At 58.3% G+C, this 57,671-nt stretch carries 47 protein-coding genes and 1 pseudogene (2 of these 48 only partly in view); 33 read left to right on the top strand and 15 right to left on the bottom strand.

Features of this window, described 5'->3' with window-relative positions:
• The 5 genes from cas13a to CTR53_RS05260 all read right to left on the bottom strand — a co-directional run.
• On the bottom strand, positions 1 to 860 hold the beginning of the coding sequence (gene cas13a, locus CTR53_RS05280) for a type VI-A CRISPR-associated RNA-guided ribonuclease Cas13a (RefSeq protein WP_290809747.1). 2,791 nt of this gene lie to the left of the window's left edge; only the first 860 of its 3,651 coding nucleotides appear in the window; the start codon lies at positions 858 to 860; the stop codon falls past the left edge of the window.
• A 107-nt stretch (positions 861 to 967) separates the two neighbouring features.
• Entirely contained in the window at positions 968 to 1,741 is a 774-nt protein-coding gene (locus CTR53_RS05275) for a DUF4113 domain-containing protein (RefSeq protein WP_290809746.1), read from the bottom strand.
• A gap of 435 nt (positions 1,742 to 2,176) precedes the next feature.
• Positions 2,177 to 3,208 (bottom strand): alpha/beta hydrolase, encoded by a 1,032-nt coding sequence (locus tag CTR53_RS05270; RefSeq protein WP_290809745.1) that lies wholly within the window; start codon positions 3,206 to 3,208, stop codon positions 2,177 to 2,179.
• Positions 3,209 to 3,445: 237 nt separating this feature from the next.
• Positions 3,446 to 4,660 (bottom strand): NAD(P)/FAD-dependent oxidoreductase, encoded by a 1,215-nt coding sequence (locus tag CTR53_RS05265; protein WP_290809744.1) that lies wholly within the window; start codon positions 4,658 to 4,660, stop codon positions 3,446 to 3,448.
• A 302-nt stretch (positions 4,661 to 4,962) separates the two neighbouring features.
• On the bottom strand, positions 4,963 to 5,634 hold the full coding sequence (locus CTR53_RS05260) for a response regulator transcription factor (RefSeq protein WP_290809743.1): 672 nt from the start codon (positions 5,632 to 5,634) through the stop codon (positions 4,963 to 4,965).
• Positions 5,635 to 5,943: 309 nt separating this feature from the next.
• Between CTR53_RS05260 and CTR53_RS05255 the strand changes: the two genes are divergently transcribed.
• From CTR53_RS05255 to CTR53_RS05225, 7 genes are all read left to right on the top strand, one after another.
• Positions 5,944 to 6,852, top strand: a complete 909-nt coding sequence (locus CTR53_RS05255) for a helix-turn-helix domain-containing protein (protein ID WP_290809742.1) — start codon at positions 5,944 to 5,946, stop codon at positions 6,850 to 6,852.
• A 174-nt stretch (positions 6,853 to 7,026) separates the two neighbouring features.
• Entirely contained in the window at positions 7,027 to 7,776 is a 750-nt protein-coding gene (locus CTR53_RS05250) for an SDR family NAD(P)-dependent oxidoreductase (RefSeq protein WP_290809741.1), read from the top strand.
• Between the two features lie 58 nt (positions 7,777 to 7,834).
• Positions 7,835 to 8,812, top strand: coding sequence for an alpha/beta hydrolase (locus CTR53_RS05245; RefSeq protein ID WP_290809740.1), 978 nt, complete (start codon positions 7,835 to 7,837; stop codon positions 8,810 to 8,812).
• 300 nt (positions 8,813 to 9,112) lie between these two features.
• On the top strand, positions 9,113 to 11,533 hold the full coding sequence (locus tag CTR53_RS05240; protein WP_290809739.1) for an MASE1 domain-containing protein: 2,421 nt from the start codon (positions 9,113 to 9,115) through the stop codon (positions 11,531 to 11,533).
• The gene (locus CTR53_RS05235) at positions 11,530 to 12,177 is read left to right on the top strand and encodes a response regulator (protein WP_290809738.1); all 648 of its coding nucleotides are present in this window, start codon (positions 11,530 to 11,532) and stop codon (positions 12,175 to 12,177) included. The genes CTR53_RS05240 and CTR53_RS05235 overlap by 4 nt, the downstream gene beginning before the upstream one ends.
• On the top strand, positions 12,174 to 12,551 hold the full coding sequence (locus CTR53_RS05230; protein WP_290809737.1) for a response regulator: 378 nt from the start codon (positions 12,174 to 12,176) through the stop codon (positions 12,549 to 12,551). Before CTR53_RS05235 ends, CTR53_RS05230 begins: the two co-directional genes overlap by 4 nt.
• A gap of 2 nt (positions 12,552 to 12,553) precedes the next feature.
• A complete protein-coding gene (locus tag CTR53_RS05225; protein WP_290809736.1) occupies positions 12,554 to 13,246 on the top strand; it encodes a response regulator transcription factor in 693 nt (230 codons plus the stop codon).
• A gap of 134 nt (positions 13,247 to 13,380) precedes the next feature.
• Here CTR53_RS05225 and CTR53_RS05220 read toward each other — a convergent pair whose 3' ends face one another.
• Entirely contained in the window at positions 13,381 to 14,292 is a 912-nt protein-coding gene (locus CTR53_RS05220; RefSeq protein ID WP_290809735.1) for an MBL fold metallo-hydrolase, read from the bottom strand.
• Positions 14,293 to 14,857: 565 nt separating this feature from the next.
• Here CTR53_RS05220 and CTR53_RS21200 point away from each other — a divergent pair.
• The 6 genes from CTR53_RS21200 to CTR53_RS05200 all read left to right on the top strand — a co-directional run bounded on the left by CTR53_RS21200 (position 14,858) and on the right by CTR53_RS05200 (position 26,152).
• On the top strand, positions 14,858 to 15,616 hold the full coding sequence (locus CTR53_RS21200; protein WP_367158942.1) for a TniQ family protein: 759 nt from the start codon (positions 14,858 to 14,860) through the stop codon (positions 15,614 to 15,616).
• Between the two features lie 297 nt (positions 15,617 to 15,913).
• Entirely contained in the window at positions 15,914 to 16,309 is a 396-nt protein-coding gene (locus CTR53_RS21195) for a DUF433 domain-containing protein (RefSeq protein ID WP_367158941.1), read from the top strand.
• A gap of 148 nt (positions 16,310 to 16,457) precedes the next feature.
• Complete coding sequence (locus CTR53_RS05215) at positions 16,458 to 17,138, top strand: hypothetical protein (RefSeq protein ID WP_290809734.1); 681 nt, start codon at positions 16,458 to 16,460, stop codon at positions 17,136 to 17,138.
• A complete protein-coding gene (locus tag CTR53_RS05210; RefSeq protein WP_290809733.1) occupies positions 17,074 to 18,528 on the top strand; it encodes a DNA polymerase Y family protein in 1,455 nt (484 codons plus the stop codon). Before CTR53_RS05215 ends, CTR53_RS05210 begins: the two co-directional genes overlap by 65 nt.
• On the top strand, positions 18,525 to 21,749 hold the full coding sequence (locus CTR53_RS05205) for an error-prone DNA polymerase (RefSeq protein WP_290809732.1): 3,225 nt from the start codon (positions 18,525 to 18,527) through the stop codon (positions 21,747 to 21,749). The genes CTR53_RS05210 and CTR53_RS05205 overlap by 4 nt, the downstream gene beginning before the upstream one ends.
• Positions 21,750 to 22,114: 365 nt before the next feature.
• Positions 22,115 to 26,152, top strand: coding sequence for a hypothetical protein (locus CTR53_RS05200; protein WP_290809731.1), 4,038 nt, complete (start codon positions 22,115 to 22,117; stop codon positions 26,150 to 26,152).
• On the opposite strand, the gene CTR53_RS05195 is transcribed toward CTR53_RS05200, so the two are convergent.
• Genes CTR53_RS05195 through CTR53_RS05185 form a run of 3 tightly spaced genes read right to left on the bottom strand, consistent with a single transcriptional unit; the run spans position 26,136 to position 30,724 of the window.
• Entirely contained in the window at positions 26,136 to 26,999 is an 864-nt protein-coding gene (locus CTR53_RS05195) for a hypothetical protein (RefSeq protein ID WP_290809730.1), read from the bottom strand. The genes CTR53_RS05200 and CTR53_RS05195 overlap by 17 nt on opposite strands.
• Before the next feature lie 12 nt (positions 27,000 to 27,011).
• On the bottom strand, positions 27,012 to 29,723 hold the full coding sequence (locus CTR53_RS05190) for a hypothetical protein (protein WP_290809729.1): 2,712 nt from the start codon (positions 29,721 to 29,723) through the stop codon (positions 27,012 to 27,014).
• Entirely contained in the window at positions 29,720 to 30,724 is a 1,005-nt protein-coding gene (locus tag CTR53_RS05185) for an SIR2 family protein (RefSeq protein ID WP_290809728.1), read from the bottom strand. The genes CTR53_RS05190 and CTR53_RS05185 overlap by 4 nt, the downstream gene beginning before the upstream one ends.
• Before the next feature lie 500 nt (positions 30,725 to 31,224).
• Between CTR53_RS05185 and CTR53_RS05180 the strand changes: the two genes are divergently transcribed.
• Positions 31,225 to 33,276 (top strand): AAA family ATPase, encoded by a 2,052-nt coding sequence (locus tag CTR53_RS05180; RefSeq protein WP_290809727.1) that lies wholly within the window; start codon positions 31,225 to 31,227, stop codon positions 33,274 to 33,276.
• The gene (locus CTR53_RS05175) at positions 33,273 to 35,015 is read left to right on the top strand and encodes a UvrD-helicase domain-containing protein (protein ID WP_290809726.1); all 1,743 of its coding nucleotides are present in this window, start codon (positions 33,273 to 33,275) and stop codon (positions 35,013 to 35,015) included. Before CTR53_RS05180 ends, CTR53_RS05175 begins: the two co-directional genes overlap by 4 nt.
• A gap of 189 nt (positions 35,016 to 35,204) precedes the next feature.
• On the opposite strand, the gene CTR53_RS05170 is transcribed toward CTR53_RS05175, so the two are convergent.
• Complete coding sequence (locus tag CTR53_RS05170; protein ID WP_367158950.1) at positions 35,205 to 35,489, bottom strand: hypothetical protein; 285 nt, start codon at positions 35,487 to 35,489, stop codon at positions 35,205 to 35,207.
• Positions 35,490 to 35,782: 293 nt separating this feature from the next.
• Between CTR53_RS05170 and CTR53_RS05165 the strand changes: the two genes are divergently transcribed.
• The 16 genes from CTR53_RS05165 (at position 35,783) to CTR53_RS05090 (ending at position 51,323) form a co-directional block, all read left to right on the top strand.
• A complete protein-coding gene (locus tag CTR53_RS05165; RefSeq protein ID WP_290809724.1) occupies positions 35,783 to 35,986 on the top strand; it encodes a heavy-metal-associated domain-containing protein in 204 nt (67 codons plus the stop codon).
• Positions 35,987 to 36,164: 178 nt separating this feature from the next.
• A complete protein-coding gene (locus CTR53_RS05160; RefSeq protein ID WP_290811635.1) occupies positions 36,165 to 38,453 on the top strand; it encodes a heavy metal translocating P-type ATPase in 2,289 nt (762 codons plus the stop codon).
• Positions 38,454 to 38,557: 104 nt separating this feature from the next.
• On the top strand, positions 38,558 to 38,785 hold the full coding sequence (locus tag CTR53_RS05155; protein ID WP_290811633.1) for a DUF2933 domain-containing protein: 228 nt from the start codon (positions 38,558 to 38,560) through the stop codon (positions 38,783 to 38,785).
• The gene (locus CTR53_RS05150) at positions 38,785 to 39,450 is read left to right on the top strand and encodes an isoprenylcysteine carboxylmethyltransferase family protein (RefSeq protein WP_290809723.1); all 666 of its coding nucleotides are present in this window, start codon (positions 38,785 to 38,787) and stop codon (positions 39,448 to 39,450) included. Before CTR53_RS05155 ends, CTR53_RS05150 begins: the two co-directional genes overlap by 1 nt.
• A gap of 92 nt (positions 39,451 to 39,542) precedes the next feature.
• Positions 39,543 to 40,034: a hypothetical protein gene (locus CTR53_RS05145; protein ID WP_290809722.1), complete on the top strand. Its 492-nt coding sequence runs from the start codon at positions 39,543 to 39,545 to the stop codon at positions 40,032 to 40,034.
• A gap of 77 nt (positions 40,035 to 40,111) precedes the next feature.
• On the top strand, positions 40,112 to 40,426 hold the full coding sequence (locus CTR53_RS05140) for a hypothetical protein (RefSeq protein ID WP_290809721.1): 315 nt from the start codon (positions 40,112 to 40,114) through the stop codon (positions 40,424 to 40,426).
• A gap of 8 nt (positions 40,427 to 40,434) precedes the next feature.
• Positions 40,435 to 41,853, top strand: a complete 1,419-nt coding sequence (locus CTR53_RS05135) for a TolC family protein (protein ID WP_290809720.1) — start codon at positions 40,435 to 40,437, stop codon at positions 41,851 to 41,853.
• 19 nt (positions 41,854 to 41,872) lie between these two features.
• On the top strand, positions 41,873 to 43,171 hold the full coding sequence (locus CTR53_RS05130) for a copper oxidase (protein ID WP_290809719.1): 1,299 nt from the start codon (positions 41,873 to 41,875) through the stop codon (positions 43,169 to 43,171).
• Between the two features lie 30 nt (positions 43,172 to 43,201).
• Positions 43,202 to 43,714: a cupredoxin family protein gene (locus CTR53_RS05125; RefSeq protein ID WP_290809718.1), complete on the top strand. Its 513-nt coding sequence runs from the start codon at positions 43,202 to 43,204 to the stop codon at positions 43,712 to 43,714.
• 23 nt (positions 43,715 to 43,737) lie between these two features.
• Complete coding sequence (locus CTR53_RS05120; RefSeq protein ID WP_290809717.1) at positions 43,738 to 44,037, top strand: copper-binding protein; 300 nt, start codon at positions 43,738 to 43,740, stop codon at positions 44,035 to 44,037.
• 87 nt (positions 44,038 to 44,124) lie between these two features.
• The gene (locus tag CTR53_RS05115; protein WP_290809716.1) at positions 44,125 to 44,643 is read left to right on the top strand and encodes a copper chaperone PCu(A)C; all 519 of its coding nucleotides are present in this window, start codon (positions 44,125 to 44,127) and stop codon (positions 44,641 to 44,643) included.
• A gap of 78 nt (positions 44,644 to 44,721) precedes the next feature.
• Entirely contained in the window at positions 44,722 to 45,093 is a 372-nt protein-coding gene (locus CTR53_RS05110; RefSeq protein WP_290809715.1) for a hypothetical protein, read from the top strand.
• A gap of 59 nt (positions 45,094 to 45,152) precedes the next feature.
• Complete coding sequence (locus CTR53_RS05105; RefSeq protein ID WP_290809714.1) at positions 45,153 to 46,418, top strand: TolC family protein; 1,266 nt, start codon at positions 45,153 to 45,155, stop codon at positions 46,416 to 46,418.
• Entirely contained in the window at positions 46,415 to 47,752 is a 1,338-nt protein-coding gene (locus CTR53_RS05100; protein WP_290809713.1) for an efflux RND transporter periplasmic adaptor subunit, read from the top strand. Before CTR53_RS05105 ends, CTR53_RS05100 begins: the two co-directional genes overlap by 4 nt.
• Entirely contained in the window at positions 47,749 to 50,865 is a 3,117-nt protein-coding gene (locus tag CTR53_RS05095; protein WP_290809712.1) for a CusA/CzcA family heavy metal efflux RND transporter, read from the top strand. The genes CTR53_RS05100 and CTR53_RS05095 overlap by 4 nt, the downstream gene beginning before the upstream one ends.
• 11 nt (positions 50,866 to 50,876) lie before the next feature.
• On the top strand, positions 50,877 to 51,323 hold the full coding sequence (locus CTR53_RS05090; RefSeq protein ID WP_290809711.1) for a DUF411 domain-containing protein: 447 nt from the start codon (positions 50,877 to 50,879) through the stop codon (positions 51,321 to 51,323).
• Between the two features lie 186 nt (positions 51,324 to 51,509).
• Here CTR53_RS05090 and CTR53_RS21190 read toward each other — a convergent pair.
• Together CTR53_RS21190 and CTR53_RS05085 are read right to left on the bottom strand one after the other, a co-directional pair.
• Positions 51,510 to 51,617: pseudogene (locus CTR53_RS21190) on the bottom strand (hypothetical protein); the annotation flags it as partial.
• A 2-nt stretch (positions 51,618 to 51,619) separates the two neighbouring features.
• Positions 51,620 to 52,039: a LexA family transcriptional regulator gene (locus CTR53_RS05085; protein ID WP_290809710.1), complete on the bottom strand. Its 420-nt coding sequence runs from the start codon at positions 52,037 to 52,039 to the stop codon at positions 51,620 to 51,622.
• Between the two features lie 526 nt (positions 52,040 to 52,565).
• On the opposite strand from CTR53_RS05085, the gene CTR53_RS05080 reads away from it, so the two are divergent.
• Entirely contained in the window at positions 52,566 to 54,209 is a 1,644-nt protein-coding gene (locus CTR53_RS05080; protein WP_290809709.1) for a recombinase family protein, read from the top strand.
• A gap of 9 nt (positions 54,210 to 54,218) precedes the next feature.
• On the opposite strand, the gene CTR53_RS05075 is transcribed toward CTR53_RS05080, so the two are convergent.
• Complete coding sequence (locus CTR53_RS05075; RefSeq protein ID WP_290809708.1) at positions 54,219 to 54,782, bottom strand: hypothetical protein; 564 nt, start codon at positions 54,780 to 54,782, stop codon at positions 54,219 to 54,221.
• 136 nt (positions 54,783 to 54,918) lie between these two features.
• Between CTR53_RS05075 and CTR53_RS05070 the strand changes: the two genes are divergently transcribed.
• Positions 54,919 to 56,496: a DUF262 domain-containing protein gene (locus CTR53_RS05070; protein ID WP_290809707.1), complete on the top strand. Its 1,578-nt coding sequence runs from the start codon at positions 54,919 to 54,921 to the stop codon at positions 56,494 to 56,496.
• A 151-nt stretch (positions 56,497 to 56,647) separates the two neighbouring features.
• Here CTR53_RS05070 and CTR53_RS05065 read toward each other — a convergent pair whose 3' ends face one another.
• Both CTR53_RS05065 and CTR53_RS05060 read right to left on the bottom strand, forming a co-directional pair.
• Positions 56,648 to 57,187 carry a hypothetical protein gene (locus CTR53_RS05065; protein WP_290809706.1) on the bottom strand — a complete coding sequence of 180 codons (540 nt, stop codon included), beginning with the start codon at positions 57,185 to 57,187 and terminating at the stop codon, positions 56,648 to 56,650.
• A gap of 52 nt (positions 57,188 to 57,239) precedes the next feature.
• Positions 57,240 to 57,671 carry the final stretch of a hypothetical protein gene (locus CTR53_RS05060; RefSeq protein WP_290809705.1) on the bottom strand. 582 nt of this gene lie beyond the right edge of the window, so only the last 432 of its 1,014 coding nucleotides appear in the window; its start codon lies beyond the right edge, outside the window — the gene reads right to left on this strand; its stop codon occupies positions 57,240 to 57,242.

The raw sequence follows: 57,671 nt of genomic DNA, 5'->3' as shown, positions 1-57,671 counted from the left end.
GCATAGGCATCCTTGACCGCCATATGCAGGCTGAACAAACCTGGATGTGAGTTTCTAGCATCAGCGATCCCGAGCGCTTTTCGGCTCAATGGATCAAAGAAGACCTTGGGCCAATGCTCGAACAAGACACGCCCCGCAACCTCCAACGAGACCCGCTTACCGCTACGCTCCAAGACGACAACTGCACTGTGGATTTCTGCAGCGACGTCTCCAAATTTAGCATAATGGGCTTCGTCACTTTTGCTCCAGCCTGCAGTGGAGTTGGGAAGCGCACGCAGAGTGTTTTTCTCTATGCTGGCCGCTCGGGCAGCGATCAGGCCTGTTGTTTTCTTTTTTGCACTTGCCGATTTGCGGTACTCACTCGAATACAAATGCTCTGATATTCTTTGAACTACATCCTCTGCATTGACCCTCTCAGGTGAGGTGTCACCCGCAAACCGCATATACCAGCGCCCGCGCGCGGATGGAGACGATCCGAGATTGCCGTGTCGCGGCTGCTTTGGTTTGAATCTACGCTCCCCGTAGGGGTGTATCTTGAAATTCCAAACTGCTGACAGAAACTCTGCCCGCTTTGCGTCATCAAGCTCTAGTCGACCGTCGGCCTTAAGACGGGTCCAAGCTGCCTCCCCCAATCTATCTCGCAGTTTGTATTGCTCTTCAGTTGCGCCCTGTTCTCCTTGTGGCTTTGTCGCGATCTTATCGATTATTGATATCCATTGGGCGATAACGAGTTCGCCATGCGCCTGAGCATATCGGCCGATTTCATGCCGCTCTCGGCTCTGCGTCTTATCGTATAAGACTCGCTTTAGGTGATCAGAACGCTCAGTCCGACTTTCGCCATATGGCCGAATTATGCGCATGTCACACCCCCCTTCTTAATATTCGCGAAATCCCTTTTTTTGAAAATTACATATTACTTCAGTGTGAGCATCTTATTTTATGCCCGATAGCCGCAATTGGGCGCGACTTAGCATCTCACCTCCAGGATGTCGGATAGCCTGGTCGTATAAGACGGAGAAAGCCTTGCCTGGCGCATACGCCAGTCAGCTCGGGTTCGATCTGCGCTGGCTTTTTGAATGCCGGCCGCTGCAGTTCGGATCACATCACGCCCCTGCCTTGCATTGATCGCATCGATGGCGGCCATGAGCCTCGGCCTGGTCGCTGCAGACGCCTCGAATAGGTCTCGCATCCCCGAACCGGCCGGCACCAGGCCAAGCGCCATCACGCCGGCCTTCGTCAACCGGCAGCCTGGCTGGAAGCCTCGTCGGGCAATCTGCACGGCGGCCGATACGAGCTGCAGAGTGTCACTGGTGGGCGCGGCGAACGTATGACTCGCAGCGCGCGAAAACCAAGGCTCTTTTCCCTCTCGCGCCCTGAAGGGGCTCGAATGAAAGAATACTTGGAGCAGGCCCGCCTCCTGGTCGTGTTCTCGCAGCTTCTCCGCCGCACGCGTGGCGAATGACGCGATTGCTTCGCAGAGCGCGTCAAGATTTTTAACTGGCGCAGCGAAGCTGCGTGTTACGGCCGTAGTCTTCCGCGCTGGTGTCAACTCCTCGATCTGCAGGCACGGCCTACCATTCAGCTCATGCACGATGCGCTCGCCAACGACGGTCAGCAGTGATCGCGCCTGGCGCGGATCCAGCGCCGCGAGCTGTGCAACGGTCTTCACGCCCAGCGCCTGCAGCTTAGCGGCCGAGCGGCCACCGATGCCCCAAACTTCGCCAACGTCCACACCGGCCATGACATGCCGGCGTAGCGCCTGGTCGGAAAGGTCGCAGACGCCGGCACACTCAAGCCGTCTCTTGGCTGCGTGGTTCGCGAGCTTTGCCAGCGTCTTTGTGGGGCCGATGCCAACGCAGGTCGGGATTCCGGTCCATCGCCACACTCTCCGGCGCATTTCATGCCCGAGCTGCAGCCGCTCTTGGTCAGTCCGAATAAGAATGATAGGGGACGCTTTTATATTTCCGCATCTTACGGCAATGCGGCCGATAGCGAATGTTAGTCCAGTGCGCCCCCGAATGTGAGTCGCGCGGCCGAATCCGATTCCCAATGTGAGTCGAACTAACACCGGATGCCGTCGCGCAGATTTTCCGATTTCAGGCGGATCACATGCGCATGTCCCGCCACTTCTGCCACCCGTCAGATGATCTTGCCGGTGCGGAACATTTTTGTCGGCTTACATCCTTGCGACATCCAGGATTGCGCGAACAAAGGCCTGCGGCGCTTCCTGCGGCAGGTTATGACCGATGCCGCCGCGCACCAGGCGATGCTCGTATTTTCCGACGAACTTGTTCGCATAGACCGCCGGATCGGGGTGCGGCGCACCATTGGCATCGCCCTCCATAGAGATGGACGGCACCCTGATCACCGGCGCCGCGGCCAGCTGACGTTCCAGCGCGTCATACTGGCGTTCGCCATCGACCAGGGCGAGCCGCCACCGATAATTGTGGATGACGACAGCGACATGATCCGGGTTATCGAAGGCGGCAGCCGACCGCGCATAGGTCGCTTCATCGAATGTCCACTGCGGCGACGCCAGCTGCCAGATGAGCCTGTTGAAGTCGTAGCGGTTCCTGTCGTAACCGGCACGGCCGCGCTCGGTGGTGAAGTAGAACTGGTACCACCATTGCAGCTCAGCTCGGGGCGGCAGCGGCATCCGGCTACCCTCCTGGCTACCGATCAGATAGCCGCTGACGGCGACAAGGCCCTTGCAGCGTTCAGGCCACACCGCCGCTATGACATCCGCGGTCCGGCCGCCCCAGTCGTATCCGCCGATGAGCGCGGTCGGAATCCTGAGCGCATCCATCAGCGCGATGATGTCGAGCGCCAGCGCCGCTGGCTGACCGTTACGCAGTGTTGAATCGGATAGGAACTTTGTGGCGCCGTAGCCTCGCAGGTAAGGAATGATAACCCGGTAGCCCGCCCGCACCAGTTCCGGCGCCACGTCGATATAGCTGTTGATATCGTAAGGCCAGCCATGGAGCAGGATGACCGGATATCCGTTCTCCGGACCCATATCAACATAGCTGGTGCTCAGCACGCCCGTATTGATCCGCTTCAGTTCGCCGAACACGGTGTGGGCGCCGGAGCCGGCACTGGACTGCGCGCGAGCGGGCGCGAACGGCACCTGGCTCGTCCCAGCCACCGCGAGGGTTCCGGCTGCGGCACCGAGGAATTGACGGCGATTCTGATGGGGTTGGTTTGGCATAATGGTCTCCACTGGATGCCTGGAAAGGACGGACGATGCGTCCCGGACTACAACAGCCTGCCTTGATCCGGGGGATCAGCCTTGGCGCTGACTGTCCTTGCGCCGGCGCCGTGGCCGCGGGCGGCCAAGAGGGTTTCCTGCCAGCGTGACGGGCTTGTCTCGCTTGTGGCTCATCAGCAGGGCAAGGATTTTGCGTAACATGACGCCTCCTGGGCGGAAGAATTCCAACCTGGCCACTCAGCCAACATCGGTGACGCGCGACGGCTCTGCTGAGGCCAGCGCCGCACTGCGTTCGGCCTTGGGCGGGTAGATCCAGACCGTGTTGATCTCGCGCTTGGTCGCCTTGGCGACCTCGCCGACCATCTCGACCTTGCGGTCCCAGCCGCGCGTGAAGAGGGCGCCGGCACTACCCAGATCCAGGCAGGTGACATAGCCCTTCTGCTGATACGGGGTGGCGGAAACGCCGAGCAGTTCGGCGGCAGCATTGTTGCCGGCGAAAGCGCCCATCCGCGTGGCGTGCTGGCAGGACATCAACGCGAAGTTACCGTCATCGTCGCAGATCGCCTTGGCGGAATCGCCGGTGGCGAACACGCCGGGCAGGCCGGGGACGCGAAGCTCGCGGTCGACGATCAGGCGGCCGAAATTGTCGCGTTCGGCGGCAAACTTCTGGGTCAGCGGATGGGCGCGGATGCCGGCCGCCCAGATCACGGTGGCGGCGGCGATCTCGCTGCCATCCGACAGCTTCACGCCTGTTCTGGTCAGCTCGGCGACGCCGAGCTTCATGTGCATTTCAATACCCAGGTCCTTGAGCGCTTTCTCGATGATGGGTCGGGGGCCGGCACCCAGGTCGGGCGCGATGGCGTCGGAACGATCAACGATGAGGACACGCATTTTCGCCTTCGGCCCGAAGATTTCCTTCAGACGCGCCGGCAGCTCGGTGGCAGCCTCAATGCCGGTAAACCCACCGCCAGCGACCACCACGGTGTTGCGGGCGTCCGACTCCGGCTGCTTCGCCAGCTTGTGAAGATGTTTGTCCAGCGCGACGGCATCTTCGAGGCTGTCGACGCTGAAGCCGAATTCGGCCAAACCCGGCACCGGCGGACGGAACAGCTGGCTGCCCGTCGCTACCACCAGGCGGTCGTAGTTGATGGTGAAAAGGTCTTCCGGATGGCCGGCGGCTTCGACAATGCGCTTGTCGGTATCAACGTCCGTCACATAGCCCTGGATATAGGCGACATCCACGGCCTTGAGCAGATCGAGCAGCGGGGCTGACATGGTCTCCGGCTTCGCCTCATACAGGCGGGGCCGGACCACCAGCGCGGGCCGCGGTGCGATCAGCGCGATCTCCAGCTGGTCGGGCGTCACGCCCTTCAGGTCACGCAGGCGTGCTGCCGACAGAGCCGCATACATGCCGGCAAAGCCGGCGCCGATAATCAGAAGTCGCTTTTGCATTCGAAATCTCCGCTCATATGTGGTCGGGGCGCTTCGCTCCGATATCAGCCCCGGACATGCGCGGCTCTAGGGCCGGCTCGGTGGAGCCAGGCGAGAGTGCCCTGCAGCAGCTGTGTCGTGTATTATGCGCGAGGGTCGCGGACAGCCGCTGATCGCTAGGTCAGGCTATGCTTTGGCATAAGCCGTGCGGCGCGATCAGGTCCCGCCACCAAGGGGACTGCCTGCCGGTGCGACGCACAGCGACGGATCGCATCGCTCTGGGGCCGCAGCCACCTACCGGTCGTATCCGGCTTTCGGCTGAGTTAGTTCACTCCGCGATCGCGAGTGGTCTGCGGGATCGCCTCCCAGGCACGAACCGCATCGCCGATGGATGTGACGCGCATCTTTCTCATCGTGTTCGTGCGGTGCAGCTTGACGGTGATCTCGCTGATTCCGAGGTCATAGGCGATCTGCTTGTTGGCCTGCCCGTTCGCCACACCACGGAAGACTTGGCGTTCGCGTGGCGTCAGGCTATTGAACCGGTCGACGTAGATCTTGGTCACCTGCGCCACGCTGCGGTTTTCCACATCACGCGCAATGCCGATCATCACGGCATCGAGCAGCGTCTGGTCGCGCACCGGTTTGGTCAGGAAATCAATCGCGCCGGCCTTCATGGCCTGCACTGACATCGAGATGTCGCCATGTCCCGTCAGGAAGACCACTGGTTTATCGATACCGGTCGAAGCCAACTGGCAGTGGAAGTCCAGACCACTGATCCCCGGAAGGCGCACATCCAGCACGATACAGCCAGGACGCTCGCACAGACGGACCTTAGCCAGTTCCTGTGCTGAACTGAAACACGCCGCCTCCAGTCCGACCGATTCCATCAGCTCCTTCAGCGCCATACGAACTCCGTCGTCGTCGTCGACAATGATGACGAGCGGCTGTTCGAGCATTGCCGCCGTCTTTTCCGAGGTTGTCAGAAGCATATTCATAACCGTCTCCGATCGTCAGCCACGCCGACACGGCAGCTCAATTTCTGGATGGGGCCATAACCGCGCGGATGGTGATTTCACAGCATCGGAGTACCGCTGTCGCCGAAATCTTGTTTCATCTTCCTGGTTTTATGAGCGGTTTAGACACCGAGCGATCATTTTATACAATTCCCGCCAGGCGGGCCGGGGTATGGCGAACCATAGGTTGTCGCGGCCCCTGGGAGAGTAATAGTTTCGCTGCATACATATAGATCGCGGGGCGAACCCCGCTGTTTTCTGGAATTCCGGCCGGAAAGGAGTGCGGCCCTTATGATGCAGACCGGCGTATATGGCGCAATTCTCGGTAAGGCACTCCGCTCGGACATCGCGCCCGTACTGGTAAACCGCTCGCTGCGCAAATCCGAGATCGCCATCACCGAAGTCCGGTCGGATAAGCCCGAGACCGGTCTATCCAGCTCCATGCCTGCCGACGATGCCTACATGATCAGCCTGAAACTGAAGGACTATCCCGACTGCGAAGCATGGGCTGAACGGAAGGTAAAGAAATACGACGTCTTCGCCGGCGCGACCTATATTTACGACCTGAAAACCGACCCGCGCTACGTCATCAACAAAGCCTATCATTCGATCTTCTTTTATGTGCCGCGCAGCGCCCTGAGCACCGTGGCCGAACAATCGAATGCCACACCGGTCCACCACCTGTACTGCCCGCTAGGCGAAGCCTTCGACGATCCGGTAATCCGGCATCTCGGCATGTCGCTGCTGGAAGCCGTGCGCCGCCCCGCAGAAGCAAACCAGCTTTTCGTTGACCATGTCACCATGGCGATTGCCCTGCATGCGGCGACAGCTTATGGCGGCATGCAGATTTTCAAGACCCTTGCCAAGGGCGGCCTGACGCAGCGCCAGCTCAAGCGGGTCTGCGACTATATAGATGCCAACCTGGAAGGCACCACCACACTGGAGACGCTTGCCGCGGAATGCGATATCTCAGCCAGCCATTTCGCGCGCGCGTTCCGCCACACAACCGGTGTCTCGCCGCATCAATGGTTGCTGCGACGGCGGGTCGAAACAGCGAAGTCCCTGATGCAGGTATCGACGCTCACTTTGGCTGAAGTGGCGACCAAGGCCGGCTTCACCGATGCCAGCCATCTCAGCCGGGTTTTCAAGACCATCGCGGGCGTCAGCCCGGGCGCATGGCGGCGCTCTCGGTCGAACTAGCCGCCGCGCCAGACGCTCCCCGTCCATGGCAGCTTGGATGGGGCAAACCATACCGGAGCCCTAATCCTCCTTACGAATGGCGAATACACGCTAGACCGGTGTGCGATTCCAGAAACCCGGCCAGACCGACACACTCCGACCGAACAGTTCATTCAACGGACGGAAAGTATGTCGATGCAAGCTCTGACAGGAAAGATTGCTGTCATTACCGGCGGCAACAGCGGGATCGGCAAAGCCACGGCACAGCTCTTCGCCCAGCAGGGCGCCAAGGTTGCCATCACCGGCCGGCGTCAGGACGTACTCGATGCCGCAGTGGCGGAAATCGGGTCCGGTGTCGTCGGCATCCAGGGCGACTCCGCGGATATCGCTCAGCATACCCGCCTCGTCCGTGAGATTCGACAGCGCTTCGGCGAGCTCGACATCTTCGTCGCCAATGCCGGCGTCATCAAACTTGCGCCGTCCGACAAGGTGACTGTGGAGGATTACGACCACCAGTTCGACGTCAATACCCGCGGCGTCTTCTTCGGCGTGCAGGCAATCTTGCCCCTCATGCGTGACGGCGGCAGCATCATCCTGGTCAGCTCCATCGCCGCAACCAAGACACTCGACAATCACGCTGTTTATGCCGGCAGCAAGGCGGCCATCGGCGCCTTCGCCCGCGCCTGGGCCCTGGAGCTGAAAGCCCGAAAGATTCGCGTCAACGTCCTGAGCCCGGGTCCGGTCGAAACCCCGATCCTCGACAAGCTCGGCGTGACAGCGAAAGAACGGCCCGACTTTGTCAAGGCGATGGGCGACATGATCCCGCTGGGCCGCATGGGCCTGCCAGCCGATCTGGCCAGCGCCGCGCTGTTCCTCGCCTGCGATGCAGGCAGCTTCATCACCGGAATCGAACTCACTGTCGATGGCGGCATGTCGCTGACCTGACGCCAGGCCGTTGAGCACTACCCCTTTCCCACTCGCCCGAAAAAAGAAGGACTTTGCAATGACTCAATCCACCACCATCGGCACCCCGCAGCGCCGCAGCCTGCTCAAGGCCGGCATCAGCCTCGCGGGCATGGCATCGCTTTCCGGCTTGGCGCAGGCGCAGGCCACGCCGGTTACGCCGAAGTCGGGCTCCCAAGGCGCTTTCGCGGATACCATCACCCTGCGCGACGGCACCCGGCTCTTCTTCAAGGACTGGGGTCCGCGCAATGCGCAGCCGATCGTGTTCCATCACGGCTGGCCGCTCAGCGGCGACGAATGGGACAACCAGATGCTCTATTTCTTCGCCAAGGGCTACCGCGTGATCGCACATGATCGCCGGGGTCATGGCCGCTCGAGCCAGACCGAAAGCGGCAACGACATGGACACCTATGCCGCCGACCTGATCGAGCTGGCCAAGGCGCTGGACCTGAAGAATGCCATTCATGTCGGCCATTCCACGGGCGGCGGCGAGGCCACGCGCTACGTCGCCCGCGCCGAAGCCGGTCGGGTCGCCAAGCTGGCTCTGATCGGCGCCGTGACGCCGGTGATGGTGAAGTCGGCCGCCAATCCCGAGGGCCTGCCACTGGAGGTATTCGACGGCTTCCGCGCAGCCCACCTCAAGAACCGCGCGCAGTTCTTCCTCGAACTCGCTTCTGGCCCGTTCTACGGCTTCAACCGTAAGGGCAGCGAGATTTCTATGGGCCTGGTGCACAACTGGTTCCGCCAGGCGATGATGGGCGGCACCAAGGCACAATATGACTGCATCCAGGCTTTTTCCGAGACCGACTTCACTGCGGATCTGAAGAAGATCGACCTGCCGGTGCTGATCATGCACGGCGACGACGACCAGGTCGTTCCGGTGCACGACGCGGCCCAGAAGGCCATTCGGCTGGTCAGGAACGGCAAGCTCAAGCTCTACAAGGGCCTGCCGCACGGCATGGCCGCCACGCATGCCGATATGATCAACGCAGATCTGCTCGCGTTCTTCACGGCCTGAACCCCAACCGGCAGATCGTCTTCGCAGCGACGCGCCTGCCTCCTCGCCGGTGGCCTCGCCCCCTTGGCCACCGGTCTGCCGCCACGCGCAGTCCCCGGCGACGTGGCGTACCCGGTAGCCTCCCCTGGGCTGACCGGACTTGGCCGCCACTCATCCCTATCCGATGAGTGGCGGTCTTTTTTCCTCCGCGCGGCAATGCATGGATTTCCATAGTTGCGGCGCTGATATCGCACAATTAGTGTCAAGCGTTGGACGACGTGCCTAAGCCCTGGACCGCTCAAGTCCGGAGGGGAACAGCAGATGACCGGCCTCTGGACACAGCGCCCGAAATTCATCCACCTCGGTTTATTTGTCGCTGCCTATGTGCTGGGCTGCGCCTTCGCCCAGATTCTGGCATTCATGCCAGGAACCGGCATTTCGATCTGGCTGCCGAGCGGGTTGTTCATCGCTACGCTCCTGTTCGCGTCCCGCTCGACATGGGCCTGGTGGCTGCTGGCCGGGTGCTTCGCCGAGTTGTTCGCCAATACCTTATGGTTCCGCAGTCCGCTGCCCGCGGCATTCCTGATCTATCTCGGCAATGCACTGGAAGCCCTGATCGGTGCATGGCTCATCCGTCGGGTGCTGGGCGATCCGGTGCGCCTGGATACACTCCAACAGATGTTGATCTTCGTCGCACTGGGCGCGGGGGTCGCGCCGATCATGGCTGCGACAATCGGCGCTGCGACCGTCGACGGGTTCGATATTCTGTCGCAAAGCTTTTGGACCGCGTGGCCCCTGTTCTGGATCGGCGACGCTACGGGTGTCCTGATCGTCGCGCCACTGGCGCTGGCCGTGCTGCAGAACTGGGGTGACAGGACCCAGCTATCAGCCACCCAATGGATGGAGATTTGCATCCTGGGCCTGATCTTCGGCGGGGTTGCCGCGCTGTCCCTGAACCACTACCTGTCCTTTACTTACATTGTCGTTCCGCCGCTGCTGTGGGCGGCCGTGCGCTTCGAGTTTAAAGGTGCCGCCATCGCGTTGATGTTCCTCGTTCTGATCACTGCCGCATTCACCATGTCGAGTGGCGGCGAATTTCCTGGCGTGTCTGAATCCCCGAAAGAGCGGCATATCCTGCTGCAACTCTTCCTCGCCATCTCGGCCTTGTCGGCGATGATCGTGGCGGCGATTTCGCGTCAACACCGCCTGGGACTGCTGACGCTTCGCAAAAGCATGGACACTCTGCGCCACCGGGAATGGGAGCTCACGCAGCTTGTGGACGTGGTGCCCAGCCATCTATGGCGACTGACGCCCGATGGCGAACCAATCTTCTTCAACCGGCGCATGGCCGACTTCCTTGGCATGGGTGTCGCCGATATAGACCGGCCGAACGCGACGCGGCTGGATGCGCTTATCGAAGCCATCCATCCGGTCGATGCGCCCGGATTCAGGACTGCGCTCAGGCATTCATTGGCTACTGGCGAGCCTTTTGCCCTGCGTTATCGCCTGCGCCGTGCCGATGGCGTCTACCACTGGATGTCCAGCCGCGCCGATCCGCTGCGCGGCGAGGATGGCCGTATCGTACAGTGGTATGGCCTATGCCACGACATCGACGATCAAGTGCATGCGGAGGAAGCGCTGCGTGAGCGGGAGCGTGGATTGCGGGAACTTCTCGATGCGCTGCCGATCAATATTCTCAGCTTCGCGCCCACGCGTAAAATGACCTATGCCAGCAAACGATATATCGACAAGGTCGGTGCGCCGTTGGTGCATATCGAAGACTTCGATGCTTTGGCCAGAGATGTCGCTCATCCTGAAGATTTCCCCAGGATGTTTGCCGTAGCATCGCACGGTTTTGCCACCGGGCAGCCGTTCGTGAATCGTTTTCGACGGCGCGACAAACAGGGCATCTATCGCTGGATCGAGGCACGCACGCAACCGCAGCGCGACGCCTCTGGTACCATCCTGCAGTGGCACATCGTCTCAATCGACATTGAAGACGAGATGCATGCCCAGCAGGCATTGCGCGCGGCGCAGGATAGCCTTGCGCGCCAAAGTCAGGCGGCGAGCCTGGCCGAGCTTTCTGCCTCCATTGCCCATGAGGTGAACCAGCCGCTGGCCGCGGTGATTGCCAACTCCCATGCCTGCCACCGCTGGCTGACGGCCGATCCGCCGAATATCGAGCGGGCCAACAAGACGGTCGACCGTATCATCCGTGATGCCAACTCGGCGGCGGATGTCGTGAGCCGCATCCGCGCCCTGTTCAAACAGTCGGTCGATACCAGGGTCAATGGCGCGATCGAAGACATCGTGGCGGAAGCACATAATCTGATCGCCGAGGAAGCCGCACGCCATCGTGTCTTGCTGGATGTCGAGGTCGACCGTGGCCTTCCGGCCATTTTCATGGATGCCGTACAGATCAAGCAGGTTCTGGTCAATCTGATCCGCAACGGCATGGAAGCCATGGCCGGCCTTGCCGAGGACAAACGCCTGTCGGTGCGCGTCAGTCGCATCGACAACACTGTCCAGATCGATATCCGGGATCATGGCACGGGGATTGAGGCTCCGGACCGGATATTCGAGCCATTCTTCACTACCAAGGAGCACGGTATGGGCATGGGCCTGGCGATCTGCCGGTCCATTGTCGAATCGCATGGCGGCCGGCTCTGGGCCGAAAAGAACGAGCCGAAGGGCGCGGTTCTCGCCTTCACCTTACCGATAGAGTCGAAAGTTTTGTCATGAGTACCGATGACCAGATTATCTTCATTGTTGACGACGACGCGCGCATCCGCGAGGCGTTGACAGACCTTCTCGCGTCGCACGGGCTGCGCACAGTCGCCTTCGGATCGGCCCGTGACTATATCGCCGCCGACAAGCCGGACATCCCTGCCTGCCTGGTGCTGGATGTCGAACTGCCGGATATCAACGGCCTGGACCTGCAGGGACAGATTGCCGCGAGCCATCATCCTCCCATTGTGTTCATCACCGGGCATGGCGACATTCCCTCCTCCGTGCGCGCAATCAAGCGCGGCGCCGTCGACTTCCTGACCAAGCCGTTCAGCGATACAGACCTGATGACCGCGATTGGCACCGCAATCGCCCAGGACCGGGAGAACAGGGCCGCACGGGCAGAGCTGGCGGGCCTGCAAACGCGCTACCTCGACCTGACGCCACGCGAACGCGAAGTCCTGCCACTCGTGGTGAGCGGTCTCCTCAACAAACAGGCTGCCGCCGAACTGGGGATCAGCGAAGTGATGCTGCAGGTTCACAGACGGAATGTGACGCAGAAGATGGGCGCCGATTCCTTCGCAGACCTCGTACGGGTCGCCGAACGGCTGGGAATACAGGTCACCCACTCCCGCCGGGCGGGAGGGCCGCGAAAGTGAGTAATGTGAAGTCAGTTGTCGCAGTGGTGGATGACGATCCGAGAGTCCTCGAATCCCTGGAGGAACTGCTGGAATCGGCCGGGTATGTCACGCGCAGCTTCTCGTCGGCAGGAGCGCTGCTGGCCAGCGGCACATCGGGTATCGACCTGCTCATTACCGACATTGGGATGCCGGGGATGAATGGCTTTGAGCTCCGCGATCAGGTGAAGAAGGCGCGCCCCAAGCTGCCGGTCTTCCTGATTACCGGTCGCCACGAGATTGTGGACCAGGAGCGCGCACAGGACATCGACGGACTATTCCGAAAGCCGTTCGATGGCCAGGTATTACTCGCGGCTATCGCGGATGCCCTGCAACACAAAGGAAATGGGGAGTGATCATGGCAGTTGACCAGCCGCTCCAGCGGGGAGCAAAGCAGTCCTCTTTGCAGATCGATCAGGTTGCACAGCACCCGACCGTCATCATTGTCGATGACGATGCTGCTATCCGGGAGGCACTGTCGGATCTGCTGCAATCTGCAGGGTTCAGTTCCGCCTGTTTTGCGTCGACAGCTGCCTTGTTCAAGGCTGATGTCCTGGAGGGGCCTGGCTGCCTCGTGCTGGACGTGCGAATGCCTGGCGCAAGCGGGCTCGACCTGCAACGTCGCATGGTGCAAAGTGGCGACGTCAAGCCGATCATCTTCCTGACCGGCCATGGCGATATCCCGATGAGCGTACAGGCCATGAAGGCCGGCGCAGTCGATTTCTTGACCAAGCCCGTGCGCGACCAGGACCTTCTGGATGCCATCACCTCGGCAATCGCACTGGACGCCGAACGGCGGGCTCGTCGCATCGTGATCGAACGCAATATCCAGCGCCTCAAGGGCCTGACCCACCGCGAGCGCGAGGTACTTCAGGAAGTGGTGCGCGGCCGTCAGAACAAGCAGATTGCCTTTGACCTCGGCATCAGCGACGTGACGGTGAAACTCCATCGCAGCAATGCCATGCGCAAGATGGAGGTTGGTTCGGTTGGAAAGCTGGTCCGCATCTGGGAGGCTCTACCTCCGCCCACGCGGGATATCGGCAGGGAATAACATCTTTATAAGACTAGGCGACACACCCTACGCCACCCGTTGCCAAGGGAAAGGCCGGTCGCCACGAAGTGACGACCGGCCCATGGATACTGGTGTACCGGCGCCTCAACCCGGCGCCAGTATAAGATGAATGGTTAGTACTCCCAGTGGGCAGGGACCCAACGGAATACGTCGCCATCGACTGCGACCCGGCAGAACGGGAACGACAGGTGAGCAGCCACCAGCACCTCACCCGTTCCTGCGAGTTCCCGCAAGAGATCGACACGGACACGAGCCGACTCCTCGGGGTCGTGCTCGAAGCCGTTGTACCAGTACGGATGCTCGAACCCGACGGGAAACAAGGCGTCACCGGCGAAGGTCAGCCGATCACTGCCCGACGTAATACGAATCACGCTGTGCCCGGGAGTGTGGCCACCGGTGCGACGAACGACGAAGCCTGGCGCCACCTCGTGCTCATTGTCGAACTGCCGCAGCTGACTGCCGTATTCTTTGAGGAACCGGGTGGCGACCGACCGGAGTACGGGCGGAATCGGCTTTGGCATGGTGGTGTGAGAGAAATCCGGCTGGGCCCAGAAATCGACTTCGGTTGCCGACACATGAATCGGTACATCCGGTCGCAGCCGCCCCTTAAGCCCGTCACCAAGCAACCCACCAACATGGTCCATGTGCAGGTGCGTGAGCACGATATCGGTCACGGATGCGAGGTCGATGCCGGCGGCGTCCAGTCTTTGCGCCAGGCGTCCGGCCTTGGGGAAACCCGGATACTCCAGCCCGATCCCGGCATCGATGAGGATCGTCCGGCCGCGGCCACGCACCACGACCACGTTCAGCGGCCATTCGAGCACGTCCGGCGGCATGAACATATCCTTCAGCCAGGCTGCCAGAGCGGCCGGATCGGCGTTGGTGGCCAGCACCGAGGTCGGAATCGTCAACACGCCGTCGCTGATCACCAGCACTTCATAGTCGCCGACCTGCAGCGCATAGCGCGACGGAACCATTTCGTCGGGCTTAGATTTTCCGGGCTTCGATACAACATTCACATTCATGATTGCCTCCTGTTTTGGCGAGGCGATTGTCATCCATGCATCTGCCCCTGGACATCGTGCGGGGAGCTAGGTTCTGCAACCCAAGAAGCAGTTAGACCTGCACTTTGAGGTAGGTTTACCTGCGCTGCTGGCGCGAGACCGGATCATCGGCTATCAGGCAGCCCTGAGGCCGTTTGAATGTGAAAGTCAAAAAACAAGGCCACCAATCAAAGATTGGCCGACTTGCCTAGAGATCACATGAGTCTGCAGTCCAACAGTAACGCATTGAACACTAACCCTCAGGCTTGAGACAAATTCTCAATCATTGAGTTCGGTTTCTCAGTCTTTGCAGGACGGAACACCAATCATGGTCCGTCGAACTAAGATTGATAGTCGGGAGCGCTAGAAATCAAGAACTTATGCACTCTCGCCCGAACGTGATTGTTAGGCATGTCTTATTCCGAACGATATTCGAAGAGTCGCGCCTCCTTCGAAATGTTCGCCCTACTCACGTGGCGATCTCTTTCCGCTAAACCGCTCTTTGAAACAGCAGGTAAAATGGAGCAAGCGAATCATTGTCAGAGGCATGACGATGCGGCTTGTGATTAGGTGCGAACCAAAGCTCGGCGAAGGATTGTTAGGCTATCTCCTGCGGCTGGTGGACCTGAACAGCGGCGATAATCTTGCCGCGACATTTCAAGTGGCTAGGCACTCGGTATATCCCGCACTTTCTCGGGCAGCGGATATCGTCACATCCAACAGTACCGCAGTTGGCGTGCGTCATTTCCCATACTTTTTCCCAGATCACACTAGCATCGGAAAAGTCGACCCAATCTACTTCCATGGCCACAGCTTGGAACGCCCGGAAGTAAACTTTGCGAAGCCGAAATTTTGTCCCACATGCCTTTCCGAAACTCTTATGCTTCCGGCGATTTGGGAGCTCACTCATTATGTCGTCTGTCCCAAACATCGCACTATATTAGAAAGTTATTGTGCTCAATGTGGCACTTCGCTTAGCTGGATGCGTCGATCATTGCATAGTTGCCACAATTGCAAATTCGATTTTCGAAATACAAAACCGCGACCGGCCTCCAAGACGACAATCGAGTTCGTCCGCTTGATTGAAAGGAAGATTCTGAATCAGCGGTTGCATAGCAGGTCTCCCAAGTTTGAGATTGCTGCCAACCACTTAAACCTTCAGGAACTACTCTCGCTCTGCACACACATCGGTCGCCCAAGGCTTATTAAGGAGAAGAACCCTAAATTTTCTTGTCGCAACGCCCTCGAGACAGTAGAGGCCTTTGTTCGAAATAAGCAATGCATCAAGTCATCGCCACAGAGCTGATTTGTTTAGCTTCTTTCACCGAATCGTGCCCTGTCCAAGCGACGGGCAGTGTCAAAGAGCTTTTCTCTGTTTTCCTGTGTGATCAAATCACCCGCTGGGCGTATCTGCCTTGCGTGGGCACCACTGTCAGAATCAGTCCTTAGAATAAGTATGATGTTAGCTGCTGGGCCATTCAGCAGACGATCCCATTGCTCGACTAGGTGAGGGGCGAGATAATTTGGCCCCCTCCACCTTGCTTCAAATTCCCTGCGCATTTCAGAGATCGTTTGATCGGGATTCCTCTCCAGCAATTCGCAGATGCATTCTGATGCGAGCCAGGAGAAGATATCTGATCGCTGGTATCTTGATGATCGCGGGACATCCTCAAAGGTAAGCGAGTCCAGCCGACTCAAGAATTCAAGGTTTTCCACAGTCATGGCCTGGTACGATCCTTACATAGTATCTGACCCGGGAATTCACTCTGGAGCCCCCGTCATCAAAGGTACCCGAGTGACAGCAGATATTATTGCTGCCTCGGTGAATGCCGGCATTCCCATGGCCCGGATTCTCAAGGCATATAACTGGCTCTCAGAGATTCAGGTTAAGGCAGCTGTTGATTACTGTCGGGACCATCCGTCAGCCCCGCGCCAGCTCAAGCCACTCGATGGAATCGCCCCGATTAAGGTGTCTGTTGTAGTTTGCCGGAAAAAATGACGCGCAATGCCATAAGAAGGAAAAGCTATATTTCGTGGGCGGGATGGTCGGGCGGCACTAGATAGGCTTTGAGTCTAGGAAAAAGTACATATTGAGAACATACGGGGATAATAGTAGAACATGATGCCTGCAAATACTCGGAGGCCTCATGAACCAGCTTTCCCCCCTGGCAGATCTGCGCAGCCAGCTGGCGCGCATTACCAGCACCTGCCGCCGACCCTCTGTTCAAGGCATCCCGATTGGTGTGCCCGAGATCGACAGTCTGCTGCCGGGTACCGCCCTTGCCCGCGGCGGCATCCATGAAGTCATAGGCGACCAAGGGGCCATCACCAGCTTCCTGGCTGCACTATTGGGTCGCCAGAAGGCGGTCCAGCATGTTCTGTGGGTCACGCCGCAAGGCGACCTATATGCCGGCGGTCTAAGCCAGCTGGGCCTTTCCCATCGCCGCGTGACCGTCGCCTGCACCCGCCAGACCGACAACCGGCTCTGGGCGATGGAAGAAGCCCTGAAGGATTTACCGAATGGCGCCGTCGTAGCCGAGATCGAGCAGGCAGACCTGACCGAGACCCGGCGCCTACAGCTGGCGGCAGAATCCAGCGGCTCAATCGGCTTCCTGATCCGCCGTGACCGGCAGCCGTCAGCTGCCTTGACGCGATGGCTGGTGGAACCTGCCCGAAGTCGGGACATCCGACCAACCTGGCGCCTGGCCCTGGAGCGTGTCCGGGGTGCCGAAGCTGGAGGGTCCTGGATGCTGGAATTCAATCATGCGTCGCTATGCTTCAATCTGGTTGCCGCGCTGGCCCACGGACAGGCTGAAGCGGCGGAATAGTCCTGCCACTGGCCCTTTCGCGCTGATCGAGAGCGCAGGCAGCACCTTCCGGCTGTCGGCGGTTAACTTGATGGCCTTCAAAATGCGCCTGACGGTCGGCATGACGCTTGCTGATGCGATGGCTTTGGTACCGGCTCTGGTGACGGCGCCGGCCGACACCCAGGGCGACCAGGCTGCATTGGAGCGCCTGACCGACTGGTGCTGCAGATGGTCGCCGACAGTGGCGGTCGACGGCTTCGAAGGCATCATCATCGATATCACCGGGGTGCCGCATCTCTTCGGCGGCGAAGACAACATGCAGGATCAGATGCGTGCCGCATTCCGGCGCATGCAGGTGACCGCACGCATCGCGGTCGCTGACTCCCCCGCCGCTGCCTGGGCCTGGGCCCGGTTTGGTGCTGGCGGCTCGCTACCCGGCCGCGCGACCGCCCTGCAGGATCTGAAAGACCTGCCCGTGGCGGCCTTGCGGATCGATCCGCATATCGCCGAGACGCTGACCGCACTCGGCCTGAAAACCGTCGGCGCCATTGCGAACCTGCCGCGCGCGCCGCTGGCCAAGCGGTTCGGCCTCAACCTGCTGAACCGCCTGGACATGCTGATGGCGCGCGAGCCCGAGCCGATCTCGCCGCGCCAGCCGCAGGCGCCATGGCGCTCCCGCGCCAACCTGGTCGAGCCCGTCTCGACACGCGACGCCATCGACACCGTGCTGATCCATCTGCTGGAGGCGCTCTGCAAGCTGCTGGCCGACGAGCATCTCGGCGCCCGCCAGCTCGTCCTGACCGCCTTCAGGATCGACGGCGACGTGCAGACTATTCGGGTTGGCACGTCCCATCCCAACCGCGATCCAAAGCATCTGGCACGCCTCTTCCGGGATCCTCTCGATGCCATCATGCCCGGTTTCGGCATCGAGAGCTTCATGCTGGAGGCCATGTCAGCCGATCCGTTTTCCGCCGAACAGGCGAGCCTTGAGGCGACCCAGCAGGGCGATAGCCGTTTCTCTCAGCTGATCGACCGCCTGCAGGGCCGGCTCGGCACCCGCAACGTCTACCGCTTCGAGCCGCTGAACCGACACACCCCCGAGAATGCCTTCACTAGGCTTTCCCCCATGGCCCGCTCCGCCCAAGAGATGCCAGAGACAGATCCACGGCCGGCCCGGCTGATGCAACCAGAGCCCATCGAGATGGAGGCAAATGGCGAGGCCTTCACCTGGCGCCGCATCCGCCGCCGCATTGCTATGACGACGGGTCCGGAACGACTGCATGGCGAATGGCGCAATGGCGGGATGGACATTGCCGCCCGCGACTATTTCCAGATCGAGGACGAAGTCGGCCGCCGCTACTGGATCTTTCGGGACCGCGGCGGCTGGCACATGCACGGGATATTCGGATGACCGAATACGCGGAGCTGAATTGCCTCTCGAACTTTTCCTTCCTCGAAGGCGCCAGCCATGCCGAGGAGTTAGTCCGGCAAGCTGCCTTCCTGGGACTGAAGGCTGTTGCCGTAACCGACCGCAATACGCTGGCCGGCGTCGTCCGCGCCCATGTGGCAGCCAAGGACAGCAACATCCAGCTCATCGTCGGCGCTCAGCTGGATTTTGAGGACGGCCCGTCTGCCGTCTGCCTACCGGTCGACCTGACGGCTTACTCGCGACTTAGCCAGCTCATCAGCTTAGGGCGCCGGCGCGCCGAGAAAGGCTCCTGCCGGCTTTATTGGGCGGACCTGATCGAGCGCATTCAAGGCCAGCAAATCATCCTGCTGGCGCCGACGAAGCCTGAGACCGCTTTCATAGAGCGGGTGAAGATGCTGCGCGATTTGATTGGTGATGATTTGAGCCTGACTGTCTCCAACCTGATGCGCGGCCGCGATCGCCAGCGCGTCGCACTCTGGGCCAAGGTAGCCGAGCAGACCGGCGTGGCCCTGGTTGCGACTAACAGCGTGCTCTACCACGTTCCCGCTCGCTCCCAGCTCCAAGATATTCTGGTGGCGACTAGGCACAAATGTACTGTCGAACAGCTGGGCATGCGGGCCGAACCGAACAGCGAGCGGCACATCAAATCGCCCGAGCAGATGGCCCGGCTGTTCCGCGACCATCCGGAAGCGCTCGCGCGTTCAGTCGAAATCGCCGGTCGGTGCAGGTTCTCTCTGTCCGAGATCCGCTACGTCTACCCTGAGGAAAGCCGCGGCGACAGCGCGACGCCGATGCAGGAGCTGATCCGCCTCACCTGGCAGGGCGCCGCGCAGCGTTTTCCTGCCGGCATCCCCGACAAGGTCCGTGCCCAGGTCGAGCATGAGCTGAAGCTGATCGAGCAGCTGGATTACCCCAACTACTTCCTGACCGTCTGGGACATCGTCCGGTTTGCCCGCAGCAAGGACATTCTGTGCCAGGGCCGCGGCTCGGCCGCTAATTCAGCCGTCTGCTTCTGCCTCGGTGTCACCTCGGTCAATCCGGCCGAACAGGATACGCTGTTCGAGCGTTTCATCTCGGCCGAACGCAACGAGCCGCCAGATATCGATATCGATTTCAGCCACAGCCGCCGCGAAGAGGTGATCCAGTATGTTTACAGCCGCTACGGCCGCGATCGAGCGGGCCTAGCAGCTGTAGTGATCTCCTTCCGGACCAAGCTTGCCATCCGCACCGTCGGCCGGGCGCTCGGTATGTCCTTGGACACCATTTCCCGCATTGCCAAGACCATCCACTGGTGGTCCAAGGAGAATTACAGCGAGGCATCCCTGCGCGATGCTGGTATCAACCCCGATTCCGACCTGATCCGGGTGACAGTCGAGCTTGCCAACGAGCTGATCGGCTTCCCACGCCATATTAGCCAGCACCCGGGCGGTTTCGTCATCACCAATGGCCCGCTCGGCGACCTGGTCCCCATCGAGAATGCTCGCATGGCCAACCGCACCGTCGTCCAGTGGGACAAGGACGATCTGGACGCTCTTGGCTTGCTGAAGATCGACGTGCTGGCTCTGGGGATGCTGACCTGCATCGATAAATGCTTCCAGCTTGTCGAGCAGCACTATGGCAGGAAGTACGAGCTGGCCAGCATCCCGCAGGACGACAAGACCACCTACGACATGATCTGCAAGGCAGACACCTATGGCGTCTTCCAGATCGAGAGCCGCGCCCAGATGACCATGCTGCCACGGCTGAAGCCCAGGGAGTTCTACGACCTGGTCGTCGAGGTCGCCATCGTACGGCCCGGGCCCATCGTCGGCGGCATGGTTCACCCCTACCTGAAGCGGCGCCAGGGCCTGGAGCCTGTGACTTATCCGTCCGAAGCGCTGCGCCAGGTCCTGGGCAAGACAATGGGCGTGCCGCTCTTCCAGGAGCAAGTCATGCGGATATCAATGGTTGCCGCCGGCTTCACGGCCGGCGAGGCCGACGGCCTGAGGCGTGCCATGGCGACTTTCAAGCGCACCGGCACCATCGGCACCTTCCGCGACAAGCTGATTAACGGCATGCAAGAGCGTGGCTACGACATCGCTTTTGCCGAAAGTATCTTCGAGCAGGTCAAAGGTTTCGGCGAATATGGCTTCCCCGAGAGTCACGCCGCTTCATTCGCGCTGCTGGCATACGCCTCGAGCTGGCTAAAGTGCCATTACCCGGCAGCCTTTGCAGCTGCCATCCTGAACAGCCAGCCCATGGGCTTCTACTCGACCAGCCGCCTGATCATCGATGCGAAAGACCATGGCGTTGAGGTCCGCGACATCGACATCAACCACTCGGACTGGGACAGCATCCTGGAGCCTGCTGCCGGCCGGTACGGCCATGCCCTGCGATTGGGCTTCCGCGAGATCAAAGGACTGCGGCAGGAGGATGTCGACCGCCTAGTGAAGGCTCGCGACGGCGGCTATGCCGCCATCCGCGACATCTGGCGCCGGGCCCAGCTGCCACCCGCCATCCTGGAGCGCCTGGCGCATGCCGATGCCTTCGGCTCGCTGGGCTTAAGCCGGCGCGACGCACTCTGGACCATCAAGGGCTTGAGCGATGCCCCGTTACCGCTGTTCGACTTTGCCGAAGCAGTGACGCCGCCGGGGCACAACTTGCCGCCAGCCGATACCGGCATTGAGGAAGACGTCACGCTGCCCAGAATGACCATGGGCGAGAACGTCATCCACGATTACCGACAAAAAGGCCACTCCTCTCGTCCTCACCCGATGCTATTGCTACGGTCGCGCATGAAGGCGATGAACATCGTGACCGCGCGGGATCTGTTCGACATCGCCAACGGCAAGAAGGTACGAGTCGCCGGCATCGTGCAAGTCCGCCAGCGGCCGGTCACGGCATCTGGTGTCATCTTCGCCACCATCCAGGACGAGACCGGCGATGCCCAAGCCATCATCTGGCCAGGCGTCTTCGACAAATTTCGCACGGAGACCCTAGCATCGAAGCTGATGGTCATCGAGGGCAAGCTACAGAAGGAAGGAGAAATCATCCATGTGGTTGCAAATCGCATCATCAATGCCAACGAAGTCCTGGGAGAGCTCGGAGATATTGACCTGGATACTGATTTCAACGTCCTCAGCCGTGCCGATGAAATGAAAAATCCGCCCCGCCAAGTGAAAGAAGTACTGGTCGCCCTACCAGATAGCCGTGATTTTCATTGATGCCTCGATACAAAGACTTACTGACGCCGGCCTTGCTACGGAAAGAATACCCTATCCATATCGAGGTGCCGCTCCCGTACGGCGGCTTTCGGCTCCGGTTAAATCTAATTGAACAATGGCTGACCGATTACACAGAGCACCCTGATTTCGGGCGCTGGAGTACTACGAAGGCCCGGATAGATCATGTGACCTGGGCCTTCAAGGATGAGATAATCGCACAGGCATTCCGAGCGCACCTAGAAATGGTCTTGAAGTTGACGGATAGACAGGTTCTGAACCGGCTGACTAAGCGGGGCACTGAAGACATCTAGACCCACCTCGGCAGCAACGGATATAGTTGCGCAATTACATAGACGAGAACGGCTGTGCGGCTTAACGACCTAAAAAAATTCAACCGGAAACAAATCCAGCAGGCCGGTACCCGCTACAGCCCTGGCGTGGATCCGAACGCCCCAAACCTGCAAATCAAAGAACTTATAGACGCCATTAATGGTATCGGAGCCACCGACACCCACCGCAACTGCATCGGCGCGGTCATCGAGCCGATCCGCAAGGCATCCTGGGCCGAAGGAAACTACGCGGAACAACTGCATGCGGCAGTGAATTTACCGCTGAGCAAATACCTGAAGATTCTGGAAGCGGTCCGCGATGGGAAACCAAAAGACATACAGAAGTGTCTGGCAACTGCGACCAGATGGACTGCAGAATTACTGCTGATCATTGACGTTGTCGAAGACATGGCAGAAGAAGCTGCGGAAGTTTATCGCAGGAGCCGCGAAACGCCGAGCCCTGCCAGCAAAGCAGAAGAGCAAGCAAACAGTACCGCGCATACACTCCGAACATTGGCCGGGCACTACCGCAACATTTCAGAAGTCCTAACCTCGCCCTCCATGAGGGCATTCAGCAATGCCGCCATATTCATTCTGGGGGGTTGGGGGACGGGGAAGACTCATCTGCTGTGCGACGTCGCCAAAATTCGCGGACAGCAGAATCAACCCACCATGCTAGTTCTGGCCCACCATATCCCGCCAGACGTGCCACCCCTAGACGGCCTGGCAATCCTGTCTGGCCTAGCAGCTACTGGAAAGAACCTAATTCGTCAGCTGGCGAAGCTTGGACAGGCAACGGGCACCCGCGCCCTACTCATTATCGACGCCATCAACGAAGGCGACCGCGATGCCTGGCGCAAACACCTCGCGAGTGTGGCGGATTCGACAAGCAGCCATCCTTGGCTCGGCATTATCTTGAGCTGTCGGGAACCGTTCGACGAACTGATTGCGCCGAACGGGTTACCGCCGCGCTTTGTCGCAATCCGTCATAAGGGCTTTGAGGGCATCGAACTTGAGGCACAAGAGGCATTCTTCACGTATGCAGGTATCCCGTTCCCAGAAGTGCCGCTGCTGAGCGAGGAATTCGCCCGGCCACTGATGCTGAAAGTTATCTGCGAGGCATTCCAGGGCCTGAAGAAGAAAGAAATCACTAAAGGATTTGAAGGCATCGCCTCCGGTCAGAAGAGCATGACCTTCGTCTTAGAGATGTTTATCAAGCGGATGGGCAGTGAGATTGGTAGGAAACTCAGCCTTTCGCCCGATTTCTTCTGGTATCTGCTAAAGGGCTCGAAGCAAACCCGAAGCCGAACGCACACAGGGATCGCACTAGAAATGGCTGCCCGTACAACGGAGAGCCTGCCGCGCAAGAAGGTACTTAGCCTAATCCTGGACCATTTGCCCACAGGTTCAACGGTCAGTCCCAAAGCAGTACTTCAGCAATGTGCCGCATCCGGTATTCTGGTTGAGGATGTCGTTTGGACGGGTAGTAGCAAAAAGTACGATGAAATAATACGGCTCCCATACCAGCGCTTCAGCGACCATCTGATAGCTCGCCACCTGATGCTGCCCCTGGAAGTTTGTAAAACAGCGGCTGATGTCAGGGCGGCCCTGTTACCAACCTCACCGCTCGGCAAGGTGTTTGAGCCGATGCCGTACGGTTACTCCTATCAGAATCCGGGCCTTGCTGAGGCCATCGTGGCCGAGTTTCCGGAGCGCGTAGTGCGTTCTCTGCCCGAAGACGAGCGTGAGATTTATTTCTATCTGCCGACCGCGTCCCAGGTATCCGCATACATGCAAAGGCCATTCCTGAACAGCTTGGTCTGGCGCAGCGCGAAATCGATTACTGCCCAGACCGACAAGCTGCTCGGCGGCTACATCTGGAACGTTGATCAGTGGTCGCAACATGAGTTCTTCGACACCATGATGGTGCTGGCGACCAAGAAGAAGCACCCATACAGCGCGCTTCGCCTTTGGACAAACCTGGAAAAATTCGAGCTTTGGAACCGCGACATCACCTGGACGGAGTTTTTGCGATATGCTGGGGAGTCTTCGGCCCCGAATAAAATCTGCACCTGGATCGAGAAAAACCTGGCCGCTATCCAGAGTTCAGACATCGCGCACAGCTTAATTGTGCTGCTGTCTCTGCTACTAACATCGACCATCAAGGATTTGCGAGACCGGGCCACTCGCGCACTAGTGCTGCTCGGCGAGCGCCATATGCCTGCCCTGTTCGAGCATGCCCGCCTCGCGCTGGAACTCAACGACCCGTATGTCCGGGAGCGTATGCTGGCCGCCAGCTATGGCGCTTTGATGAACGAGCAAACCCGCATCGGAAGTCCAGCTTTGCGTGGTGCAGTCTGCGATTTTGCAGAATTCCTATATCTGAGCATGTTCGAGCCGGGCGCAAAGTTTGCCACCCACCACATTCTGATGCGCGAATACGCGCTTGGCTTCATCATGCTCGCGGAACGTGCGGCTGGCTTTCAGGTGAAGCGAGCCTGGCGCAAAAACCTGAAAAAGCCGTACCCACAAATACTAGCGCCATTCCCTGATGCCAACCTTTTACCACCCGATATGATCAAGTCGGGCGAAGAAGCCATCGGCATGGATTTCGGCAACTACACCATCGGGTACATGGTTGATGGCCGGAGCAACTACGACTTCAAGCATCCCGAATACGTCGCAATCCGCAAGCAGATTGCCTGGCGTATTGCAGACCTTGGTTTTTCAAAAGAACGCTTTGGCCAAATCGACAACTTAATCGCCAGAACACAGAGCGTATCACGCGGCGAATATGACGGCCGGGTAGACCGCTATGGCAAGAAGTATGGCTGGATCGCCTACCACGAGGCCTATGGGTATCGCGGCACACTTGGCCTGCTCTACAAGCACGCCGACCACCGACCTTCGGAAATGGAAATTGATCCATGCTTCCCAAACGGCGCCATCAAAGAGCCGTTTCCGAAAGTCGTGGAATTCCCAGTCGGTGACATTGGCATGGACACCTGGCTTCGGAAAGGACCGTCACCCGACTTAGAAGCTCTCCTTGTCGGCGACCGGGTCGCAGGTATCCCGGGTCCGTGGGTCATGATGGACTGCTACCTGAGTCCAAAAGCACCTGATGATCCCCGCGAGATGACAGTGTCCTGCCGCGGCATGATGGTCCGTCCCGATCAGGTTGCTGAACTGCACGGTAAGTTCCTGGCAGTCGACCATCCCAGCAACGCTGACATTCCCAACCCCGGTACGGACCGCAAAACGTTCATGGGCGAGGTTCCCTGGTCACCGCAATTCGCCGACTGGCTTACCCGGCACGACCGGAGGCAGATGCATGAGGCGATGGAAAATTGGATCGACGTGAAGCAAAGGCGAAAAATAAAGCCCGCTGTCGCCGAGATCCTTAAGGTTCTGAGCCGTCGAGAGATCGAAAGCGCCCGACTTTCTCCAATCTTCGAACCGGGAAAGACCAGAGTGACCCCAGAGTTTGCAGGACTTGTGGAGGCGATGGAAGCGATCAACAGCAGATTGGCGCCACACGCGAAGGTGACGATGGGTGACCTCTTTTCGCTACCTTCAGATCAGGATGTGACGCGGGGATACACTGTCGAAACTACGCGCCGTAAGATTCCCGGTATGCAAGTCGAGCTACCCGCCTTTCATATCGAACTGGAGGGCAATCCCATCATGCGCGGCCAAGGGGATCGTCACCTCCCAGCCCCCCGCATCTGTAGCCAGATGGGTTTGCGATATGGCGGCCGCGACTTCGGCATGGTCGATGCATCTGGAAAAGCGGCTGCAATCGCCATTCGCTCGCCGGACGGCAGCCCGACCCCAGGGACCGGCCTCTATCTGCGCAGCGATATCCTGGACAAATATCTCATGGATAACGGGATCGTAATGACCTGGGTAATCTGGGGCGAGCGCGAATATCACTACGAACACCACGAGAAGCGTGTCGACCCTGGTGCTTATGAGAAGATTTGGCAAGCGCGAGAAAACTTGCACCGCGGTGTTGTTGTCCTCGGTGCTAAAAATGCGCTGACGGTCCTGAACCCTGTCAGTATCGACGCTTGAGTACTTCCGTTGCGCTAAAGCGCCTAAAATATGGCGGTGTCCGAACGGCATTCATCAGATCCCAGAACATCGCCTTTGCGAGCGGCTGCTCAATCTCTGGCGGCACGACATACGTATATGCGATCTCACCTGATTCCTGCCGCAAGCAACCACGATAGACGGGTTGCAGATACTCGAAGATCGCCCATCGGATTTCGTTCAAGAACTCGGCGAGTGTGCTGGTGTGGTACGAAAATACATGTCTATAAAACCACTCGTAGAATGCATTGATCGACTGATAGCCCTCCTGCTCTCCCACGGGATTTCCGCTTGCCGCTAGGATATCTTGAATTTTGCGAACATTGTCCTGCAGTCTGGAAAAGTTATGTTTGCTGATATTGGCACAGATTTTCAGGTACGAGATTCGTTTCACATTGAGGTCCGCTTCAAGCTGAAGCTCAGGAAACCAAACTTTCTCTACTAGCGATTCACCATCCAACCAGGCCCAAAACTGATCAACTGCTTTAGTGAGACCGGATGCGTCGAATCCCAGTAGAGGGTTCGAACAAATCTGCCGGAGATAGAATAGGTAGCTGTTTGCTACCTGATCCAGGTCTGGGGGTGATGGCAAATTGAAGGGAATTCCTCGCTTCCGAGATGGCTGCGGACGGGAGAGGAAGTCTCCGAGTAGAATGATGAACACGCGGGAATGCGCTTCTGTATTGAAAATTAACTGAACGTCTTCAACGAGATCACCCTTAACGAAGCGAGCGTAATTCACCATTTCACCAATCATGTCCCAAACCGCAAAGAGCACGATGACTTCCTGCTCTGTCGGATTAAATGTGGGAGCTGTGCTTGTGGTCACGCGTTTAACTGCCTAATCCGTTTCGATCAGAACGTTTCGCACTCGCGGCAACGGATCCGTCTTACCGCTAGCCAACCAGTACTGGACAGCATCGAATCCTGCCATTCCAAGTTTACTGACCGCCTGCGCGAGCGCTACACATTGGACACGCAGTTGCACGACATCTTCCTCAAGTCGAAGTGGCTCATACCAATAGATCGGGTAAACAGCTTTGTATCGGTATCCATCCAATATGACAGATACTAGATACTGAACCTTTTCCGACAGGGGTGCGGGTGTTGTTTGGACATATACCATGAGTTCGTGCAGCGCGAATGACCCGCCCTCCTTAGTCCCTTCCCAAATAATCAGTTCTGCGAGCTTCTCGATTACCCGATCTGGGATTATCGGAAGTGCTTTTCGCTTTACGCCCTCCGACCAATGTTGAAGTGCCCATAGCCCTTCGTTCCGAGGCTCGTCATCGGGATTCAGAGATATCGACGTACAGATATCGTCAGCGACCCGATTAAGGAGATCCGGTTTTCGCTGCAGTAGACCAGGCATGGCAGAAATACCGGAAAGTCCATGTGCTTTGACTTCACCAATAAAGTAGCGAACTTGCGATGCCTCTGGCTCCGCCAATCGCGGCAGGATGACTCGGGCGAGGACAGTCATTACCCAGTGCATCCGACCAGCGGCAGCACCCAAGCTCCACTGTGACTTCGTTGCAAGTTGAGGCCCTTCCTCTGCCCACCATTTCTGGATCTCGCCGAACAAGCGGAAAGCCTCTTCAGCAGACCAGTCGATCGCATCCGGACTGGCGCCTGGGGTGGCCCCACTGGTGCCGACAAGGAGCGATATCAGCCATCGATTGTCATCGCTACCGTATGTCATGGAGTTGCCAGACGTAAACCGCTTCAATCCTCCCGCCAGTGTGGCGGATCGATAAGCATTTGCGCGTTGGCCGGGTTCGAGTTCTGGGATACTCAAAATTTCGGCTGCTCTAAGTCGGTGTTCCTCCATCCACTTCACTGGCTCCGGCATCTGCCAGACCAAAGACGCGAACGCATGCTGTTCGTCAGCCGTGAGAACACCTAACCGATGAACTATCTCCAGAAGCCGAAGCGCTGCGCCGCTTTTTGACGCTAAGCTGATTAGGTGCTTGATGCGCTCCGGCCGGATGTCGTCCGGCCTTTCAGCTTTGCCTGTTATATAGATTGCTGGCTCCGGCCACGACGGCTCGTGCGCATCGATTTCTTCCGGCACCGGAAACTCCACAACTTCCTTGACCAGCTGATGCCGCTCGACTTCGAGCATATTCCTCATCATTGCTTCAATGGCATTGCCATAGCCGCCGGCCATAATTGGTCTGCGGCACATAGGAAGGCGTGCCATACGCAGAAATCGGGCGACATACTTCACTCTGTTTGAAGTCGTGAAGCGTTGGTGGAATCGAGGCAAAAGAAACGTGAGAGTCCGTATCGCGTCTTCGACATAGTCCTCTCGTTCTTCCGATGGTCTTTTTTCGCGCTCAACCGATTCGAACAGATTTGCAATAATCTGTTCTGCCTGTAAAACCATTCCTTCTGGAACAGAAGGAATAACGTCGTCGGGCAACCACTCTTCGAGCGTTTCCTTTTCGCGGGCTGCCATCAAATTGACAGCAGCGAGCCAATCGCTGGCGACTGTCAAATCCGCAAAGCAATCTCGAATCAAGTCAGAAAGCATTCTCATTCCGAGCTTACCAATAATCCGATATGGAAAACCGGCCTCCTCGCGCACTCGGAGTAGCTGGATATGGTTCATCGGATACCACAGCTGTGGGCTCTTATAGGTGATACCACCGCGCCTATCCGTATCTGCTTCCTTGCGGAGTTTCCGCCGAACATCGGGTCGGGTACCCCAGAGATGTTGCAAGTCTCGTGTTGGGTTCGTCTTGTCCCGGATCGCGAGCATTTCCCAGTAGTCATCGGCTATCTGCTCATCTTCCTTTCGGTTTAGAACCCATCCCAAGCTCGAACGGATCTCTACGATCCACGCCATTCGTGAGGTAAAGAAGAAAGGCTGCTCGTGATTGCTATCCCTATGCAGTCGAACCTGACATTTCTCCAGAAGCGCATCCGCCTGCTCTGGCATTCCAATTTCCGCGAGGACACATGCCTTCCGAGCCATCCAGAACGGCTCGTCCGACGCCTCTGGATCCCAATTGGCCAATGTGTTCCGGCAGGCCGCTTCGTCGGCAACTGCCATCGCGTGCAAACATTTCTGCAGATTTAGCGATTGGTTCAACTCTGGGAATTGCTTCGTTCTCGCCTCAATACGTAAGCACCAGCGTTTGAATTCTTCGTGGTTTAGGAACTCCCGATGGTGACGAAGACAAGCGACTGCCAGAGTGTTCCAGTGCAAATGCGGCACCGACACTTCATTATTCGCGTCTAATGGATCAGTTCTTTCGAGAAGCGCCTCTAGCCGCTTCACCCAGTCGCTCTCCAGAGCACAAAGGGCGCGTTCGAGGCGCCAGTTGAGTTCAAACCAAGCCTCGATAAGCTTGGCAAGCGGTAGTTCGATTTGCTGGTAGTAGAGCAGGTGACCAACGAGGTCGGAATGAGCGCTACGCTTAAGCCTATTTGTAAGTGTCAGGAGGTTTTTAGAAGGTAGAATTAGCCACCCAGGAAAATGGGCTCGCTCGGCTTTCCACCCCTCCAACTCCTCCATAAGTTTTCCGATATCGGGTTCGTTCGTCATAGAGTGATCTCGGTGCCACGATAGTCGAAGATTTTATAACGGCAGTGACTCATATCGCGGACCGCACGCTTTGGCTGATATGTCCTTATTTCCGGCCAATTCCCAACGTCTGGTGGACGTCCTGCCTCAAGGTTCATCAAAAACCACTCGAGCATTTTGCCATAGCGGTCTGGTTCACCATCGGAAAACAGGATCGACAAATCCACGACATGGATATGGCGTTGCTGCAAGAGAGCCATCTGGGCCTTGCGAAGCGGTGAATGAATTACCAGGAAGATTGGCCGAGTGTGGCTTCCCAGATTGTCCCGAACCCACCCCGACCACTGGAGAAAATTTGGGTCGTTCCCAGAGAATCCAAGCAAGCAAAATGTGTTTTCCATGATTGACTGGCGCACCATGTTTACGAATGGTGCGTAACGCTCCGGATAACAGCGGAATTGCTCTTCTGTGAGGATGAATGGACCGTTTGATGGGAAACTTCCATGAAGCTTTGTAATCCTAGGCTGCCGGGAAGTCGGAATTTCATTCATCTTACGGACATAGGAGTACCTTCGGAGACTCATCTCGTCTGCGGCCCGCTCCAGCAGTGTGTCCCAGTTTGTTGTGAAAACGTCCGCCCATCTCTGCCGGACCAGACGATGGTGTAGATCGGAGGGAAGGTAGTGATTGTCCGGAATCGCCGTTTTTAATAGCGCTTCCAAGCCTACATCGGAGTGCAGAGCCGCGTATTCGTTGGCAATCCGGAGCGCTTCACTCGTCGCATTGACGAGCTTTGACCGCTCAGCCTTCATGGTTCCGTCCGCTGGGTTCGGATAGAGGCTGCTCAAAAATGGCTCCATGAGCTGGCCCCAATTGGGAAAGGGAGGCGCCGTTTGGAATTTCTTCTTCGCATTCTGGCTCATTCCGGCGCCCACCATGACCGCAGCTTCCCCATACTGCTGGCCACTCCAGAGCGCAGTCCGGATTGTGTTGATGTGCTCTTGGTCGGGATGGTGTGTCACTAGTGCCTCGTGATGCCTTTTTGACCCGCAGTTACCTGTTACAGAGCCGACAAAGTCGTCCCGCTGCCAAGGTCACATGCTGATACAAGAACTTGCCTCAATCCGAGGATAGCTCGACGTTTCCGGTGGTTCTACTTGCCAATGGTCGTGCCGTTTTGCATACAAACGTAGGCACCTTGAGGCATGTTCGTCGTTATTTACAGAATCGGTGAGCCGGAGCCCTGGCTGCATGTGACACCAGGTTTTGGCACAGCTTCCAAGGCAATTGCACGACATCGCCCTGGTCACGACATCCCGATTTCAGCAAAGGACCGGTCGGCGGCGGTATGCAGGCGCGGACGTAGTTGCCTTTAGCGCTCTGACAGTGCGCCTAAGGCCACGCATCTATGACCACCTCGATCCGCAGTACACGCAGTATTGCGCGAGCTTAAATCACTTCATAATTGGGCGCCGGTTCGGAGATATGCTACCCGTGATGTTGGCATTTACCCGGGGCTCAGATGCACATTGAGAAGGTTCGAGTCGAGGGCTTTCGGCTTCTCGAAAACGTAGAGATTATGCTGCAGACAGAATCGACTGTCATTGTGGGCCGCAACAACAGTGGAAAAACATCGCTGACCGATGCCTTCGCCAGGTTTGCGGGCGAGAGCGGGCCGAAATTCAGACTTGAAGACTTCTCATCTGGCGTACGCCGGAAATTCCTCATCGCACGAGACAAACGCGCCGCTGGAGAAGCGATTGACATTGTGCTCAGCGCTCTGCCCGAGATCGCCCTCACGCTCACATTTCGGTACGATCCCGCCGAAGAACTTGGCCCTCTTTCGCCATTCGTAATCGATCTCGACCCAGAAACCACGACCGCCATTGTAAAAGTGGCGTACGCACCCTCTCCCTCTGTATTAACTGCGCTGCTGGAGGCACCGGCCGTACCTGCGGGTGCGGATCCCAGTAGGCACTTCTTCCGCCATGTGCGTGATCAACTTGTCAAATGTTATGCACTTCAAGTCACAGCAATCGATCCGACGGATCTGGAAAATACCAGGAGTATGGACGGCGCCGGTGCGCTTACGACCCTGCTACAATGTGGGTTCGTTAGTGCGCAGCGGACGCTAGATGTGTCGCGTGGTGGCGATACCGATGTAATCGGAAAGCTTCTCGGAACACTCTTCCAAACAGCAAGCACAGCCACGGCAGCAGCTGAAGACCAGGCTATTGTGGCAGCATTAAAAGGTGCTGTTGAAGGGATCGAGCAGCAAATCCAAGGCAACTTCGATATACAGCTGAAGTCCCTGCTGCCCGCATTTGCTGCCTTTGGCTTCCCAAGCCTCAGCGACACCGAACTGAGACCTGAGACTTCACTCAACGTCGACGGTCTGCTTTCCGATCACACCAAGATTCTGTACGAGGCGCACGACGGAGTGCACCTACCAGAAGGCTATAATGGGCTCGGGACCCGTAACCTCATCTATATGCTTCTGAACCTGGAAGCGTTCCACAAGGCATATCGCGCACGTGCTACACGACCTGGCATCCACCTCGTCTTCATCGAGGAACCGGAGGCACACCTTCATCCCCAAATGCAGGAAGTCTTTATCAATCAGCTTGGCGAGGCCGTAAAAAAGTTGTCAGAGAAATACCCGGCGGAGCCCGCGTGGCAAGTCCAGTTTGTGGTCTCGACTCATTCGTCCCATGTAGCCAATGCCGCCGAGTTCGATGCGATCCGATATTTCCTCAGCACACCACATCAGCCGGGTAACAATAGGAAGACAAAAGTAAAGGACTTCAGGAGGGGAATGGATGCGATCCCGCCCGAAGACCGTAACTTCCTGCATCAATACATGACACTAACGAAGTGCGACTTGTATTTTGCTGATAAGGCGATACTGATCGAAGGCACTACTGAGCGCCTCCTGATGCCGAGGCTCTGCCGCATAGTGGACAATGAACTACCAGCAGCCGCCAAGCTTGCTCGCCAATACGTCACGACAATCGAGATCGGCGGCAGCTACGCCGACAAATTCTATCCTCTGCTCGATTTTCTGGAGCTGAAATCTATTGTCATCACAGATATTGACGCCGTGTATCGTGATGAGACTGGCCCGGCACCCAAGTGGAAAAAGTGTCCCACCGCTACTGGTACTGGGACCAGTAATGTCGGCATTAGGAAATGGTTTGATCTAGCGGATGGTATGCAGGTAGCACCCGCAGAGCTCATCGCAAAAAATACTGCGGACAAGACCAAAAACTTCCGTCGTCTAGCCTACCAGATTCCGGAGGACGGCAGCGATGCCTGCGCGCGAAGCTTTGAGGATGCACTTATTCTTGCAAATCAAGAACACTTCGGCCTGGGTGACGGTGATAAGGCCGTGCTGGCCTGGGAAATGGCACAGGATATGCCCAAGGCCGACACGGCGCTCGAATTTGCGCTTCGCGCTGAAGCTTGGAATGTTCCGAAATATATCAAGGAAGGGCTAGTCTGGCTTTCTGACCCCCCACCGCCGCCAGCAGATCCGCCGGATGCTGACGGTGCTCCGGGGCCCGACGCCGCATGACAGTGCGCCCGGATAGCCCGGCGGCGATCGCCGCAGCCAACGCACAGGAAAAGGTCTATTCCTGTATCGATGCCGACCAGAACTTCCGACTGGAAGCAGGTGCTGGTTCCGGCAAAACCTACTCGCTCGTCAAGGCGCTCAAAAGGCTGATCGATGAACGTGGCTCAGCAATGATGCAGGCTGGCCAACAGGTCGCTTGCATCACATTTACTGAAGTCGCACGAGATGAAATAGCCCAGGAGATCGAACGGCATCCCGCAATCCTGGTCGAAACCATTCATGCCTTCTGCTGGAGCTTTATGGCCCAGTTTCAGAAGCCATTGCGGAACATGGTCGCTGACCTGACTGATCGCCAGGAAAAGATTGACGAAGGTGGTGGAATCGGCAGAAAGCCGGTCGAATACAATCTTGGATTCTTCGGCGTCGATGAGGACAAGATCACGCTCAACCATGATGATATTCCGCGCTTCATGGCGGCATTTCTTGCCCAACCGAAGTTTCGCAAGCTCTTGGCGCAGCGTTTCCCGGTCATCTTTATCGACGAATATCAAGATACTGATCAGCATTTTATGACCGCTGTGTCTGAGCATTTCTTCGCCACGGGAGAAGGGCCCCTCATCGGCCTGTACGGCGACCATTGGCAAACGATCTATCGAGGCGATTACGGCTTAGTAGATTTCCCGGATGTCACAGGAATCGACAAAGGAGCGAATTTCCGGTCGGCCAGTGCAGTAGTAACAGTCCTCAATAAGTTGCGGCCCGAGCTTGTTCAGGAGGTGAGCGATCCCGAACTGCCCGGCGAAGCACGGTTCTTCCACACAAATGGCTATAGTGGGGTCCGGCTGGATGTAAACCATTTCAAAGGTGATCTGCCCGACGATGCCTCTCGCCAGACAGCCGCCCGGCTGCGCGTACGGCTTGAAGCCGAGGGCTGGGATTTTGCTACTGACAAAACCAAAGTCCTGATGCTTACGCATAGTGCACTTGCGGCCGAGCAGGGCTACCCGAATATCGCCGACATCTTTGACCGCAACGAAGCGTTCGCCAAGAAAGAGGATGCCCTGATCGCATTTCTCGCCGATACCTTGGAACCAATGTTCGACGCTTACTCGCGGAAGCGATTTGGAGAGATGTTCCGGATTATCGGTGGTGGACCGACTGTGGATAGACATGCCGATAAGACTGCCTGGAATACCGATATGGACACCCTGCGGCGCTTAAGGGAGAACGGCAGCATTGGCCAGGTCCTGGATCTTCTGAAGCACAGCAGAAGGCCCCGCCTACCTGACAAGGTGATGAGGCGCGAGGATGATCTGGAGCGCGCAGGCCAAGAACCGGCTGAAGAAGAAGACAAGGCCGTTACACGACACCGGAGGCTGCGAGAGGTCCCCTATCGCGAGGTCATCCAGTTAGTTCGATTTCTGAACCGTTCGACGCCGTTTGCCACCCAGCACAGCGTGAAAGGTGCTGAGTTCGAGAATGTCCTTGTGATCCTGGGCGGAGGTTGGAATCACTACAACTGGCCTCTGCTCTTGGAATTTCTCAAAACTAGAAAAATTCCAGCAGCCAAAACCAAGGGATACTATCGGGCTCGGAACCTATTCTACGTGGCCATCTCTCGCCCGAAGCGCCGGCTGGCGGTTCTGGCAACGCAACTTCTCTCGGCAGACGGCCTCGCCGCGGCACACGACCTGTTCGGGGCAGAGAATATCGTCGATATCGGGGCGTCGGGCCTCTAGTCCCTTCCAATTAGATATGCCTATTGGTTCAGACTTACGTCTGTTGGATTGATCGCGAAGCCGGTGGATCGGAACGCCATCACTATGAAAAAAGGCCGCCAAACAATACTTTGGCGGCCTTTTCCAACGTTAAACTCACGTTCCGGAGGAGCCGGATTTACTATCAACCTCAATCGGACAACTAACAATCTAAGTCGGACTGACCAGCTCTGCCGCCTCGATGCCGTCGAGATCCAGGAACGACTCATCGATGGAGTAAACCTCCAACGGCGCGAACTGCGCCAACACCTCGACCACCCTGGCTGACATATCGGCGTAGAGGCGATAGTTGCTGCTGAATACCGCCACGCACTCTCGCTCGACCAGCGTCCGCCACTCGAATAGCGGCGCGCCCATCGGTATGCCCAGGGCTTTGGCCTCAGCTGACCGAGAAACGAAGCAGCCTGTTCTGCGAACCAAAGAATGACAAATCATAGCGGTGGCGATCAATAAGTTAGCGTGCCGCATTCTTCTGTGTTTGAGAGATTAGTCACTCAATGAATGAGAGAATAAGGGCGTCACCAACCTAAGTTTGAGAAATCATTTCTCAAATATTAGAAGCGCCGGCAAACACCCAATAAATCAGAGCCTTACCAAGCATATTGAAAGACAAGACGAAGCCCATTTTGATTGATCAGCTTCCCCATCGTCATCTCGCGGGGGAATTGCTCTTGACCTTCCCATTATAGGAAGGTGGACAGTCTCCTGGTCAGCGAAAGGAGATTGCCATGCTGAAATTGCACATTCCGAACATGACCTGCGGGGGTTGTGAGAACAAGGTCCGCAAGGCCCTGATGCCGCTGCAGGGGATCGACAGCCTCGAGATCGACCGCAACACCAAACTGATCCAGGTCAATGGCTCGGCGCCGGAAGCCGGCATTATCAAGGCCATTGAGAATGTTGGCTTCACCGTGAACCGGATTGCCGCCTGATGGCTGGGGCGAATTTGCCCCGGGCGCGGCTTTCGGCGCGCAAGGCCCTTCTCAAGAAGGCCTTTTCGCACCTCGTTATTCAGATCGTGGAATGGATATGACGGATCAGCGGCAGCATCATGAACACGGCCACCATGGTCATCATCACTATGCTGTCGGCCAGCATGGCAAAGCAAACATGGTGAAGGATCCGGTCTGCGGCATGGATGTGGATTCAGCCACGGCAAAGCATTCCGCCGAGCATGGCGCAGTCCGATATGTTTTCTGCAGCGAAGGCTGCAAATCGAAGTTCATTGCTGATCCGGCGAAGTATGTCAGTCCGGTGCAGTCTCAAGCCGAAAAGCCGACACCAGCCGGGACTATCTACACTTGCCCCATGCATCCCCAGATTCGGCAGTCCGCTCCCGGTAATTGTCCCATCTGCGGCATGGCGCTCGAACCCGAAACGGCAAGCCTCGACAGCGGCCCAAGCCCAGAGCTGAAGGACATGACCCGCCGCTTCTGGGGCGGCCTGATCCTGACCGTGCCGCTGTTGGTTCTGGAGATGGGGCCTCATCTGCTGGGCTTGCATTTGCTCGACCCGCAAGCCTCGAACTGGGTGCAGCTGGCCTTTGCTACGCCTGTGGTGCTATGGGCGGGCTGGCCATTCTTCGAGCGCGGCGCGGTGTCGCTTGTTACCCGCAAGCTCAACATGTTCACGTTGATCGCCATGGGCGTGGGGGTCGCCTGGGTCTACAGCATTGTGGCAACCCTGATGCCCGACATTTTCCCGCCAGAATTTCGAAGCAGTGGCGATGCCGTCGCCGTCTATTTCGAGGCCGCCGCCGTCATCACGGTCCTGGTACTGCTCGGGCAGGTGCTGGAGCTTCGTGCCCGCGAACAGACCTCTGGGGCGATCCGAGCTCTGCTCGACCTGACACCCAAGGTGGCCCGTCGGATCACAGTCGCTGGCGAGGACGAAGACATTTCGATTGATGCCATTACCGTTGGTGACCGCCTGCGCGTGCGTCCTGGCGAAAAGGTACCGGTCGATGGCGAGGTTCTGGATGGCCGCTGCAGTATCGATGAATCGATGGTCACCGGCGAATCCATGCCGGTGACCAAGGTGCCCGGAAGCAGGGTCATCGCCGGCACCATGAACCAGACCGGCAGTTTCGTGATGCGGGCCGACAAGGTCGGTCACGACACGATGCTGGCCCAGATCGTCCATATGGTTGCCCAGGCCCAGCGCAGCCGGGCACCCATCCAGCGCCTGGTCGACGATGTCTCAGCCTGGTTCGTACCGGTCGTGATCGTCGTCGCCGTCGCCGCCTTTGCCGCCTGGGCCATCTGGGGGCCAGAGCCCCGGATGGCTTACGGCTTGGTAGCGGCCGTTTCCGTCCTGATCATCGCCTGTCCCTGCGCGCTTGGGCTAGCCACGCCGATGTCGATCATGGTGGGTGTCGGTCGTGGCGCGCAGAATGGCATTCTTATTAAGAATGCCGAGGCGCTGGAGCGCATGGAAAAGGTCGATACGGCTGTCGTCGACAAGACGGGCACCCTGACCGAAGGCAAGCCGAAGGTCACGGCAATCGTGGCTTTAGCCGGTCATAAGGAAGATGAAATCCTGCGTATTGCGGCCAGCCTGGAGCGCGGCAGCGAACATCCGCTGGCCCAGGCCATCGTACTGGCCGCCTCGGAACGTCAACTGATCCTGGCAGAGGCCTCGGACTTCGACAGCCCCGTCGGCAAGGGCGTGCTGGGCGTCGTGGACGGCCGGAAGGTGGTGATCGGCAATGCCAGCTTCCTAAGAGAACAGCACGTTCTTACAGAAGCATCACAGCCCAAGGCTGATGAACTCCGTCGCGAGGGCGCGACGGCGATCTATGTCGCCCTCGATGGTACGGTGGCCGGTATCGTTGCCATTGCCGATCCGGTAAAGGCCTCAACACCGGCAGCGCTCGCCGCCCTACGCGGCGGCGGCATTCGGGTCGTTATGCTGACGGGTGACAATCGTACCACGGCTGAAGCGGTCGCCCGGCGACTCGGCATCGATGAGGTCGAAGCCGATGTGTTGCCCGACCGCAAAAGCGCAGTCGTTGCAAAACTACGGGGTGAAGGCCGCGTAGTGGCTATGGCAGGTGACGGCGTGAACGATGCTCCGGCGCTGGCGGCGGCCGACGTCGGTATCGCCATGGGCACCGGCACCGATGTCGCCATCGAAAGCGCAGGCGTCACCTTATTGAAGGGCGATCTTCTGGGCATTGTAAAAGCCAGGCATTTGTCCCAAGCCACTATGCGCAATATCAGGCAGAACCTATTTTTCGCCTTTATCTACAATGTCGCCGGCGTACCGATTGCCGCAGGCGTACTTTATCCGTCTTTCGGTCTGTTGCTGTCTCCGATCATCGCCGCCGCTGCGATGGCTTTGTCGTCGGTTAGCGTGGTTGCCAATGCCCTGCGCCTGCGGACCGTCAAGATTTCGTGAGGTACAACAGGGTTGATGCAAATCAACGCTGCATCGCGCGATCAGCCATAGCGTGAAACATCGCAAGGGAGATTCAGATGGATGCTCACCAGAACACGCCTCAGATGCCATGGTGGCGGACCGCATCGGGGCTCGTCCTGATCGGCTTCCTGGCTGTTGGCGGATTCTTCCTGATCACCGAACATCGGGCACATGTTTTCGGCGTTCTGCCATATCTGCTCATCCTGGCTTGCCCGTTGATGCACCTGTTCCATCGCCATGGAGGCCATGGCGGACACGGCCAAGCCAAGCATCAAGGCCACGATGACGCCTCCGGAAAGGCAGGTTCGTGATGACCGAACATGCTTCGTCGGCTTACGGCCTCTGGTTCCTGGTCATTGCCAATAGCGCGGTATTCATCCTGTTTGCCTTGAGCTTTACCAAGCCGGAGACGGCACGGGATTGGCGTTCGTTCGGAGCTTTCTCCGCCTTCATTATCGCGTTGTTCGTCGAGATGTATGGCATTCCGGTTAGCATTTTCCTGCTGTCTGGCTGGCTGCAGAGTCGGTATCCCGGCCTCAACCCGCTTTCCCATGATGCCGGACATTTGTGGTGGACGATTTTCGACCTGCAGGGCGATCCGCATTTCGGCATCCTGCATATCCTGAGCGGTGTCTTCATCGCCTTCGGCTTCATATTGCTGTCGGCCTCCTGGTCTGTTCTGCATGGCGCGCAGAAAGCCGGAAACCTGGCGACCAGCGGTCCCTATGCCTATGTCCGCCATCCCCAATATGTGGCCTTTATTGCCATTATGCTGGGCTTTTTGTTTCAGTGGCCGACAATCCTGACGTTACTGATGTTCCCGGTCCTTGTGGTGATGTATGTCCGTCTGGCAGCCATCGAAGAGCGTGAGATTCGGCTCAAATTCGGCAATCTCTACGAAGACTATGCTGCCCAGGTTCCGGCTTGGATTCCAAAGATCGGATCAGCAGCAAGACCACACCCGGACGGAGTCTAAAATGGGCGCATTGCCGAGGTTGCCGGTTCAATAGCCTCGGCATCTTCACAAGGCCTTGACCTTGCCATACGGGAAGGTTGTAAGGTGCGCGCATGATCTTGAAACGGACTCAGATAACGCTTTCGCCGTGGCGGCACTTTGCCGCCACGCTGGCGTTATTTGCGCTCCTGTTTGCCGGAACCGTGTCCTCGCTTTCGCACAGTATGGCGATGGCGGCGACCTCGAGCGCGATGATTGCCGGGCCCGGTGCTGCCGGGTTGGCCACACATGATCATGTGGACCAGTTTTCGGCCGCCGGCCATGAACACCAGAGCGTCAAGACTGCAAAGGTCGATGCGGCGACCGCCCATGAAAAGGGTCTGCCGCATGATCATGATGCCATTGCAACAGGGGGCGACAGCGCACCTGGCAATTGCGATCAGGGCTGCATCCTGTGCAAGGATTGCGCGCTCTGCGGCCTGTTTGCTTTCGGCGAACGGCCGTTGACGGTCTTCGTCGCATATTACGCGGGCTACGAGCTGCCGGTGACCCGGTCGCCGGCGAGCCTCACCCCCGCACTTCCCTCCGAGCCTCCTCGAGTCTGATCGACGTCTGAGGATCGACCCGCAGTACTACCTGCGGCCGATCATCCTTTTGTCGTTCAACTTGATGAGGTTTCTCCATGTCTTCCTTGAGCTTTCGGTCGGCCCTTTTGGGCGCGACCATCGGCCTTGCGGCGCAAGCTGCATGGGCTGCAGAGCCGACGGCTGCGGTGCTCGACCCGAATGCATCGACCGCCCCGCTCCCCTATCAGTCCGCCTTCAGCGGCTATCAGCGCCCGCAATTCGAGGGCAAGGCCGATTGGCGCAAAGCCAATGACACCGTGCGCGATGTCGGCGGCCATATGGGCGCCATTAAGTCGGACAGCGCTGAGATGCCGACCAAAGCCGGTGATGCAGTGCCGGCAGCCGGCGGCCATGCCGGACATGGCAAATGAGGTCGGCCATGATGAAGCAAGCCATCACCTTGCGCCGTCTCGCCGCGAGTGTTGCCCTCGTCGCCTTGCTTGGCGCCTGCGCCGGCCCGGTCGCCAATCGCGCCTTCGAGGAAGTCGCATCCACCACGGAACAGCGCATCGGCAAGAAGCCGGTCTGGATCAAGTCCGAGGAGGATAAGGCTCAGGTCCGTAAGACCATCGACGATCTCCTGGCCAAGTCCTTGAGCGCCGATGACGCGGTTCAGGTCGCCCTGCTGAACAATCGCCGTCTGCAGAGCAATTTCTCCGAGCTGGGTATTGGCGCTGCCGATCTGACCAGTTCCTGGCGACCGGAGAATCCCGGTTTCAGCTTCGCCCGCCTGCGGCGCGGCCAGGAGATCGAGATCGAGCGCTCGATTGGCATCGATGCGCTCAGCCTGCTGGTGTTGCCGATCACGGCCAGTATCGAAAGCCGGCGGTTCGAACGGACCAAGCTCAATACCGCCACCGAAGTCCTGTCGCTGGCGGCCCAGACCAAACGGGCCTGGTATGAGGCTGTGGCGGCCGAGCAGACCGCCAAATACGTCGCCCAGGTGCGTGAGACGGCCGAAACCCAGGCCGAGTTGGCCCGCCGCATGCGTTCCGTCGGCAACTGGAACACACTCGACTATATCCGCGAGCAGATCTTCTATGCCGATGCCACAGCACGACTGGCCAAAAACCGGGTGATGGCGACAGCAGCCCGTGAGCGGCTCGGCCGCCTGATGGGCCTGTGGGGCAAGGACATGGCCTACAAGCTGCCTGACCGGTTACCGGTTCTGCCAGGCAGCCCGCGCAGCGTCGAAAATATCGAGGCCAAGGCGATCGCCGAGCGCCTCGATATCCAGATGGCCAAGGCCGATGTCTCGGCCCTGCAGAAGTCCTATGGCCTGACCAATGCGACCCGCTTCATCAATGTGCTCGAAGTCGGCTTCCAGCGGAACAGCCAGAGCGAGGTCAAGGACCAGACCGGTTACGAGATCAGTTTCCAGGTTCCGTTGTTCGACTTCGGCGATGCCAAGGCAACCAAGGCCGAGCAGTATTACCTGCAGGCGGTCAATCGCTTGGCCGATACGGCGGTCAATGCACGCTCGGCCGCCCGCGAGGCCTGGCTTGGCTACCAGACCAATTTCGAACTGGCCAAGCATTACCAGGACGAGATCATTCCGCTGCGCCAGAAGGCGTCTGAGGAAATGGTGCAGCGCTACAACGGTATGCTGATCAGCGTGTTCGAGCTGCTGTCGGACGCCCGCGACCAGATCGCCGATGTCACGGCAGCCCTGGAAGCGCAGCGCGATTTCTGGATCGCCGACACTGACCTCACCTTCGTCACCATCGCCCCTGTCGAAGCCGGCAGTCCTGCCGGCGGTAGCGCTATGGCTGCTGCCCGCGCCGGCGGCGGCCACTGAACCTTTGGAGACCCACGTCATGTTTACCCGACGCAATCTTTTCACTGCCGCCGCCACCGGCATTGCCGCAGCGGCCGTCAGCCGCTCGGCACTCGCCGCCCTCCCGGAGCCTGCCTACCCGGCCGGCCCCAAGACCGAGCCGCCGCCGCAGCCCAGCACCGGCCGGCCGTTCAATCCGGTCGTGACCCTGAACGGCTGGTCGGCGCCCTGGCGCATGAATGGCCAGTGGAAGGAATTCCACCTGGTCGCCGAGCCGGTCGTGCGCGAGCTGGCGCCCGGCATGAAGGCCAATCTCTGGGGCTATAACGGCCAGTCGCCCGGCCCGACCATTGAGGCGGTCGAGGGCGACTGGGTCCGGCTGTTTGTCACCAACCGGCTGCCGGAACACACCACCATCCACTGGCACGGCCAGATCCTGCCCAGCGGCATGGATGGCGTGGGCGGCCTGAGCCAGCCGCAGATCAAGCCGGGCGAGACTTATGTCTACGAATTCCAGCTGAAGAAATCCGGCACCTTCATGTACCACCCGCATGCTGATGAGATGGTGCAGATGGCGATGGGCATGATGGGCATGTTCATCGTGCATCCGCGCGATCCGAACCAGTACCGGGTCGACCGCGATTTCGTCTTCCTGATGAACGCCTACGACATCGAGCCGGGTGCAGCGACGCCAAAAGTCGCCGAGATGACCAATTTCAATCTCTGGACCTGGAACAGCCGTGTCTTCCCCGGCATCGACACTCTGCCGGTGCGGCTGGGCGATAGGGTGCGCATCCGCTTCGGCAACCTGACCATGACCAATCACCCCATTCACATGCATGGCTATGATTTCGCCGTCACCTGCACCGATGGCGGCTGGGTACAGCCGTCTGCCCGCTGGCCGGAAGTCACTATCGACTGCCCCGTCGGCGCCATCCGGGCGTTTGAGTTCGATGCCACCAACCCGGGCGACTGGGCTTTCCATTGCCACAAGTCGCACCACACCATGAATGCCATGGGCCATGACGTTCCCACGATGATCGGCGTCGATCATCGTGGCATCTCCAAGCGCATGGTCTCGCTCATCCCCGACTACATGACCATGGGCGAGCGTGGCATGGCGGATATGGGTGAGATGGAAATGCCGCTGCCCGACAACACACTGCCGATGATGACCGGCACCGGTCCCTTCGGGCCGATCGAAATGGGCGGCATGTTCACTGTCGTGAAGGTCCGCGAGGGCCTGGCTCGCGGCGATTACAAGGATCCCGGCTGGTACAAGAACCCGCCCGGTACGGTTGCCTACAAATACAACGGCGACGTCAACAAGCGCGGCTGAAGAGCCGTAACACTGCAGAAGGAAAACTCAATGCTCTCTAATCATCGCAAAATGATGCTCATGCTGGTCAGCGGTACGCTCAGCCTGGCGGCCGTTGCCGTCTCTGCGGCTCCAGGTCATAGCGGCGGCCACGGTCATGACGACAAGAAGGGCGGCTACGATGGCCATGCCGCGGCTTTGGGCGAACCTGGCGATCCGAAGGCCAATGCCCGGGTCATCAATGTCAATATGACGGACCAGATGCGCTTCAACCCCGCGACCGTGATGGTGTCGCGCGGCGAAACCGTCAAATTCGTGGTGAAGAACAGCGGCCAGCTCAAGCATGAGATGACGCTCGGCACCATGGACGAGCTCGTCGAGCACGCCAAGGTGATGGAGAAGAATCCGGAGATGGAGCACGACGATCCCAACGCGGTGACCGTCGATCCGGGCAAAACCAAGACCATCCTGTGGAAATTCACCAAGGCCGGAACCTTCGACTATGGCTGCCTTGTACCCGGCCATATGCAGGGTGGCATGAAGGGCAAGATCATCGTCCGCTAACCCACATGGTAAGGAGACCTCCCATGAAAAAACTGATTTTGGCTACCGCGCTGTTTCTGGCTCTTGGTGGAACTGGCCTTGACGCTTTTGCCCAGATGATGGGCAAGGGCGAAGGCGAGATCCGCAAGGTCGACAAGGAAGCAAGTAAGATTACCATCAAGCACGGTCCGATTGAGGGCATGGATATGCCTGGCATGACCATGGTCTTCCAGGTGCGCGATCCGGGCCTGCTGGACAAAGCCAAGGTCGGCGAGACGGTCAATTTCACCGTGACCAAGGACAGTGGCGCCATGGTCGTGACCTCGGTCGAGCCCAAGAAGTAAAGGGCCGGCAGAGGCCTCCCCTGGTCCGGATGAGTCCGTTGTGGGTCCTTCGGTCTATCATTCGGTCAGGGGAGGTTCGCGCCGGACATGAAGCCCATGCCATGCAAGCCTAGTTTCATTCCGGTTCGGCTGGCCAGCTGCCTGAAGGCCAGGCGTGATCACCGTCACGCGGCATGGTCGCTGCTGCTGCTGCTCGGCCTTGCGTTTCTACTACCGACAACAGTGCGCGCCCACACTGATTTTGGCCCCCAGATCGACATCGACCATGCCTTGATCCAGCCAAAGCAAGATGGCTCGAGCGCAATTCTCAAATTCAACATCCACAACAACACCGGTAGCGTCATCCACCTGCTGCGGGTTGAAACGCCAGTCGCGTCAGGCAGCCGAATCATGTTCAATGCCGGCGATGGACGCCAACTGCAACTGGACTCGCTCGGCGTCAAGCCGGAACAGACCCTGGAATTTGCAACATCCCATATGTGGGTCGAGCTGACCGGATTGCGCCAGGAGCTGCACAACGGCATGCATGTCTCCATGCGCCTCATATTCACATCAGGACAATGGGTTGATGTTATCGGCGATGTTGGGCTGCATCATGATCACTAAACCGTGCGGTCAAGCCTGCGACACTTTGCCTTTCGGGGCCAGGGCAAGCCGGTGTAAGCTATTTACATGACTGCCGGTATGGCCAAAGCGCTTCGCATCCTGGTCGCCATCGGACTCCTTCTGGGTCCGCTGGCGCCGATGACTGCCTATTGTGCGCCGCAAGCCGATACTGGGTCTGTCACGACAGACGCCAACCCGGAGCAGACGAAGAGCATGCTGGCTGGCCAGCCAGGCCATGACTGCTGCGATGAACTCGATCAGGTCAATCCCGACGGCAAGGCCGATCTGGCAAAATGCAAGGTCGGCTGCATTGCCATTCCTGGCCTCAGCCTGCCGGCACAGTCCCGCATGCCACAGCCGGCAGTGACGGCGGTGTCTTCATCCGCCATTCAAGCGGTCACCGACTGGCTGCCGCCGCCGCTTTACGACCCGCCGATCTTCCGCTCCTGACCTGACCAACGTCCCGGCTTGCCGGGTCATGTCTCACGTCTGGATTCGGAGCTTTTCTCATGTTCATGCCAATTGCATGGCGTGGCGCAATAGGCGCCATGCTGATGCTGATCGCCGCAGCCGGGACTCCGGCCCAGGCGCAGCCAACCCTTGGTGGCGATGTATCCTTGCTGCTGGCGACAGCCCGCAGCCAGCATCCCGATATTGCGATTGCAGCCCTTGAACGCGACATGGCAGCGGCGCGGGCATCGGCGGCCGACAGCCTGACCGATCCGACCTTCCGTGTCGAATTCAATGACAATACCCGTTCTTCGGGCCTGTTCCCCGACCAACTCGGTTCCCGCAAATACATGCTGGAGCAGAGTTTTCCGCTCGGCGGCAAACGGGACTTGCGGCGCAACATAGCGGACGCGGATACGGCCGATGCGCAGGCCCGCCAGGATCAGATCGCCAATGAACTGGCGGCACGCATCAAGGCCGTGCAGGCGCAACGTTATCTGGCGCAGGCCGGTTTGCGCATCCTCGGTGATCAGCGCAGTCTCTTGGACCGTACTGTCGAGGCCGCCGACCGGGCCTATGCCCAGGGCCGGGGAGGCCAGGAAGGGGCGCTCAACAGCCGTCTCCTGCGCAACCGCCTGGAAACCGAAATCGTCCGGCTGCAGGGCGACATCCGTCAGCTCGATGCCCGGCTGAACGGACTGCTTGGCCGGGATAGCGGCGCTATGCTGCAGCCGCCGCTCGGGCTCGCTCCCCTGCCGAAACCAGAGCGTCTGCAGTTCGAGAACCTGATGGCGGAAGCGCTCGACCGCAATCCGCAATTCCGCCAGCTGGTCGCCCGCGGCAGTGGTGCCGATGCCAGGCGGCGGCTTGCCGATGCCGACTGGGTGCCGGATGTCTCGCTCGGGGTGGGCACGATTGAGCAGGATCTCGGGGTCCGGGCCTATGAAGCCTATGTCACGCTGAATATTCCGCTCCGCGGCGGTCTGCGTGACGCCAAGAAGAGTGAGGCAATCGCCGAACAGAGCGCGGTCCGGGTCCGTCGCCAGGCCATCGAGCTGGAACTGGCATCGAATTTACGCGAGGCCCTAGCCGGGCTGGAGGCGCAGCAACGCATCGAGGGGTTAAGCAGCGGCGGCATCCTGTCCCAGGCGCGTGCAGCCCTTACGGCCCAACTGCGCGCCTATGAACAGGGCAGCAGTGGCTTTGCCGACCTGGTGCAGGCCCAAAGCCGGCTCCGCGAGGTCGAACTGGATGGCATCCGCGCTCAGGCGGAGCAACGCCGGCTGCTGGCCGAAATCGAACGTCTGGTCGGAGGTGATCTATGACCCGCCCTGGTCTCATCCTGGCTGGTGTGGCGATTGCCGCATTGGCTGGCGCAGGTGGTTATTTCGTCGGAACATACGGGCTCCCTGGCGGTCTGCGCCGGGATGCCGCTCAGCCGGCGATGACAGCCAACCAATCAACAACAGATACGCCCAAGGCCGAAAAGAAGCTGCTCTACTACCGCAACCCGATGGGCCTGCCCGATGTTTCACCGGCGCCGAAGAAGGACTGGATGGGCATGGATTACATCCCGGTCTATGAGGGTGAGGACGAAGGCGTTGACCGCGGCATCAAGCTCAGCCCGCAAAAAGTCCAGCTGCTGGGCGTGCGGACTGAAGAAGCCCGCAGCCGCATGCTGTCGCGGCCGATCCGTGCAACCGCCAGCTTCCAGTTCGATGAACGCCGTCAGGTCGATGTGACGGTCAAATACGAAGCCTGGATCGAGAAGCTGCTCGTCAATGCCACAGGCGAACCGGTCAAGGCCGGCCAGACCATGATGCTGGTCTACAGCCCGGCCATGGTGCAGGCCCAGGAGGAGTATTTGCTTGCCGCGCGCCTGCGCGACGAGACCCTGCCCGATGACAGAGCAGCGCGCAATGACGCGGATCGCCTGGTGCAGGGCGCTTTGGCGCGGCTGCGCAATCTGGATCTGCCCAGAGCCGTGCAAGATCGCCTGGTCCGCACCGGCCAGGTCAGCCGACAGTTCGCTATCGCCGCGCCGATGCAGGGGATCGTCACAGACAAGGGTGTGGTCGAGGGCATGCGGATCATGCCGGGGGACCGGCTCTATCGCCTGGTGGACGATAGCCAGCTCTGGCTGCAGGCCGAGGTTTTCGAGCAGGATATCGGCCTGATCAAACCGGGCCAGCCGGTCGAGATCGCGGTGAATGCCTATCCGAACCGGACATTCACCGGGAAAGTGGCATTCATCTATCCGACCGTGAATCGCGATACCCGCACCGCCCGGGTGCGGATCGAAGTCCCTAACCCGGATGGGGCACTCAAGGCTGACATGTATGCCTCGGTGCTGCTGAATGCGCAGACGATCACCGAAGAGGCGCTCGCCGTTCCCGAGAGCGCGGTTATCGATAGTGGCCGGCGCCAGATCGTCATCGTCGATATCGGTATGGGCCGTTTCGATCCACGCGAGGTCAAGCTGGGTGCGCGCGGTGACGGTTATGTCGAGGTGCGCGACGGTCTGGAGGAAGGCGAAGCCGTGGTTGTACAGGCGAACTTCCTGCTCGACGCGGAAGCCAACCTGAAGGCGGCATTGCAGTCCTTCGCGCCGCCGCCAGCCACTGCGGGTCAATCTCAGGGGCCGGAGATGCCGAAATGATCGCCGCGCTGATCCGCTGGTCGACCCGCAACATCTTCCTGGTGCTGTTTGCGACCCTGTTTTTGAGTGCGGCCGGCCTTGTCGCGCTCAGCCGGCTGCCGCTCGATGCCATTCCGGATCTCTCCGATACCCAGGTGATCGTCTATACCGAGTATCCGGGCCAGGCGCCGCAGGTGGTCGAGGACCAGGTCACCTATCCGCTCACCTCGGCCATGCTGAACGTACCTCGGTCCAAGGTGGTGCGCGGCTTTTCCTATTTCGGCGTGTCTTTCGTCTATGTGATCTTCGAGGAAGGCACCGACCTCTACTGGGCGCGCAGCCGTGTGCTGGAATACCTGAATTTTGCGACAAAACGGCTGCCCGCCGGTATCACGCCGGCATTGGGGCCGGATGCGACAGGCGTCGGCTGGGTTTACCAATATGCCGTTACCGGTGCGCAGAAGACCCTGGCCGAGCTGCGCAGCCTGCAGGACTGGAATATCCGCTACCAGCTCGCCAAGTCGGACGGCGTCGCCGAGATCGCGTCCGCCGGCGGTTTCGTCAAGCAGTACCAAGTTGTTGTCGATCCCCGCAAACTGCAGGCCTTCGGCATCCCATTGGAGCGGGTCGCCGAGGTCATCCGGCAGAGCAACCGTGATGTCGGCGGCCGGGTCATTGAAATGGCCGAGACCGAGTTCATGGTTCGCGGCCGTGGTTACCTTCGCAATCTGGCCGATATCGGCCAGATCGTCCTGAAGGCCGAGGGCGGCACGCCAGTTCGGCTTTCCGACGTGGCCCGTATCGAGCTCGGGCCGGACGAGCGCCGCGGCATCACCGAGCTGAACGGTGAAGGCGAAGTGGTGAGTGGCACCGTCATCCAGCGGGCCGGGCAGAATGCCCTTGCCGTCATCGACGGGGTCAAGGCGCGTATCAGCGAGATGAAGGCAAGCCTGCCCGAAGGCGTCGACATCGTGACGGTCTACGACCGTTCGGAACTGATCCGGCGCGCAGTGGCCACGCTCAAATCCACCCTGATCGAGGAATCGATCGTTGTGGCGCTCGTCTGCTTCATCTTCCTGCTGCATGTCCGCAGTGCCTTGGTCGCCATCGTCACTCTACCAGTGGGCATCCTGATCGCCGTCATCCTGATGGAAATCTTTGGCATCACCTCCAACATCATGAGCTTGGGCGGTATCGCGATTGCGGTCGGCGCCATGGTCGATGCCGCTATCGTGATGATAGAGAACGCCCATAAGAAGCTGGAACGGGCCGGACCGGATGCCGACCGGGTCAAGGTTTTGACTGAGGCGGCTGTTGAGGTCGGGCCCTCGCTCTTTTTCAGTCTGCTCATCATTACAGTCTCCTTCATCCCGATCTTCGCCCTCGAAGCGCAGGAAGGCCGGCTGTTCAAGCCGCTGGCCTACACCAAGACATTCGCCATGGCAGGCGCAGCTCTTCTCTCGGTGACACTGGTACCGGCGCTGATGGTGCTGCTGATCCGCGGCAGAATTGTGCCTGAGCATCGCAACCCGGTGAACCGGTTGCTCATCGCAGCCTACCGGCCGGTAATCAATCTGGTGCTCCGGGCCAAAGGGCTGACGATCGCCATCGCCATTCTGGCTCTGGGTTTGAGCTGGATTCCGCTGTCGCGCATCGGCACGGAATTCATGCCGAACCTGAACGAGGGCACGATCCAGTATATGCCGGTGACCCTGCCGGGCCTTTCGATCGCCAAGGCGGCCGAACTGGTGCAGACCCAAAACAAGATCATCAAGAGTTTCCAGGAGGTGGAGAGCGTCTTCGGCAAGGCCGGCCGGATCAATTCGGCGACCGATCCGGCGCCGACCGAGATGTTCGAGACCGTCATCAACCTGAAGCCGCAATCGGAATGGCGCGCAGGCGTAACCGTCGACAGCCTGATCCGGGAAATGGACCAGGCGCTGCAGATCCCCGGCGTCTCGAATGCCTGGACCATGCCGATCAAGATGCGGACCGACATGCTTTCGACCGGCATCCGGACGACACTTGGCATCAAGCTGTTCGGGCCCGATCTGGTCGAGCTCGACACCCTCGCTAGGAAAGTCGAGGTCAGCCTGCGCAAGGTCCCAGGCACATCGAGCGCATTTGCCGAGCGGGTGATCGGCGGCTACTATCTCACCATTGAACCGGACCGACAGGCACTCGCCCGTAACGGCGTGACGATCGATACGCTGCAGAACGTCATCGCCATGGCGATGGGCGGGGAATTGGTCACCAATACGGTGGAGGGCCGGGAGCGCTATGGCGTGATCATCCGCTATCCGCGCGAGCTGCGCTCCAATCCGCAAGAAATCGCCCGCGAGGTTCTGGTGCCAATCCCCAATGGCGCCATGGTACCGCTCGGGCAGCTGGCGAGTATCAGGCTTGAGCAGGGCCCGACCGGTATTCGCACCGAGAATGCCCAATTGGCCGTCTATGTCTTCATCGACATGCAGGGCCGCGATATCGGGTCATACGTCGCCGATGCCCAGACGCTGCTTGCCCGGGAGATTCAGATTCCCAAAGGCGTGACTTTGGCCTGGAGCGGCCAATACGAATACCTGGAACGGGCCAAGCAGCGCCTGGGTATTGTCGTGCCGGCCACGCTGTTCGTCATCATGCTGCTGCTCTACCTCAATTTCCGGCGCATGACCGAAACCTTGATCGTGATGCTGAGCCTGCCCTTTGCCCTGATCGGCGGGCTCTGGCTGATGGACTGGATGGGCTTCAATTTCAGCGTGGCTGTTGCCGTCGGCTTCATCGCTCTGGCTGGCGTCGCCACCGAGACCGGGGTGATCATGCTGATCTACCTCGACCATGCGTTGCGCGACCGGCAGGAACTCTGCCGCACGGAAGGCCGCGCCTTCACGAAAGTGGATTTGCGGGTGGCGATCATCGAAGGTGCCGTCGACCGCGTGCGACCTAAGGCCATGACGGTGATCACCATCATGGCAGGACTGTTGCCGATCCTGTGGATCACCGGGACTGGCTCGGAAGTCATGCAGCGCATCGCCGTGCCGATGATCGGCGGCATGGTGTCGTCCACCCTGCTCACCCTCATCGTCATCCCGGCGATCTATGCCCTGATCAAGCAACGCAACATTCCAAGAATGTGAAGGATATTATCATGAACCGCCGCACTTTTCTGATGTTGACCCTTTCAGCCACGGTACTTCCCATCGTCCCGGCACGGGCGATGGAGGCCATCCATGTGCTGAAAACCTCGAGCTGCGGTTGCTGCAACGCCTGGATCATCCATCTGCGCAAGACCGGTTTCATGGTCACGGCGAAGGATGCGCCTATGGCAGTCCTCAACCAGGAAAAGCTCAACGCCGGGCTCACGCCGGAGCTCTCCTCCTGCCATACCGCCCGGGTCGGCGGCTATGTGATCGAAGGCCATGTCCCGGCCGAGGATATCAAGCGGCTGCTGCGCGAGCGGCCGGACGCACTCGGCCTGACGGTGCCCGGTATGCCCGAAGGCTCGCCCGGCATGGAAACGGGAGACACGGAAGCTTACGAAGTTCTGTTGTTTTCCAAGGGCGGAACGACCAGCGTCTATTCCCGCTACTCGTAAATCGACACCCCCACTCCCAGTCTTTGTCGCTTAAAAGCGGCGATGCTCGTGCAGGGTACCCTGCCCAGGCACCGCATTTCAGCTATGTCCGATCATTAAGGTTCTCGCCTTCGCTTTTGCAGTTAGGCGACTCGGGAATATCTCGCAATCATTGAGTTCAATTTCTCAATCATTGCGATACGGAACACAGCCATCGTTGTTGCTGAGCACTACGACCGGCCGGCCCTCCAGGTGAGGGGCGAAAACCCGCTCGCAGCTGACATAGAAATTGTTGCCGTCGACCAGGGCAAACATACTTACCAGCCAAACATCGTGGTTGAAGAGGTGACGACGCCGAAGATCACCAGCTCGGCATCCTCCCGGACCTCAATTGGCGGGTAGTCGGGATTGCCGGCTTCCAGCCAGATCCTGCCGGTCCGTCGGCGGAAGCGCTTCAAGGTGACCTCGCCATCGATGCTGGCGACGACAATCTTTCCATCGGTCGGCCGGACGCTCCGGTCGACCAGGACAACATCGCCATCGTGGATCCGGTGCTTGATCATGGAATTGCCAGACACGCGCATAGCGAACGTGGCGGCCGGGTGCCGGACCAACAGCGTAGCCAGGTCGATACGTTCTTCCTCGTGGTCGGCGGCTGGAGAGGGAAAGCCGGCCGGGATCGAGCCGACGATCTCTGGCAAGTCCAAGGTGGAGCAACGAGCTGGCAGCGGGGTCATAGACGGGAGTCATAAACCCGCCTCAGTAGAGAACGCAAGAAGAACATGCGTCCCGCAGCTGGAAGCGCCAGAAATGGCCAGGAGAGGCCCAAGCCAAGTCAAACTGCAGCCGGCAGCCAAGATGGGCTTACTGCCTCTCAGCGGCCCTGAAAACTGACTTGCCGTGGACTCGGAAGGGCGGCCGTACCCCCGATCTGTCGTCAACACAGACACCCGTTGAGCACCGAAGGTGCGAATAAGGTTCTCGCCATTAGGCGAGCAGGATAGTGGTGGGCCCACCACGCCTATCCTGCCGTCCTCACGACAGAGAATTGGGGGGCGGCAAGTCGAAGAAAGTCAGAGAAAATCGGAGAAATTCTCTGAATATGCCGCCGTCACAGAGAACACGGAGAAAGATAGAGAATAATTAGATAATCCCGGAGAATGATAGAGAGAATCCGAGACACCCCTATTCTAGCGTGCATCACTATTGCGAACCGCCCTAACTGGCTGATATTGCGAAGTGTTTCATGGGGGTTTTGTATTCATGCGGGTGGCGATCTACGCCAGGCATTCCACTGACAAGCAGGAACACTCCACCAGGGACCAGATCGCCCGCTGTGAGGCGTTCTGCCGCCGGGTCGGATACGAGATCGCAGCCACCTTCTCCGATGAAGGCATCTCCGGCGCTGCGATGCAAAATCGCCCGGGCATCCGTAAACTGATTGAAGCGGCCCTGGATGGCGAGTTCAACAGGATCATCTCCGAAGATCTCTCTCGCATCAGCCGCGACCAGGGCGATCTTGCCCATTTCTACAAAAAGCTGCTGTTCTTAAACATCAACCTGGAAACGATAGCAGAGGGCGATGTTTCAGAGCTGCATATCGGCCTCAAAGGCACGATGAATGCTCTCTACCTGAAAGACCTGGCCGACAAGACCAAGCGGGGGATGCTCGCAGCTGTGCTCAATGGCTCGATCCCGGGTGGTCGCACATTCGGCTATGACATTGTGCATCGCCTTAACGAACGCGGCGAGCCGATTCCGGGTCTGCGTAAGATCAACCCCGTCGAGGCTGAGATCGTCAGAACGATATTCACTAGGTACGACCAGGGCGAAACCTTGCTTCGCATCTGTGAACACCTGAACGACAACGGCGTCGCTGCACCGAAAGGTGGCACCAAATGGCAAAAATCGGCACTGATCGGGACGTTCGCCAGGCAGACCGGCATTCTCCGCAACACGCTCTATAAAGGCGTGCTGACTTTCGACAAGATGGCTTATCGAAAGCATCCGGAGACTGGTAAGCGGGTGTCGATGATCCGGCCGGAACACGATTGGATTCGTGTCCCTGCACCGGAGCTGGCGATCTTGAGCGAAGATCAATTCGACAGCGTGCAACGGCATATCGAGGAACGGTCTAATAATTTCCGTCAACGCCGCCTGATCGTTCAGGTGATGACCGGAGAGGAAAAGGCGAAGCGCCAGCGCGGTTATGTTCGCAAATGGCGCGCGCGGCAAAAGACCGCAAATAAAGTGCCTGAGCAGCCGTTTTACATCACGTCAGGAAAATTGTGGTGCTCCAAACACGACGCAGCATTTATTCATCGCCGCGCGAAACTGAACGGCTGCCCACATAAGGGTTGCCCGAATCAAAACCTTCCGCTGGAATACATTCTGCCTCTCGTCCTGGAGGATGTGCAGAAATTCAGTGCGGGCGATCTGGACGCGTATTATCAAGAAAACAAGAGCCGGCGCGCATTTCTTGAAAGTAAACTGCAGAGCCTGATTTCTGAGCGCAGCCGCGTGCAATCGGAGATACGCGCACTGCTGGAAACAATTGTCCGCTCACAGCGCGGCCCTGAAACGCTTTCGCATATCCAGGAGCGTGAAAAAGAGAGCGGCAGATTGAAGCTGGATATTGAGCAGGCGAAATCAGAGCTGGAAAACATTACCGCCGTGCCGGATGCTGACATGAAAATGATTGCACGGCGCGTGCAGGAAACAATCAACAAATGGCTGGCATCCGATCTCGACAGCACCAAGGTTCTGCACGATTGCGTCTATAAGATAAGCATTATTCCATTCTGGAACGATGCCGAGCAAAGCATGCAGCATCGCGCGAAAGTCGCATGGGATATGCCGGCATTGATCCGGGCATTCTCAGTGGCAGCAAACAAAATCGCCGCTTAATGAAATTTCTCACAATGTGGAATCGGGCTCCGGAAAAATATCCGCAGTGAACATCATTCGGCCGTTATGGTACTCTTGCTGAGTACGCGATCTACGTTGCTCTGCCCGATAGAGTTCGTCGCTCCACTTATCGAACTTCTTTTCCGCTTGAATGATATGCCGCGCGACCTCATCGATTTGCTCCACAGATATTTCCCGATATCGCGCCTCTTTTCGACCCTGCGCGGGGATCATCAGGCCAGTAAACGCTCGACCTGATATTTTGATTCGTCCAGGAACGCCATGACAAATATCGTTCCGCGCGCCTTGCAGTTCCAAAAGGCGATCACAAAAGCTGGACAACTTCAACGGCATATCCGGATGCATCGGATATAGATTTTCTGCTTCCTTCTTCAACATTCGAAGGATTTCGCCGACCTTTGAGGGGACGGCCTTACCGCGAGGCCATGCAATGAAGCTCGCAGTCCAGATAAGCTTGTTTTCGAGCAGCGACCAACGCAGAACGACATGCCCAACTGCAGTCATCAACTGCGGAGTCATATCGTTGCTGGACCAATCGTGACTAATGCCCAATCGTAAAACTCCTGCCGGAACGTGTTGCGTCAATGCAACGCACGCAAAACGGTATCATTTTGACTGCACGCATTGGGAATAGTAGAGTTACCCTTGATATCGCTCAAGTAGATTGCCATTCAGTACTGGGGGGCTTATGGCGCATGTAAACCTTGATGCCATGATTAAGCGCGAGGATTTCGCTCGCGAGATCAAGGACGAGCCCACGCCTGACACTATCCGAGAACTAAATCTTTCGATGTTGTTGCCGGATGCACCGATTCGACGGCTATTGCGGAAGCCCGATTTCCAGCGCGAAACAAATCATTGGACACCGGATCAGGTTCTTTACTTTATCCGAAGCTTTCTAGATGGCGCGGTGATTCCGGGTGTCATCCTATGGCGATCCACAAACTTTGTATTTGTCATCGATGGTGCGCATCGGTTGAGTGCCTTGTGCGCATGGATATCGGACGACTACGGTGATCGATCAGTATCGAAGTCGTTTTACAACGATGAGATCTCAAAAGAGCAGAACCGCGTCGCCAACCGAGTGCGAACGCTTATCGACAAAACCGTGGGCAGTTTTAAATCGCTCGAAGGGCTTGTCGGAAAAGCGGCGAGCGACATAGCTGGACGCAGGGCGGGCAGCATGTTTACGCGTCCAATCTTTTTGCAGACGGTTGTTGGTGACGCAAAAGTTGCGGAAGAATCTTTCTTTGCGATTAATTCCCAAGGTACACCGCTAGATGATACCGAGACGTATCTAATCAAAAATCGAAATAAACCAGTTGCCATAGGAGCGCGCGCCATTGTCCGCGCAGGATCTGGCCATGCATACTGGTCAGCATTCAGTCAGAAGAACCAAGCAACTGTTGTCTCAATTGCGACAGAATTGTTTAAGCTACTCTTCGTCCCCGAGGCGACTGTTCCGCTAAAAACACTTGATCTGCCGCTTGGCGGATCATCTTCGCCAATTGATGCACTGGCGGTACTTCTCGATTATTTGATCGTTGCCAACACAAAGTCTGGTGACGCGAAAGAGTTAACCGTAGAAGACATTCTTGATAGCACGCCGCTGTTCCAGGTCGATGATTCCGGTGAGGCCACTATCAAAGCACTGCAGGAAGCTTTGAAGATTACGAAGCGCATTACTGGAAATACAGGTGAAAGCTTAGGCCTGCACCCTGCCGTCTATTTCACCAACGACAAGGGAAAGCATAGTCGCTTTCTATTTCTTGGTGTTGCTGCGGCTGTCGCTGATCGCATACGCAACAATGACGATGGTTGGTTCAAGAAATTTACTTTGGGTCGGCATGCGATTGAGACATTCTTGATAGACCATAAATCGGTAATCGGTATCGTTCTTCAGAATCTCAGCAAGACGCAGCGTATTCCAAAAATGAAGGCGCTAATTGATTATCTCGTCTCAGAGGCCTCACATGAACGCGCATTGAACCCCGAAGCCGCGTTCAAACACATTGGCATCGGTGGTAAGATTTATGACCTATCGGTCACCAAACTCGGTGTCGCATTTTCGGCAGAAACCAAATCTCAAATATTCTATCGTCAGGCAATTCAGCACGCACTGAAATGCCCCATATGCAGCGGCCTTCTCGACCCATCAAAATCAGCATCTTATGACCACATCAAGCCCGTTCGCGAAAAGGGGCTTGGGTCAGCTGAGAACGGTCAAATGGTTCATCCGTATTGCAACACGGGAATTAAGAACTGATTTTTCCTCACCGATCTGTTTGTCGCAAGCATCCTCACGGTGGCCAATAAATGGCTTCGCGTTTCTAAGCGCCCGCGTGCCGGCATTGATCGGAGCGTCCTCAATGTCAGCGGATAAGGAGACCACATAGCTACCAAAGTTGGCCTACCCTCTATTGCGCCGTCAATGTTCCAGGGCGAGCCTTCGAAGCACGAGAGACTGCCGCGAGGATTTCATCGCTCAACATCCACGCAGCTGATGGATGAAGTTTCAGAGTGAGCTTCTCTCCTGACTTTAAATGCCCGACCAAGACGACCCATCTTTCAGTCGGAAAGACGTGAACGTGGAATGATGTGAACGTGCCACGATCCGAGTACGTGTAGTTTTGAGGCAGAACCTCTGACATCGGATTGAGAGCAAAATCCAAAACTGGATGGCCAGTAACGTCTTCGCCGGCTGCGCCACGCGCTTGAATTTCATCCCAATTTCGCATGTCGGATAAGCCAACTAGGCTCCCGCTTAACGCTTCTGACAATTCGATAGCAAGTTTGATCGGAATAGCCATCTCAAGGGCTGTGCCTTTGTTATCTCTTTCTATGATTGCAAAGCGGTACAGAAGGGCGAGGGGTGTACCATTGAAGGTGGCAACGGTTGGGTTGGACCACGACAATAGGCGGCGGTAGGTATTCAGTTTGTCTGCAGCAATGCTCATCTCTTAAGCGCCTCAAGCTCCCGCCAAAATAGTGCTTCTTCAATGCCATGCTTCACACTTCGCGAGCAAGTAGAACCCTAAGAGACGGAATTGGATTCAACTGACCCGGCCCCACTCTGAGCATTCCGCCCAGGTATGACGCAGCTGATCGGATCGGCCTGCTGTTCCGGTCTTTGCTTCGCATCAACGCCACAGCCGCGGACAGGAGCGCTTTTTCGCGCCCGTGGATCTCAACAGCTCTCTGCCAGGCCTGATGGTGGAACCTGCTTAATCGCTGCATCCTGACCGCATCGATCACGTCAAACGGATCCAGTGTTTCGATGATCGGCGCTCTTGCTGGATGCAAAGCTGCAGCAGCTTTTCGTGCGGCCTCGGTCGACTCGACTGATGGGGCAGGGTGGCCAGGGGCACAGGTTTTGCCCACTTCCTTTCCTGTCGTAATCAACGACATTTCAGCTTCTGCCGGCTTCTCAGGCTCTGGGCG

The sequence above is a fragment of the Ferrovibrio sp. genome (assembly GCF_002796975.1).
In the GTDB taxonomy this organism is placed as follows: Bacteria; Pseudomonadota; Alphaproteobacteria; order Ferrovibrionales; family Ferrovibrionaceae; genus Ferrovibrio.
This window is presented reverse-complemented; position numbering and strand designations above follow the sequence as displayed.

What these genes read in the sequence shown, in the direction of transcription:
- CTR53_RS05275 (WP_290809746.1), bottom strand. Translation starts at nt 1,741, where the DNA reads ATGGCCGGTGTGGACGTTGGCGAAGTTTGGGGCATCGGTGGCCGCTCG.
- CTR53_RS05270 (WP_290809745.1), bottom strand. Translation starts at nt 3,208, where the DNA reads ATGCCAAACCAACCCCATCAGAATCGCCGTCAATTCCTCGGTGCCGCA.
- CTR53_RS05265 (WP_290809744.1), bottom strand. Translation starts at nt 4,660, where the DNA reads ATGCAAAAGCGACTTCTGATTATCGGCGCCGGCTTTGCCGGCATGTAT.
- CTR53_RS05260 (WP_290809743.1), bottom strand. Translation starts at nt 5,634, where the DNA reads ATGAATATGCTTCTGACAACCTCGGAAAAGACGGCGGCAATGCTCGAA.
- CTR53_RS05255 (WP_290809742.1), top strand. Translation starts at nt 5,944, where the DNA reads ATGATGCAGACCGGCGTATATGGCGCAATTCTCGGTAAGGCACTCCGC.
- CTR53_RS05250 (WP_290809741.1), top strand. Translation starts at nt 7,027, where the DNA reads ATGCAAGCTCTGACAGGAAAGATTGCTGTCATTACCGGCGGCAACAGC.
- CTR53_RS05245 (WP_290809740.1), top strand. Translation starts at nt 7,835, where the DNA reads ATGACTCAATCCACCACCATCGGCACCCCGCAGCGCCGCAGCCTGCTC.
- CTR53_RS05240 (WP_290809739.1), top strand. Translation starts at nt 9,113, where the DNA reads ATGACCGGCCTCTGGACACAGCGCCCGAAATTCATCCACCTCGGTTTA.
- CTR53_RS05235 (WP_290809738.1), top strand. Translation starts at nt 11,530, where the DNA reads ATGAGTACCGATGACCAGATTATCTTCATTGTTGACGACGACGCGCGC.
- CTR53_RS05225 (WP_290809736.1), top strand. Translation starts at nt 12,554, where the DNA reads ATGGCAGTTGACCAGCCGCTCCAGCGGGGAGCAAAGCAGTCCTCTTTG.
- CTR53_RS05220 (WP_290809735.1), bottom strand. Translation starts at nt 14,292, where the DNA reads ATGAATGTGAATGTTGTATCGAAGCCCGGAAAATCTAAGCCCGACGAA.
- CTR53_RS21200 (WP_367158942.1), top strand. Translation starts at nt 14,858, where the DNA reads ATGACGATGCGGCTTGTGATTAGGTGCGAACCAAAGCTCGGCGAAGGA.
- CTR53_RS21195 (WP_367158941.1), top strand. Translation starts at nt 15,914, where the DNA reads ATGCATTCTGATGCGAGCCAGGAGAAGATATCTGATCGCTGGTATCTT.
- CTR53_RS05215 (WP_290809734.1), top strand. Translation starts at nt 16,458, where the DNA reads ATGAACCAGCTTTCCCCCCTGGCAGATCTGCGCAGCCAGCTGGCGCGC.
- CTR53_RS05210 (WP_290809733.1), top strand. Translation starts at nt 17,074, where the DNA reads ATGCGTCGCTATGCTTCAATCTGGTTGCCGCGCTGGCCCACGGACAGG.
- CTR53_RS05205 (WP_290809732.1), top strand. Translation starts at nt 18,525, where the DNA reads ATGACCGAATACGCGGAGCTGAATTGCCTCTCGAACTTTTCCTTCCTC.
- CTR53_RS05190 (WP_290809729.1), bottom strand. Translation starts at nt 29,723, where the DNA reads ATGACGAACGAACCCGATATCGGAAAACTTATGGAGGAGTTGGAGGGG.
- CTR53_RS05180 (WP_290809727.1), top strand. Translation starts at nt 31,225, where the DNA reads ATGCACATTGAGAAGGTTCGAGTCGAGGGCTTTCGGCTTCTCGAAAAC.
- CTR53_RS05175 (WP_290809726.1), top strand. Translation starts at nt 33,273, where the DNA reads ATGACAGTGCGCCCGGATAGCCCGGCGGCGATCGCCGCAGCCAACGCA.
- CTR53_RS05170 (WP_367158950.1), bottom strand. Translation starts at nt 35,489, where the DNA reads ATGATTTGTCATTCTTTGGTTCGCAGAACAGGCTGCTTCGTTTCTCGG.
- CTR53_RS05165 (WP_290809724.1), top strand. Translation starts at nt 35,783, where the DNA reads ATGCTGAAATTGCACATTCCGAACATGACCTGCGGGGGTTGTGAGAAC.
- CTR53_RS05160 (WP_290811635.1), top strand. Translation starts at nt 36,165, where the DNA reads ATGGTGAAGGATCCGGTCTGCGGCATGGATGTGGATTCAGCCACGGCA.
- CTR53_RS05155 (WP_290811633.1), top strand. Translation starts at nt 38,558, where the DNA reads ATGCCATGGTGGCGGACCGCATCGGGGCTCGTCCTGATCGGCTTCCTG.
- CTR53_RS05150 (WP_290809723.1), top strand. Translation starts at nt 38,785, where the DNA reads ATGACCGAACATGCTTCGTCGGCTTACGGCCTCTGGTTCCTGGTCATT.
- CTR53_RS05145 (WP_290809722.1), top strand. Translation starts at nt 39,543, where the DNA reads ATGATCTTGAAACGGACTCAGATAACGCTTTCGCCGTGGCGGCACTTT.
- CTR53_RS05140 (WP_290809721.1), top strand. Translation starts at nt 40,112, where the DNA reads ATGTCTTCCTTGAGCTTTCGGTCGGCCCTTTTGGGCGCGACCATCGGC.
- CTR53_RS05135 (WP_290809720.1), top strand. Translation starts at nt 40,435, where the DNA reads ATGATGAAGCAAGCCATCACCTTGCGCCGTCTCGCCGCGAGTGTTGCC.
- CTR53_RS05130 (WP_290809719.1), top strand. Translation starts at nt 41,873, where the DNA reads ATGTTTACCCGACGCAATCTTTTCACTGCCGCCGCCACCGGCATTGCC.
- CTR53_RS05125 (WP_290809718.1), top strand. Translation starts at nt 43,202, where the DNA reads ATGCTCTCTAATCATCGCAAAATGATGCTCATGCTGGTCAGCGGTACG.
- CTR53_RS05120 (WP_290809717.1), top strand. Translation starts at nt 43,738, where the DNA reads ATGAAAAAACTGATTTTGGCTACCGCGCTGTTTCTGGCTCTTGGTGGA.
- CTR53_RS05115 (WP_290809716.1), top strand. Translation starts at nt 44,125, where the DNA reads ATGAAGCCCATGCCATGCAAGCCTAGTTTCATTCCGGTTCGGCTGGCC.
- CTR53_RS05110 (WP_290809715.1), top strand. Translation starts at nt 44,722, where the DNA reads ATGGCCAAAGCGCTTCGCATCCTGGTCGCCATCGGACTCCTTCTGGGT.
- CTR53_RS05105 (WP_290809714.1), top strand. Translation starts at nt 45,153, where the DNA reads ATGTTCATGCCAATTGCATGGCGTGGCGCAATAGGCGCCATGCTGATG.
- CTR53_RS05100 (WP_290809713.1), top strand. Translation starts at nt 46,415, where the DNA reads ATGACCCGCCCTGGTCTCATCCTGGCTGGTGTGGCGATTGCCGCATTG.
- CTR53_RS05095 (WP_290809712.1), top strand. Translation starts at nt 47,749, where the DNA reads ATGATCGCCGCGCTGATCCGCTGGTCGACCCGCAACATCTTCCTGGTG.
- CTR53_RS05090 (WP_290809711.1), top strand. Translation starts at nt 50,877, where the DNA reads ATGAACCGCCGCACTTTTCTGATGTTGACCCTTTCAGCCACGGTACTT.
- CTR53_RS05085 (WP_290809710.1), bottom strand. Translation starts at nt 52,039, where the DNA reads ATGACCCCGCTGCCAGCTCGTTGCTCCACCTTGGACTTGCCAGAGATC.
- CTR53_RS05080 (WP_290809709.1), top strand. Translation starts at nt 52,566, where the DNA reads ATGCGGGTGGCGATCTACGCCAGGCATTCCACTGACAAGCAGGAACAC.
- CTR53_RS05070 (WP_290809707.1), top strand. Translation starts at nt 54,919, where the DNA reads ATGGCGCATGTAAACCTTGATGCCATGATTAAGCGCGAGGATTTCGCT.
- CTR53_RS05065 (WP_290809706.1), bottom strand. Translation starts at nt 57,187, where the DNA reads ATGAGCATTGCTGCAGACAAACTGAATACCTACCGCCGCCTATTGTCG.